Consider the following 56,874-nt stretch of genomic DNA (forward strand, 5'->3'; position numbering starts at 1 on the left):
CACAAGCGTCCGGTTATAAGTCCCACAGCATCAATTGGTTATTTTTGTGAGGCATGTAAGATTTGAAGTCGGTTTCTGTAAGTAGCTCATGGATAGGAACTTTCTCAAAAGGATGAATGCTCAAAAGCTGGAAGGTTCTGTGGAGTCTGCCAGGGAGTTGGAGCTGCTTGTGGAGGATGGCCACCATCAAGTAAACGGCGACCGCAATCCAGATCTGGCTCTTCACCGCATTGGGGCTCGTACCGAAGTAGTGTTTGATGCGCAGGTGGCCTTTGATCCACTTGAAGAAGAGTTCGATCTGCCATCGCGACTTGTAGAGCTTGGCCACGGTGAGAGCGGGGATCTCCAGGTTGTTGGTGAGGAAGACAAGATGCTTGGCGGTCTCCTTGTCGAAGTAGCGCACCCTGCGCAGAGGATATGGGAAGTCGGCCGCTGCTTTGGGAAGCGATGGAGATCCAATTTGATCGCTGAGAACACCCTCCAAGCAATCCCGAGGGAGCGATCGATGACGGGTGAAGCGAAGATTGCTCTTGGCCCTCGTGACGAAGAAGGCGCCTGCCAAAACGATACGAGCAAGTCGAGCAAAGTCCATGTAGGCGCGATCCATCACATAGAAGGCTCCCGCTTCGAAGAGCAGGTCGTCGAGCCAGTGAACATCGGCCTTGCGGGCTCCGGAGATGTGGATGCATGTCGGGATAGGGCCTCTCAGATCGAGCTGGGTATGCATCTTGATCCCAGCTTTGGTGCTTCGAAAATCGGCCCATGGGAAGAGACTCAGCGAGAGATCGATCGTGGTGGAATCCAGAGCGTAAACCGTGTTCTCCAGTTCCAATCCAAGATCCTCTCCGGCGTAGAGGACACGTGCCTTGCGCATGAGCCCTTTGGCGAGATCTTCCCAGAGTCTCCAGTCCCTCTGCTCGTTGGCATCGGCCAAGGTGGACTTGGCAACTCTCTCTCGAAAACCAAGATGGTAGAGGGCTTCGCTTCGGGCGTTGAGACAGGTGGCGATATCGCGCAGTCCTTCCCTCCAGGTCAGTTGCGCAAAAGCCATACAGATCAACTGCTGTCGGTAACCGAAATGCCGAACTTTGCTCTCCGCGTCGTAGCGTTGGACCAAACGGGAGAGAGTCTGCCAGTGGACCAGATCGAGGACTTGGGAAAGGATGTAGCGGCCGGTGTTCATTGCCACAGATCGTCACCAAACGACTCTCCAAGTTCAAATCCCTCACATCCATTTTGGATCGCAACTCACTCATCTTGAAGTATCAACAAAAACCAATCACCCTCTCAACCGGACACTAGTGAGAGGAATTCACAACTCTGGATGGAAAGCATTATGCCGATGCCACATTGAAGCGTGTAGAGCCTGATGGACTTGTTATCTGTTATCCCGATGGTGTTGCTAAATTGAAGTTCAAGAATCTCACTCCCGGGCTACAAGAAAAATACCAATACAGTCCCGACGCCGAAAAAGAATTCTTAGAAAAAAGTCACGCTGAAGATGTAAAGCGTTCACAAGAAAACCACCACCCCACATCCCATACTCGGGATAGCCACCCCCCCGCATCCCATAATCCGGATAGTTCATTTGTTGCGACTATTCTGAAAAACCAACTTCTTGATGAGAAAATAAAGATTGCAACTTACAACTGTGAATTTATTAAAAAAAGAATTGCTACCCTTGAGAAAGAAATATCAGAGGAAGACAATCAAGAATCATATAAAATAGCTCAAATAAAAGATGATCGAGGATACCCTATGGGATCAAAACTGATTAGATCATCTGGACCAAGTCAGGGCGGCCTTGTTTATCTAAAAGAAGCACTTGAAAAGAAGAAATCAGAACTGCCTATAAAAGAGGCTATCTTAGCTACGCTTCTTGCCGAAAGAAATCCTAATCCTAATCCTAATCCTAATCCTAATCCTAATCCTACTCCTACTCTGCCACCTCCAAGCCTTCTCGAAAAATATGGCCAATATCTACTTTGGTCGCTGCTAGGAATTGCCGGAATTATACTTTTCTTGTGGAGGAAAAGTTGAGTTTTTGAACTCAAATTCTTATTAAGGACCAACCCGCAAGGCTCGCAAGCTTGGATGGAGAGCTATGCCGTTAAGCGAAGCTGTATAAATTATACTGCGAGCACGGACCAACGACGCTATCCGCCAAGATCGCTAGCCTTCCTCTACTCTCTTAGGCGAGATTGAAACACTTCGTATATCCACCGGCGCGGGGCGGCAAAGACACAGGTGATCGTCTGTTTACCGCGAATCGTTTCGTATTCGAAGATCACCCGGTGATAGCCGATGCGGAGTCGATGGAATCCCTCCAGTTCCTCGGCGAGCGTCTTGATGTCACCCTGCTCCTTGGCAAGTCCCTTAATAGCGCAACGCAGGGCGTGACGGGGCTGGGGAGGAAGCTTTCTCAGATACTCCATCACCTCGTCGGTGACGCGGACGCCGATCACAGGGCGTCGAGGGCGGAGACCGGATGGTAGGTGGACTTGCCCTCACGGTGCCTACGAAGAGCGGACATGGCTTTGGGGTCGGCGAGGATCTCCATCGTCTCGGCGATCGCCTCCATCCGGTCGATCGACATCATCACGGCCACCGCGCGACCCTGACGGGTAATCGTGATGGGATGATCCTCAGCCTCCTGGACCACAGAGGAGAAGCGCTGCTGCGCGGTCTTGATTGTGTAAGTGTCGGCCATACCCAAAAGTCATCCTTTTTTTGAAAAAAAGCAAGACCGCCAGACCATCATGGTTCACCGCTTTCCATCCCTTTTATCCCCTTCATCCCTGTGCCCTAACAGTTTTACGAATTCAACATCGCGCGCATTTGGGCGAAGCCGTCAGTAACCTCTTCGTCCGACATCGGGGCTGATAAAATCTCCTCCATACTTCCCGACTCCACCCCCTCGCCGGCCAGCTCCAGGAGGAAGGGGCTGGGAGTGCAGGACATGACGCTGCCGAATTTCCTTCGGGTAGCGCAGTGGGTGATAGTCAGGCGGTGACGGGCGCGGGTGATGCCGACATAGAGTAGTCGGCGCTCCTCTTCGACGGTTCCCTCTGTCTTGGAGCGCTCGTGGGGTAGGAGTCCATCCTCGGCACCGACAAGCCAGACCTCGGGATACTCGAGTCCCTTAGCGGCATGGAGGGTGATGAGGGTGACGCCATCCCTCTCCTCGGCCTTCTCCTCCTCGCGTTCCTGCTCCAGAACTAAGCCGTCGAGGAAGCCGCGGGCACCGTCACGGGGATGGCGCTGGCAATAGCCTGTAAGGGCATTGAGCAGTTCCCGAACATTCTCCTGACGGCTGTCGGCCTCCTGCTCGGTCTTGCAGCTCTTCTTGAGATCCTCGAAGTAGCCGCACTCTTCCAAGATCGCACGCAGGATGGCGGCGGGGTCGGCACCGGGAGTCTGAAGCTGGATGCGATAGGCGCCCCAGTCTTCGGTAAAGCGCTGGATGGCTCCACGTGTCTTGGAAGAACTGACGTCGAGATGCTCCGGATCATTCAGGATCGCCAGGAGGCTCTTTCCGTTCTTGGCGCCGGCTTCGTTGGCCAGCTGAAGCGTCGCGCTGCCGATCCCGCGCGGGGGATTGGCCAGGACACGGAGCAGGGCATTGTCGTCATCGGAATTCAGCAGCGCTCCCAGATAGGCGACGACATCCTTCACCTCGCGGCGGTCGAAGAAACTCTTCCCTCCCACGACGCGGTAGGGAATGCGCCGCTCGCGGAGCATCTCCTCGAACTGACGCGACTGGGCATTCATCCGGTAGAGGATGGCAAAGGAGGTCCAGGGAAGCGCTTTAGAGCTCAGGGGTCCGGAAGCCTGGATCTCGTCGGCAATGAACTCGGCCTCGGTCTTGTCATCCATAGCCGAGAGGATGCGGACGGACTCGCCCTCCTTCCGATCGCTCCAGAGGTTTTTGCCGCGGCGGCGGGAGTTGTTTTTGATGAGGCGGTTCGCCACGGAGAGGATGACGTCGGTGCTGCGGTAGTTCTGCTCGAGCTTGATGACTTCGGGATCGGGAAAATGACGCTCAAACTCCAGCAAGTTTGCTGCCTCGGCCCCACGCCATCCGTAGATGCTCTGGTCGTCGTCGCCCACCACACAGATATTGGGACGTTGATCGGCGGTCAGGAGGCTGACCAGCTCGAGCTGGAGCTTGTTCGTGTCCTGGAACTCGTCGACCAGGATGTGCGTGTACCGGGCACGCCATTCCTCGCGGGCCTCGGGATGATCGCGCAGCAGCGTGCGGGCCTGGAGCAGGAGATCGTCGAAGTCCATCGCGTTGAGGGAGCGGAGCTCGTTCTGGTACTTCGAGAAGAGGCTGCCGAGCGCCGTGTCGGTCGTCTCGGGTTCACTGATGCCGAGGTTCTTGGCCTTGCTGATGATGTTGCGTGCGAGATTGGGATCGAGAGGGCTCTCCTTGTCATGGATACGGGCCGCGATCTTCTTCACCAGGCCGATCTGATCGGACTCGTCGAAGATGCTGAAGTTCTCCTTGTAGCCCAGGAAGTGGGCATGCTTACGGAGGAGTCGCACGCAGAGAGCATGGAACGTCGAGAGCGTGATAAGCTTGGCCTGATCCGATTTCACGGCATTACCGACACGCTCGCGCATCTCCTTGGCGGCCTTGTTGGTGAAGGTCACCGCGAGGATCGAAGAGGGGTCGACTCCCTGCGCCACAAGCCAGGCGATGCGGGCCGTCAGGACGCGGGTCTTCCCGGTGCCAGCCCCCGCAAGGATAAGCATTGGCCCCTCGGGATGGGTGGCAGCGCGGTACTGCTCGGGATTGAGATCAAAGAGTCGGAAGCCGGACACGGAAAATTGGGTATGGGATATCGGGAATAGGTGATGGGGAGATGCAAACTCTAATAGGAAATCTCCACTCAAGGAGGGCAAAAACTTTGCTTCTTTTCTCCGCGCCTCTGCACTTGCTTGCCCGGCCGTTGCTACGCATCCGTTACGGCTGCGGGAGACTTTATTCTTCTGCCTGCAAATGGGCTGCGAATTTCCGGACAATCCTCGGATAGAGCTCGTGCTCAGCGACCTGGATCCGGGTATGGAGCGACTCGGCGGTATCGGCAGGAAGAACGGGAACGCGGCTCTGGCCGAGAATCTTACCCGTATCGACTCCGGCATCGACCAGATGGACGGTGCAACCGGCCTCAGGCACGCCTGCCTCGACGGCCTGACGCCAGGCCTCCAGTCCGCGGAAGTCAGGCAGGAGCGATGGATGGATATTCAGGATGCGGCCGGGGAAGGCATGCAGAAGGGGTTCCTTGATGACTCGCATGAATCCCGCCAGCACGACGAAATCGACCTTGGCCTCCCGGAGCAGGCGGATGATTTCTGCTTCGGCTTCGGGTGACATCTTGGTCCGGAAGGGACCCGGTGAGACAAAGCGACAGGGGGTTTCAAACTCCCGGGCCAGATCCAGAATGCCCGCATGCTCGACATCGGAGAGGACGAGCGCTGGTTGAGCGCCCAAGGTTCCAGACTGAAACGCCTCCGCTAGGGCCCTGAAGTTGGATCCTTTTCCCGATCCCAGAACCCCGAAACGGAGCATGGGCGATTCCCGGGAGGCGGATAAAACAGAAACCCCCGGCATGTGAGCGCCGGGGGTGTTCATCCCTTCTTGATGGGAAGAAAAGAGTGCCTTACTTGGCGGAAGCCTCTGCCGAAACAACGGGATCGACGTTCACTCGGCGACCGGCCTGATCGAATCGTACCTTGCCCTCGATAAGAGACCAGATCGTGTAGTCACGTCCAAGACCGACATTACGGCCGGGAAGGAATTTGGTTCCACGCTGGCGGATGATGATATTCCCGGCGATCACGGTCTGATCGCCGAATTTCTTCACACCGAGGCGTTTGCTTTCGCTATCGCGTCCATTCTTGACGCTTCCCTGTCCTTTTTTATGTGCCATGGCAGTAGGTGGGTTGGATTAAAGGTTTGGTAAAAAAGTGACGAAGATTAGGCGGAGATCTTGGTGATCTTCAGCTCGGTGAGCTGACGGCGATGGCCGACGGTGCGGTGATAACCTTTGCGGCGCTTGAACTTGAAGGCTATCACCTTCTCATCCTTGTACTGATCGACGACCTCGGCCTGAACCGTGGCTCCCGATACGTGCGGTGTGCCAAGGGTGACCTTGTCGCCGTTCACGACGAGGAGGACATCGCTGAAAGTGGTCTCTTTGCCGGTTTCGACAGCGAGCTTCTCGACACTCAGGACGTCTCCTTCGGAGACGCGGTACTGCTTGCCGCCGGTTTGGATGATTGCGTAGGACATGGGAAAATCTTTGGAAAAGGAGTGAGATGATGCCACGGAAGAGTTCGGGAGACAACAACATTTTTGTTTATTTTCCCTCTTGCCCGAATGTCATCTCCCCGTATGATGCCCAACCCATCTAATGCTCGGGTGGTGAAATGGCAGACACGTGCGTTTAAGGGGCGCATGCCGAAAGGCATGAGGGTTCGAGTCCCTCCCCGAGCACCATCTCCAGCCGTTGGCTGGAGAGGGGGAAAGTGAAAGGTAAAAGGTATAAAAGTACCTTGTCGGTCTACCGACCTTAGACCTTCCTACTTTTTACCTTCACGCCAATAGAGTCTCCGCTGGATGATCGGCGATTCCGCTCAGTTCGATCAGTTTCCTGAGTAGAAGCAGCGAGGCCAAGGCATCCGAGAGCGCCTCATGCCATCGGAAATCAGGAAGCAGAGAACGTGCATCCACCTCCAGTGAGAGTTCGCCTACCAGATCGGAGAGCGCATAGGAGGAACGCCCTGGCAGAATCTTACGACTCAGCGTCAGCGTATCGATCCAAGGACCGAATCCATGCATGGGAAAGGCCCGCAGGTAACGCTTTTCCGTTCCGACTCCATGGGCGACCATCCAGCGTCCTCCAAGGCGCTGCTTCAGCTCAGGCCAGAGGGAAAGGAGTTCGGGAGCATTCCGCAGATCCTCATCGCTGATTCCGTGGATCAGTTGAGCGCTCCAAGTCACGGGGCGTAAGGCCTTGAGATAACTCCGATAAAAGGATTCTTGCGATACGGCGAGATCGTGCATCCAGGCAATGCCGATCTGAACGGGAACTCCGGCTTCGTTCGCGCGCTCACCAGCAGATTCAAAATCAAGCGCCGCAAAGGAAAGCTCCCTGACGGTCAGTGCCACGGGAAAGAAGAAGTTACGCTTTGCGGAGCAGCTCCGCCGTCGACTCCCAGTCAAGGCAGGCATCCGTGATCGAGACGCCATAGCGAAGCTTGGAGGGATCACCCTCCAGCGACTGGGCTCCATGCTCGATATGGCTCTCCAGCATCGCTCCGACAATGTCGCCACGACCTCCGCCACGCTGATCCAGGATGCTGTTCCAGACCTCGGGCTGACGCGCCGGATCCTTGCCGCTGTTGGCATGACTGCAATCGATCATGATGGCCGTCGGCACTCCGGCGGCCTTGAGCTTGGCGGCAGCATCAGCGGTCTGATGGGGATGGTAGTTCACCCCGTCGCGTCCGCCACGGAGCACAAGGTGACCGTCGGGATTGCCTGCCGTCTTGATGATGCTGGTCATGCCCTCCTGGTCAATACCGAGAAAACTGTGGGCGCTGCGCGAGGAGCGCATGGCATCGATTGCCGTCTGGATACTGCCGTCCGTGCCATTCTTGAAGCCGACCGGCATCGAGAGGCCGCTGGCCATCTCGCGATGTGTCTGGGACTCCGTAGTTCGCGCCCCGATAGCCGACCAGCTGATCAGGTCCGCGATGTACTGGGGCATAATCGGATCGAGCACCTCGGTGGCTGCGGGCAGGCCAAGAGCCGCGACATCAAGCAGGAGTTGGCGGGCCACTTTGATGCCGTGCTGCATATCGCCGGAGTCGTTCAGGTAAGGATCATTGATAAGCCCCTTCCATCCGACAGTCGTGCGGGGCTTCTCGAAGTAGACGCGCATCACGAGGAAGAGCTTGCCTTCAACCTCTTTGGCTAGTTCCGCAAGTCGGCGCGCGTAGTCGAGTGCGGAGACGGGATCATGGATCGAGCAGGGACCGACGATGACCAGAAGGCGGGGATCCTCGCCACGCAGGATACGGCGGCAGGTCTCACGGTATTCAGTCACCTTGGCAAGGACTTCAGCACTGGCAGGAAGCCTCTCCTTGATCTCGCGGGGAGAAACAAGACGCGTCACACCGCACACACGGGTATTTTCGGTGCGGGGCTTATCGGAAGTGTCTGTCGTGGTCATAGTCGCGCTAAAGTCTCTATTCCGCCTCTTTGGTGGCTTAGGCAGGCTGGATAAGATTCCTGCAGAAGAGATGGATTGCAACTCGCAAAAGGAGGCTTCACCTCCTTGGTCAAAAGTTGGAAAGTGAAAAGTAATAAGGCTCCGGCGCGAAGGGACGGCTCCACCTGCTCCAACTTTCCCACTTTTTACCTTTTAACTTTTCAACTTAAACCTTCATCCTTTCTTCATGCCTTCCTTTGACATTGTTTCAGAAATCGAGCGGATGGAGATCGAGAATGCCGTCAATCAGGCGGTGAAGGAGCTGGCCACCCGGTTCGACTTCAAGGGGAGCAACGTAAAGATCGAACTGACCAAGCCGGAACTCATCACGCTCTCCGCCGAGGATGGCAATAAGCTCAAAGGGGTCCGCGAAATCATGGTGGGAAAGCTCGCAAAACGGGGCGTCGATCTCCGTAATGTCGAACAGAAGGACCCCGATGTCTCCTCGATTGGCAACACCCGCCAGGAGTTCGTGATCACCCAGGGGCTTGAGGGCACCAAGGCAAAGGAGATCACTACGGCCATCAAGGCCGAGAAATTCAAGGTGCAGGCCTCCCTACAGGACCGGCAGGTCCGCGTCACGGGAACCAAGCGGGACGAACTTCAGGAGGTCATCACCTTCCTGAAGGGCAAGGACTTCGGGGTGTCGCTAAGCTTCAAGAACTTCAGAGACTAAGCGACTTAAGAGCCAGCCGTTCTCGCGCAAAGACGCAAAGACGCGGAGGGGAGATGCTGCGGCAACTCTTGTCCGCCTAGCCGATTCCACAAAACCTCCGAATCCAAAAGGCCTAACGTTAAAGGTTGGTTAAAGTTGGTTAGACCGATTCATTCTTGATGACCGCCCTCAACGATCGAGCCATCAAGATGAATGGCACGCCAAACGGTGCGATCCCGAACGATGCCAACAGCATGACAGGATGGAACACGGCTTTGACTCCTGGAATAGCCGGCCAGAGTAAAATAAGGAGTGCTGAACCAAGGAAGTAGATCGCGCCAAGCCACGACAGAACCAGCATCCCAGAAGCTGCCCACATGCGGTGAAATATTCCGCCGATCCCAACGACGATGCCCGCAAGGGCCACCGCCGAGAAGACGGCGAGCTGAACGCGATAGGTCGATTGGGAATGTACCGACGATATCCCAGCCATGACAAACACAACGGGCGCAAGAGCGATCCAGATCATACCGAACGTCCGGAGGCGCCGCCTAGAGTCTTCTGATGTGTTCATGACTGGATCGAACGTCGGAGGTCAGGCGGATGCATGCTTGGCACGGGACGTGCACAGCACGACGCGTGATAGGCATGTATCTTGTGTCTAGCGCCTGGTTGGACGTTTTTTTGTCTTATCATCTTGGCTGCTGTTTCTGCGAAGCAGCCACCATCTGCAATCGGATCATCAGTCGCCTTCCAATCACTTCAGCTTGTCCAGGAGGATAAGCGCTACTCGGTGTTATATTCAGCGCAAAGTAAGTCGACCCGTCTGTTGTGCTACCAGTAACGCTTCCGCCGTAAGTATAGCCGGGTATCGTCCACTCGGAATTGATTTTTTCGAGAAAGGATCCACCGGCAGTGCTTTTCACACGTCCATGAATGACAAATGGAAACTCCGTCGTATCGACTTCCAACTTGTCGACTTTGATACCGAGCGTCTCGGCGAGATCGCAAAAGACGGCCGAAATCTCTTCTGGAGAATACATATGATCAAGGCCTACAGGTGCCGACACTGGCGCTCCGAGGTAAGCCGCAATCGTAGAATTGCCTGAGACAACTGTCGAAGCCTCAGGTGCCGCGATCGGAGATGCTGGCTTGGACGGCGAGACATCGCGAAGCACTTTGCGCTCTTGCAACGCAGAACGAAGTGCTTCTCGGTCATGCTGAGCAGCTTTTTGAGCATGCGATAGATCAGCCCGCAGAGTCGCAATCTCGGCTTCGTTTGCCGGCTGATCGCGCGGCCATGAAACTAGCAATGACGATGTAATGATCGCACCGCTGACCAATCCGACTCCAAATGTGATGGAAGATTTCATAGGTGATTAACGCTCTTTTATAGTGACCTTGTGTGCCTAACGTATTTTAGAACACCATGTCATTCTATTGCTCTAAGCCCCTAACAGCCTAACAGTCTTCAGCCTAAACCCCTATGCATCCCCGAGGTGCTTTCCGGGGACTAGGTAGTTGCGGACGTAGTCGCCCACGGATTCCTCAAGCGTGGTAGAGGGAGTCGTCCAGCCAGTGGCGCGGAGGCGACTGACATCGGCGCAGGTGTGGTACTGGTACTGGTTCCGGATGTGATCCGGCATGTCGATGAATTCGATCTCGGGCTTGCGATCGAGCGCTTTGAAGAGAGCCGTCGCGAGATCGATCCAGCTACGGGGGGTGCCGGTGCCGATATTGAAGAGGCCGTTGGCCGAGGGTGTGTCGGCGAGGTGGAGGGTCATGGCGACCGCATCCTTCACATAGACGAAGTCGCGTACCTGCTCTCCATCGCGATAGTCGGGGCGGTGGCTCTTGAAGAGGCGGACCTTGCCGGTCTCGAGGATCTGCTCGTAAGCCTTGGAGACGAGGCTGCGCATCTCTCCCTTGTGCCCTTCGTTCGGCCCAAAGACGTTGAAGTATTTGATGCCGACCATCCGGTCGAGCCATCCGTTGTGCTTCGCATGCAGATCGAAGAGGTGCTTTGAGTAGCCGTAGGCATTGAGCGGGCGGAATGACTCGAGCTGATCCGTCCCGTCGTCCATGCCGCGCGTCCCGTCGCCGTAGGTGGCGGCGGAGCTGGCGTAGACGAAGCGGATGCCGCGCTGCAGCGACCACTGGGCGAGGCGCTTGGTGTAGCCGAAGTTATTCTCCATCAGATAGCCGGCATCGGTCTCGGTGGTGGCCGAGCAGGCGCCGAGATGGAAGATGGTGCGGATGGAGTCGAGGCTCTCCGGCTCGCACTCAAGCCGGTCGAGGAAGGCATCGGCCTGCATGTAGTCGTCGAATCGGAGCGGGGAGAGATTTTTCCACTTCGCATCCTTGCCCAGCACATCGGTCACGAGGATGTCCTCTCGGCCGCGCTGGTTCAGGGCATGGATGAGGGCGCTGCCGATTAGGCCTGCGCCGCCGGTGACAAGGATGGATGGGGACATGGGATAGGCTATTTTTTTGCTGTGGCGAGGCCACTCTCATCGAGCTCCTCCTGAAAGATCTGTGTCTTATCCCCGTAGACGCTCTTGGCTACATCGATGAGTCGGGAGGCCTTGTCAGAATCGCCCGCCTTATAGGAGCGTGCCGCCAAGGCAAAGTACCAAGCGGGGGTGTTGCTTGGGATTGGCGAGTCGAAAAGCCGCCTTTCCAGTGCTGGATCAGAACCCTGAATCAGTAAGAGAAGAAGGAGTTTGTACTCCACCAGCTCGTTGTTGGGTTGTTCGATCAGAAGGTTCCGGAAATAGGCAATCGCAGGATCCCACTCCTGCTGGAGTGACAGTAAGGCGCCGATGTTGTACCGGGCAGGAAAGAAACCGGGTGATGCCTTCAGAGCCCCCTCATAGCAGAGTTGGGCTCCAGCGTAATCCTTGGTCTTGGTGAGAATCGCACCCTTCAGATTCAAGACAGTCGGGTCTTCGGGACGCAATTGAAGCGCTGGCCCGAGATCGGAAAGGGCTTTCTTATAATCCTTCTTCTCCAAGGCGACCGAGGAGGCTCGGATGGAGGCATCGGCATCCAAACCCGAAACCTGAACCGCCAGCGCCCTGGATGCCGAAAGGCATAGGAACAAAAGCACTGCGATTCCAGCGGACAAAAACCGAAAAGTCTTGGGCATCGACCTGCTCATGTTCAACGATTGAGAAGCATGGAGATAGCACGTCCAATATGGCAACAAGATCTTGGAGAAACTAAAGAACCCCAGTTTGCAAAAGGCTGGTTTCGCCGGGTGATTTTCCAAGCCGCGGTTCTGATCCTTTTTTTCTGCCTGATCTCCGGCCTTGGCCTTAACGCAAGGGGCGACCAATCATTCGCCGTGGCACTTCCGGAGCTGGAGGGACCGGTAACGCTCGGGATCTTCTCCGAAGAGGGGGCCCTCCTACGGCTCCTCTATAGCGATGCACCTGTGGAATCGATTCCCGCCGGGCTCAACGGCCTCATCATGACCTGGGATCAAAAAGATGATCAGGGGAGACCGGTGCCAGCAGGAAACTATATCGCGAAGGGCTTAGTTCACGGCCCCCTAACTGTCTCCAGCCTGCCGTTCTCGGAACGCCGCAATGGTCTAATGCCGCCTGAAGAGCCCCTTGCGCTTTCACACATGCCTTTGATCAAAAACGCGATCACTGTTCGCGCGGCCAGAGACGCGTTGCTGGAAAAAAGCCCTCCTCTTTCAGTCAGAGCAAGCCTTAGAAAAAACACCTGCATCCTTGCTGTGGAGGGCCTTCCCATCCTTTCGGTTCCCCTGCTCCCACTTGGAAACGAGGATTTTCATCAAAGCGTCCGCCTTGCCCATAGCATGAAGGAGGGAAGCGCCCGCCTCATGGTCGAGGATCTCAGGGGAATAACTACCTATGAGATCATAGGACTGGACCGACTGGTTCCCCTCTCCGCAGGAAAGCTGGAAGTCTCTCCGGATGCTTTCCATTCGTCGCCGCCTGCTGGAGAATCCGTCCCATGAACGCACTCCGGATCATGCTCACGCTGATAGCCCTGCCGATGGCGGGAGGAGTCGCCGTTGCTCAGCAACAGACGCTCAAGGAAATCAAAATCCCCTACTCGTTAACGTGGGGGGACAGCATCGACAAGGTCCGCGAGATGATCAATGCGGTGAAGGCCCATGAAACCTCCTGCACCGAGAAATCGATCGGCAAAGTCGTTCTGGAAGCCGATGGCCTGAGCATTGGCGACAAGTTGCTGAAAAAGTCGCTCTTCAACTTCAAGGATGGCTCCCTTATCGAGATAGAGCTTCACTATGACGACCCCTCCTGGGATGCCGAGAAGACGGTCGACTTCTTCGATCGCACCAGACGCCGCATTGACGAACGCTACGGCCCCGGCACTCTTCTGGTGAACAAGGTAAAGGAACATCCCCCAGGGGACAATATTCCGAAGGAAACCACCTACACACTGATTATCTATCAATGGAGTCAGCCGACGGTGAACCTTGAGCTGAACTACTATAGCGTCGAGGAGAGGGATAAATCCCTGCGCCTAGTCTCCCTCCACTACAAGACGCCGTGATGGGGAAAGGGCTATTAGGCTGAAGACTATTAGACTGTTATAACCTAGCACCCTCGGGGGCTTCCCCCTACCTCTACCTCTCCCAGCCTTCAATTTTGTAAACTTTTCCGAGGAGCTTTCGCTCCGTGGCACCCGAGTCGGGTTCGAACCAGACCTCAAACCGTGCGGCGTAAGGTTTCCCCCAGTCCCCCTCATAGATCGTGAAGTGGGTGTTGGAGAGGAAGAGTTCGTTGGGATCTGACGACCATCCGACCCATTCGTTGCTTCGCTCCTTGAGTTTGGTCTCTGAGAGAGGCGTCCCTTTGGTCACCTCAAAGGCCTTGAGGTAGATTCTTCCGGGTTCACCGGGGTTCACGCGGATGAGGGATTCGTAGATGCCCGGTTGCATGCCGTTACGAAGATCGAGTGACGGGGAACCCCGCGTGATGGCTCCGGGAGGCAGAATGGATCTCATGGTCTTTTCACTGGGATCGGCCGCCAGCGGGGCGATTTCCTTCTCGAGAAAAGCAAGGGAGGCTTTGGTGAGACGACGCTCTGTCCCGGCCGACTCTTCAAAGACCTCGATGGCCAAGGGCGCTGTCGATATAATGGTGTGGCTATTGTCGGTTCCGTTCCCCGAGGAGACGAGGGCCAAAGCGCTCTCCCCCTCCTTCAGGAGGGTGGTGTTTTTGTCACCTCTCCACCAGGGTTGCTTGTCGAGGCCGAGGGTCAGGCGTGTCTGGAAGTAGGGGATCCCCGATTTCTCAAACATGTCGATGACATTCCGGGTGTAGTAGCCATGGAGTTCCCATCCCCAGTCGGGACCGACGGCCCAACGTCGGGTGGCGAAGCGTTTGCCATGTTCCTGGAAGACTCGCCAGCTGGGACTGGAGGCGAGATAGCGTTTCAGGAGATCCGGGTGATTGGTGGCCAGATCGATAAGCGACGGAAGTCGGGCCGTGATGGTCGGGTCCTCGCTTGGCTGTTGAGAGAGGGATTCGAGGAGACTTTTTTGGAAGAGATCAATCGCGCTTCCCGGCTCATGGGGACGCTCGGAGAGAGGAAGCGCAACCTCGATGTTGGTCGGGATGGTCAGATTGCCCGCGAAGTCGTCCTTATCCGCGAACATAAGGATGAATGAGCCGACGATCGCTAGGGCCAGGCCGACCGGGATCGTCAGGAAATGAAGGATCCCCCGTAGCCACTGTTTTTTGAACAGGTTCCACAGTGTGCTTCCAAGGAGTCCGAGGAGGCCGAGCAGGAAGAGAACGGCAAATGCGTTCGTGATCAAAGAAAGGCGCCTTGGTTCAAAGAATGTGCAGGTGAGGCCCATCGAGAGCGACAGCAGCGGCATCACCGGAGCCAGCCACCAACTGCGGAGATAGAAGGAGTAGTAATGGCGCAGGGCTTTCATCGGGCGATCAACGAACTTGTCAGCACGATGAGGAAGATATGCTACTAGCACAAGGCGTCGATTTTTTACCTAACAGCCTACAGCCTAAAAGGCTAACAGCCTTCGGGGTCTTACGATCCCGATCACGCTATCTCCACCGGGCACTCTGGCAGAGCCTTGAGGAAGGCCTTGCCGTAGGGACGCGAAAGAATGCGGCTGTCTAGGATCACGATGGAGCCTCGATCCTTAGAGCTACGGATGAGCCTTCCGACTCCCTGCCGCAGTTTCAGGATCGCCTCGGGCAATGAATAGGTCTGAAAGGGATCGCCCCCCGCGGACTCGATCTCCTCCAACTTCGCCTCGGTGAGGGGATGGTCGGGGGTCACGAACGGCAATCTGGTGATGATCACGCTGGAGAGAGACTCGCCAGGCAGGTCAACACCCGTCCAGAAGCTATCAGTCCCGAACAGGACGCTCTCCCCGTCCTCGCGAAAGCTTTCCAGCATGCGCGAACGCGAGAGTCCTCCTCCCTGCACGATGAGATTCCATCCTTTCTTCTCAAAGAAATCTCCCATCCGGGCGGCGACGGACTGCATTGTCCGGTGGCTTGTAAAGAGGACAAAGGCCCGTGCGCGACTCTCCTCCGTGAAGTGGCTAATCCATGTGGCTAGCGATTCCTCGTACGAGGGATCCTTCGGCTCAGGCATCTTGCGTACGAGATGCAGCTTCATCTGCTTTGAGTAATCGAACGGGGAACCGAGTTGCAGCGAAGGCACCTCCAGCGCGCCGACACGACCCCGGAAATAATCGAGTTCGGAAGATCCGACCGAAAGAGTCGCGCTGGTCATGACCGCAGTACTGCCTTCGCGAAAAAGGAGCCGTCCCAAGAGCGGTGCCACGGCCACTGGTGCCGCATGCAAACTGCACCAGGAGGCAGCCTTACCGTTCCGCTCCACCCAGTAGACATGGCCCGGCTCGCTCTGTGAGAGGAAATCGACGAGCCCTGCCCTGGATGTCCTGAGTCTCGAAGCGACTTCGGAAAGTTCCCCCTTCAGCCCCTCCTCCTCTGCCTTCCCGGCGGCTGCGCCGGCGGAATCCGCCAAGCGCGCCAAACTTTCGGAGAGAGGACTCCCGGACACGGCCTCGATAAGATCGGCCGACTGATCCCCGCGCACGCGGCATTCCCTTCCCTGCCGGAAGGTGCAGGCTCCAGCGATCGAGTCAAAGAATCGGTCAATTTCAGGAATCAGATCTGCAGCAGTGCTGATCCCCTCGTTGTGCCTGGCCTGCTGGAGAAGCCCCTTCCGGGTCCTCGGGTTGTAGAGACGCTGGATCGACTGCCGCAGACCGTACTGCGAGAGGGAAAAACCGAGATGCCGTGAGGCTACCTGCTCGACAGTGTGGGCCTCGTCAAAGATCACGAAATCATCAGGAAAGAGATAACCGATTCCCTCGTCCTCGGGGTCTCCGAGGAGAGTGAAGAAGAGGGTGTGATTGAGCACGAGGACCTGTGCCGACTGGGCACGGCGGCGTGCCGACTGATAGAAGCATCCGGAGTCACGACCGCAGGTCTTGGGTGTACAGAGATGCTGCTCGCTGCAGACTTGGGCCCAGAGTTGTTGTGCAGGCTCGAAGGGAAGATCACTGAGCGATCCGTCAGAGGTCGTCGCGGCCCACTCCCGGATGCGTTCCAGCTCCGGCTTCTCCTCGGTGGTGAAGAGATCGCTGCCATGGCGAAGAGCGCGGGCAAGCCGGGTGGGGCAGACATAGTTCTGACGACCCTTGAGCAGGACTGCCTCGAACTCCTCCCCTATCAGTCCTCGCACTAGGGGGACATCTTTGTAAAGCAGCTGTTCCTGAAGGTTGATGGTATGGGTGCTGATCAGGGCCTTCCGTCCCGTTCTGATGGCATGAAGGACTGAGGGGATCAAGTAGGCGAGGGATTTTCCGACACCGGTTCCGGCCTCAACCACAAAATGGGAGCGATCTGCCAATGCCCCGGCCACCCCTTCCGCCATGCGCTGCTGCTCGGGACGCCATTCAAACCCCCGGATCGAGGCAAGCGAACCCTTCGGCCCGAAGAGTTCCGCAATCTCACGCGCAAAGCCTCCAGTCACAGGCGGAGCGCCGGGAGTAAGCTCTTCATTGATGGAAATCATGGGTTCGGTCGTGATGGCAGGGTGTTTACGATTGCAGAATCCGACGCAAGGGACTCAGAATCGTGTTCTTTCCGGCCTCCTGCAACGGGTTTCTGCCGGTGACTGTCATGACGATCTTCGACCGCTACCTTCTCAACAAGTTTCTGATCCCGTTTTTTTACTGCGTTTCCGGATTCATCTCGGTCTGGCTGGTCTGGGATCTGAGTGTCAACTTGCCGGATTTTCTTTCCGGACATGCCACCTTTGCCCTCGTAACGCACTACTATCTTCTGCAGATCCCTAGCGTCATCGTCCTAAGCGTGCCCGTGGGACTTCTCCTCGCCCTGCTCTACACACTAACCCAGATGTCCCGGCGTAACGAGATCATCTCCATGCTTTGCGCAGGCGTCAGCCTCTACAGGATTTTCGTCCCACTGGTAATTGTTGGACTCGTCATGACGGCTCTTCTAGGGGCCCTTAACTACCGACTGGCTCCGCAGGCTGGATCCTCAAGCGAAGAGATCAAGAGCGAGATCAAGTCGGGACAGAAGGCGTTTAACGGGATTAACAATCATCTCTTCCGCAACCGCGAGGACCGCCGACTCTGGTATCTCACTGCCATGTTCACCAAGGCCAACCAAGCCTTGAATGTCGAGATCATCCAGCAGAACGAGTCGGGAGTCGTGACGGAGAAATGGTATACTCCCCATGCCACCTATCTACCTGAAACCGGAACATGGTCACTCATGGATGCCAGGCATGTGATCGTCGATGAATCGGGAAACCAAGTCTCCTCAGAGTCCTCCCCACGCCTAGAAATCAAGGGTTGGCATGAAACCCCTTGGAAAATCGCCAGCTCGAAGATGAACTCTGATTTCATGGGGCTCCCAGAACTGACCGATTATCTGCGCTACAATGCTGAGTTTCCAGAGACTCGCCTAGCGCCCTTCGTGACTCATTGGAACTACCGCTGGGCCCTTCCCTGGATCTGTTTTGTGGTGATCTTTATCGCGGGTCCCATGGGTGTGGTCATCGGGCGCCGCGGGATTATGGGAGGGGTTACCGCGGCGATCGGACTCTTCGCCGCGCTGATTTTCTCAAGCAGCCTCTTCATTGCCCTCGGCAAGGGGGATCGCATCCCGGGATGGGTTGCAGGATGGGGGCCGATCCTGATCTTCCTGTCCATAGGAATCCTCTTCTTCTGGATCAAGGCAACGGGCCGGGAGCTTCCAAAGTTGCGGTTGCCCGGCTTCTGATCCTAGCCTAAAATCGCCTGATACATGCAGCAGGACTGGAACATCAAGGCACGCTCCGAGGCATGCGACGCCACCGGACGACCCTTCGCCAAGGGGGAAATCTTCCATGCAGCCCTCTTTATTGAAGGCCAGGGATTCCGCCGCAGCGACCTCTGTGAGGAGGCATGGAAGACTCGTTCGCTCGACCCAAGCTCCGAGCCTCCCTTCTCCGCATGGCGCTCCAAATTCGAGCCTCCCGCTCCTCCCCCGCTGGAACCGCTGCCACGCGATGATGCCGAAGGGATGCTGCGCAGGCTGATCGAAAGCAATGATCCAGCCCACACCAACACCCGCTACCTGCTCGCGGTCATGCTGGAACGCAAGCGGGTCCTGAAGCCGCAGCCCTCTCCCGACACGACAACGCTGATCTACGAACGGGCAGGAACCGGCGAGACCTTCATCATCACCGACCCGAATCTCTCCCTATCTGATCTGGTTGCCGTCCAGGAGGAGGTCTCTGCACTCCTTTCTGGTCTCTCTGCACCAGCACTGACTCCGGTTCAGGAGCCTGTAGCAGCAGAGTCGGAGACTACGTCCTCTCCGGCTGAAGAGGCCTGAATTACCTTCCATACCTCATGGAGAAGGGTTCCCTTCCGCTCTTCCTGGCCCCTATGGCGGGGGTCACTAATTCCATCTTCCGTACCATCTGCAAGGAAAAGGGAGCTGATATCCTGACAACGGAGTTCGTCTCTGCGGACGGCATCATGCACCGGAATGCCCGGACGCGGGGCTATGTGGAGTTCACTCCCCTGGAGCGTCCTATGGGGGTCCAGCTGTTTGGAGGGGACCCAGAAAGGCTCGCTGAAGCTGCACAACAGGTCATCGACTGGGTGAAGCCCGACTTCATCGACATCAATTTCGGCTGTCCCGCAAGCAAGGTGGTCTGCCGCAACGGAGGCTCCGCGCTCTTGCGCGACTGCCCGTTGCTGGAAAAAGTCGCCAATGCTGTCGTGCGGGCCTGCGCTCCACTGCCCGTCACCGCAAAGATCCGTATCGGATGGGACGCCAACACCATCAACGCCGTGCAGACGGCTCAACTCCTGGAGGGGGCAGGCATCCGACGCATCGCCGTCCATGGCCGCACCAAGGCACAAGGATACTCGGGTGAAGCCGATTGGGAGGTGATAGCCTCCGTCGCCGCCTCTGTCTCAGTTCCAGTAATCGGCAACGGAGACATCGCTGACGGCGCAACGGCACTCAATCGCATGAAAACAGGGGTCTCAGGACTGATGATCGGGCGGGCGGCAATGACCAATCCCTGGATTTTCACCGAGGTGAAGGCGTCGCTCCAAGGAATTCCTTACACGCCTCCATCCTTAGAGATGAGGTGGGAGCTCGTGCGCCGGCATTGCTCTGAAGAAGTGGCATCCAAGGGAGATGAACGCTTCGCGATGCAGGGCATGAGGTCACGCCTCATGGCCTACACGCGGGGAATGCCGGCCGCCCGTCCCCTCCGCGCCAGCCTCTCGTCAGTTGGCTCCCTGATGGAACTCGACGACATTATTGAACGCCATCTCCTGGAAATTCCCGAGGAGACGGCCCTCCTGATTTCTTAATCCGAATATCGCATGCCGGAATCCAGGGAAAAATCCCAAAATCCCTAAACCGGCAGGAAAATCGTGAAGGTGGAGCCCTCGCCCGGGCGGCTATCCAGAGCCATACGCCCTCCGTGTGCCTGGACCACGTTTTTCACAATCGACAATCCCAGACCAGTGCCTCCCGTCTGACGGGCGCGGTCGCCCCCGACACGGTAAAAACGCTCGAAAATATGATCCTGATCTTGGAACGGAATCCCGGGTCCTTGATCGCGGAAACTGATGGCGACTTCAAACCCCTGCAGCGATGCGCTGATCACGATGTCGCCACCATTACCTTCCTGGGGAACGCCGTGGCGAAGCGCGTTGACCAGGAGATTCGAGAAGGCCTGTTCAATCCTGTATCCGTCAACCTGGACATCAGGAAGTGCCGAGCTGACCTCCAGCAGGACACGAGCACCACGTTCCTTCACTTCACTCTCCAAGTGCTCAACCACATTCGAGAGGAGCACTCCCAGGTTCGTAGGAAGAGTCTCGAGGCTACCCCCTTTTTCCTCCATGCGGCTGATAGTGAGAAGATCTTCGATCAAATGGTTCAACCTGTCGGCGTGGCGGCGCATCACCGTTAGTGATTTACGCGTCATCTCGCGACTCAGTCCTCCCTCTTGAAGCGTCTCCAGATAGCCGTTGATGATCGACAGGGGGGTGCGAAATTCGTGCGAGACATTGGCTACAAATTCCCTTCTTACGGACTCCAATTCGCGAAGCCTGGTCACGTCATGCAGCACCATGAGACATCCTCCCGGGGACTTCATGTCGGGGGTCTTGAGCGTGGCGGCCGTCACCACCAGATGGCAACGATCACTTCTTCCCGGAATGCCGAGAGTCAACTCGCCTCGTTGCACTTCACCTGTGACTGCGGCACGTTGGGCTACCCCTTGGAGTTCATGGCCCATGAAGACTTCCGGTAGCAAGAGACCCTTCACTTCTCCACGCAGATTGAACATCCCGACGGCTGCTTTGTTCACCAGACGAATACGCAGATCATCTCCCGTGATGACCACGCCCTCCGTCATGCTCTCCAGAATGACCGCGATGCTGAATTCTTCCTCGGCAAGAAGGCTCTTCTGACGGGCAAGCGTTTCCGCGATGACCCTCAGCTCACCGGTAGGCTTCCTAAAGATCCATGGCAATCCACTCAGGATCACCGGCCTGAAATCGCCACCGGCTATCCTCCTAAGGATTTCCAACAGTTCCCTTGCCGGGAGTACGATGCCGCAGAAAAACCACCAGAGACAGCAACCAACCAGAAACAGGCAGGCTCCCCAGAAAACAACGCCATGCATCAGATCAACTGGGCGGGCGCCATGAAGCGGTAACCCTCACCCCGGATAGTCTCCAAATAGGCCGAATGGAGGCCTAGTTTTTCGCGAAGGCGGCGCATGTGGGTATCGACCGTCCGCGTATCGACTGTGCTGCGGTATCCCCAGACCTCGTGGAGCAGTTCGTCACGTGATTGAATCGCGCCTCCCTTCCCGATGAGGAGGGAGAGCAATCTGAATTCGGTCGAAGTCAGGTCGATCCGCTGCCCGTCAAGCATCACTCTTAAGGAAGTGCGGTCCAGAACGAAAGGACCTGCGGCAGCGGATTCTGAAACCACGTCTGGACGCGCCCTTTTCAGGAGGGATTGGATCCTGAGTAGCAGCTCTCTCGGACTGAAGGGCTTGGGCAGATAATCATCGGCTCCCAGTTCAAGCCCCTTGATCCGGCTATCCGCCTCACCCTTGGCACTCAGGATCAAAAGCGGAATGCCAGCCGTGCGATCTTTAGCCTTCAACTTCTTGGCAACCTCAAATCCGTTGAGCCGGGGAAGCATGATGTCCAGAATGATCGCATCCGGACACTCCTCCGCCGCCAAAGCCAGCCCCTCCACACCATCAGCAGCCACAATGACCCGCAGCTTGGCTTTTTTCAGATGATATCGGATCAGATCGGATACATCTTCTTCATCTTCAATCACAAGTATTGTCTCGGACATGGTGTGGGTGGTCGTGAAATCCCGTGCTCTCCGTAGGAGCTACCCGAGTGGAGGCATGGTGGCAAGCGCCTCTTTGGGATGTATGACCGCGTCAAAAGCCCATGAAGACAAAAAAGCGGGCCGCCTTATTCGTCCCGGAAAAACCATGAAACCGGAACGAGGCGGCCCGCCCCCAATGTAAACCTGTATATTCTGACATCCGCCCCAGGCATTCGTTCAAAAATTTTATCGTTCCTTTGATTTTTTTGTTATTCTGCTATCCCTGCACAGTTGCCACCCCTAGGCGGCTTACCTTTTGAGATCATGAAAACTATCGGCGTATTGACATCGGGCGGAGACGCCCCCGGAATGAATCCTGCGATTCGCGCGGTAGCGCGGACCGCTGCCCAACAAAACTGCCGTGTGGTTGGCATCAATAACGGTTATGATGGAATTTTCGACGGGAATATCGAGGAACTCGGCCACCGTAGCCTAGCCTCCATCATCGACCGCGGCGGAACAATCCTCCAGTCAAGCCGCTGCAAACGGATGTACAGCCCCGAGGGCGTTGATGCCGCACGGGCTCGTCTCACCGAGCTCGGCATCCACGGCCTGATCGTTATCGGAGGGGATGGCTCCCTAACCGGAGCCCGCGAACTCGCGCGACGGGGTGTGCCCGTGGTGGGGATTCCCGCCAGCATTGACAACGACCTCTCCGGCACAGAAATGGCCATCGGCGTCGATACGGCGACCAATACGATCATGGACTTGGTCGACCGGATTCGGGACACGGCCAGATCCCACCGTCGCTGCTTTCTCATTGAGGTGATGGGCCGCAATTCCGGATACCTTGCCCTGACCACGGCTATAAGCTCGGGCGCCTCGGTAGCTGTCATTCCCGAGTTCCGCTACAATATGGAGAAAATAGTCTCCCTACTTCACAAGCGCTATCAAGAGGATCGTGGTAATTCCATCGTGATGCTGGCGGAAGGCGTCTGCGGTGCTGAACCCTTCATGGAGCACATGCAGAAAGCCGTTCCCGGAGGGGAATTCGAGCAGGAAATCCGCATTACCGTCCTGGGTCATGTGCAGCGCGGTGGAAGTCCGACACACTTCGACCGCATGCTTGGCGCAAGATTCGGCGAACTGGCGGTCATGGGACTGCTTCAGCAAGAAACAGGGTGCATGACAGCACTCTCCAAGGGGAGCGCCACGCTGATCGACCTTGATAGGGTGATCGGAAAGAAGAAACATCCCGCCCCGGAGCTCCTACGTCTTGCCAGGAATCTGAAGGTCGAGTTCGGCGATACTGTCGAACTCTGATCTCCGATCCTTTCCTGCGCTGTCCGGTTCGCCATTATGGAATCCCTCCTGACTCTCCCCATCGGGGATTATCGCGCTGTTGAGCTGAGCTTGCGCCTGACGATGTTGCTGATCGTCATGACGGCCCTACTCCAAATTCTCTGCCTCAGCGTGGTAGAGCGACGATTTCGACTGCCCCTGACTCTCTCTTCGGTGGCATTGCTGGGAGCGGGATGGTTCGAGTCAGGCGTCTGGCTCGCCTGGAAGGAAGCCTTCGAGCTGGCAGGCACATCCTATTGCGTCACCGGTCATCTGCTAGCCGGAGAAGACCGGATCATCGCATTGTCCCTAGGTCTTCCGGCGATTCTTGTCAGTTTTGGCTTACTTCATCTCAATCCACGAGAAAAAGGGTTCCGCAACCTGTGTTGGACCGCTCTAGGATGGGCCGTTCTTGGGCCTTTTTTTCAGTTCGTGTCACTGTTTGGTTTTGCAAGCTGCTTGGCTCAGATTCGCAGAGTCTTGCGGGGAGCGACTTCAATCGTTGCCATCGCAAGCATGGCGCTGGGTTTCATTGTCACAGAGCTTGGGTACCTACATCTCCTACCGCTAGGAAAGACGGCTGAGAAAACTCTGGTCAGGGGAGAAATCATCCATTCCCTCTGTGAAATTCTTGCACTGGTTGTTCCGGGAGTAGCCCTGCTGATTGGAATACTCAAGATCTCCGAAGAGAAACCGAAATCAGCTTAATTCAACGCCTGCTTAATCGCCTCCACCACCTGCTGCTGCTCATCAGGTCGGAGTCCGGGGAAGATGGGCAGGGCAAGACTCTCCTTGGCCGCTTGCTCGCTTGCAGGGAAGTCGCCCAGCTTGTGACCGAGGTAGGCAAAGCACTCCTGCAAATGGAGCGGCACGGGATAGTAGATGGCGCATCCGATCTTCTGCTCCATAAGATGGGCCATCACAGCATCCCTCTTCTGGCTCCGGATCACGTACTGATGATAGATGTGATGGTCAAGGAGGCCTGAATCAGCAAAAGGTTCGGCAGGAAGTGTCACGCGGTCGAGGAGATCTGCCGCTTCGAAAGCCTCCCCATAGGCGGCAGCGTTCGCGCGGCGCGTGGCATTCCATCCATCCAGGAAGGGAAGTTTGGCCCGGAGAACAGCCGCCTGAATGGCATCGATGCGAAAATTGCCGCCGACTACCTTGTGGTAGTAGCGCTGCTCCATGCCATGGTTACGAATACGCCGGAGCTTATCGGCCATCTCCGCGTCAAGGCAGAGAGTCGCGCCAGCATCTCCGGCAGCACCGAGATTCTTGCTTGGGTAGAAGCTGACATAGGAGGTAGGGGCAATAAGTCCGGAGGACTTGGTTCCTGACTGCGATGGATATTTCGCACCGAGGCTCTGGGCGGCATCCTCGAGAATTTCGATCCCGAACTCTGCCGCGACGGCGCCGATTCCATCCATGTCGCAACAGGCTCCGAAAAGATGAATCGGAACGATAAGTCGTATGCGGTTTCCCTTGGGGGATCGAAGATCACCATCAGCATCCTTCTTGAATGAGGAGAGCAAGGCTCGCAGACTCGCGGGATCCATCATGAAAGTGGCCGAATCAATGTCGCAGAAGAGAATCTCGGCACCGGTGCGATGAATGCAACCAGCGGTGGCAAAGAATGTGTAGGGAGTGGAGATAACCGCATCACCCTCACCTATGCCCATCGCCATCAGCAGTGCCAGCTGAGCATCTGTTCCTGAGGACATTCCGACCGCATGACCACCACCGAGATATGCGGTAAGATCACTCTCAAACGCCTCCACTTCAGCACCAAGGACATAACCTCTATGTCCGAGAACGCGAAGGGCAGCCTCGCGGACAGCCTCATCGACCTGCGTTCCGAGACGGCTCAGGTCAAAAAGTGGGATAGGAAGAGGAAGAGGCACCTGGCGCGAAAGAGCGTGAAACCAGCAGGTTACTTCACCACACCGAACTCAGCGCGCCGATTCTTGGCCCAAGCGGAATCGTTGCTGGCTGGATCAACGGGCATTTCGGAACCAAAACTGACGGTCTGGACATTGTTAGCCTTCATGCCCTTGGCGATCAGGGCCTCGCGCACGGCCAGGGCGCGCTTCTCACCCAAACTGCGGTTGTATTCCTGGGTGCCGCGCTCGTCAGTGAATCCGGCAACGATGACCGTTTTGCCGCTTCCCTTGAGGGCGTCAGCGACAGCGGCCACCTTGGACTCCTGGTCGGGAGCCACAGAGGAACTGTCATACCCGAACTGGACAGGCGCATACTGACCGCGCTGCACGTTTGAGCCCATGAAGTTGGCGCCCTCGGTCCGTTCTCCAAGCGGCGTGCCGCTCACATAGTCGCCGTCGACGCCGGCGTATTGCTTGTTCTTCTTGTTGGCACAGCCGGAAAGAGTAAGCAGGGCCGTGATGGAAAGGAGGGCAAAGGTTTGAAAACGCATGAATCTATACAGGGTCAAAAGCGGAAAAAGATCAAGAGTGAGGGTGCAATTTTCTTACTCGGAGGTTCACCTTTTGGCCTGTTTTACTTCTACCGCGTCCAGGTCGGCTCCGTGACCTTCCCAAGACCGCTGATCACGGGAATGGATTTGCCTGTCGGGACATCAAGTAAGGAAATGGTGCTGCCGGTACTGTAGACGACATGGCGTGAATCGGCTCCCCATACAGGATTCTCTCCCTGCGCGACGATCCGGGCTCCTCCTCCATTCAGATCCATTACAGCGACGGAGAATCCTCCACCTGAACGAACATTGAAGGCAAGTCTCTGTCCGTCAGGAGACCAGCTTGGCTCGGTGCAGTAACCGAATCCCGTGGGCACAAGTCGACCACTTCCCCCAGTCGAAGAAATCTTGTAGAGCTGCGGCACGCCAGTCTCATCGCAGGAGTAGATGATCTCTGCGGCGTTCGGAGACCAAGTGGGGCTCGATTCGGCCGCGCGGGTGTGGGTCAACCGGCGGGCTACGCCACTCAGACTGACCACATAAAGCTCGGGATTCCCATCCTTGCTGATGGTGCAGGCAAGAAGGTTCCCGTCGGGTGAGAAGCGGGCGCCTGAGTTGGTTCCGGGAAATTTGACCAACCGCACCCGGGCTCCCGTTGCCAGATCAATGACGTAGATATCTGCATACCCTGCCTGATAGCCGGTATAGGCGAGCCGATGGCCGTTGGGGCTGAGTGCCGGTGAGACGCTCAAGCCATTGTCATGGGTGAGTTGGCGGCCATTGGATCCGTCATAATCAGCAAGATAGATCTCTTTCCTGCCACTACGATTGCTAACAAAGGCAATCGTGCTGGTGGCGATCCCCTTGTGATCGGTCAAGGTTTGAACGATATCATCTACAAACTGGTGGGCGGCCATGCGGGGACTGCCACTGTAGTTCTTGGAGAGCACCACCTCGCCTCCCTTGACGACCTTACCCTGAAGAACTCCTCCGGCGAATGTACCGCTGACCGTGAAGGAAGCCATCCCTGGCTGGACCAATGCGAACCATCCGGCAAGCGTCAGGTCATTCTGGACCACCTTGGTGGCAAGAGCCCCATCACTGCCTCCAATCCCGGCGAAAGCGACATTCAGGGCATCACTCTTGCGGACGGTGATGGTCGGAGCATCGGCCGCCTGGAGAGAGGCTCCCAACAGGCAAGCCGCAAGAAGAGGAAGAAGACGGTGTAGTCGGATCATGGTATCTGTTTGATGCAACTGGTAGCGAAAGGCAAGTCAGCGCGCGCTCCGATAGCGGGGTCTGGTAGCGTACGATCCCGGCAACTCGAGGCGCACCGAAAGACGGCGTGCTCCCGCAAGGGCTTTTTTCACTTTGGCATCCTCGGCAGATCCCTCGATCTCCAGATAAAAAACATAGGTCTCGGGTTGTCCGGGAACCGGACGGGAGACAATCCTGCAAAGGTTCACTCCGGCTCGGGCAAAGGGCCCCAAAAACCGATGCAGACTTCCCGAAGTCTGGGGAAGGGCAGCGACGATTGCCGTCTTGCTGCGCTTCTCTTTCGGCAATTCGGAGGGCGTAGCCGAGATCACGAAGAAATGGGTGACATTCACAGCCTCCGGGCGGACGGGAAATTTCAGAATAGAAAGTCCGTAAAGTTCCGCGGCCCCGGGAGCTGCAAGGGCGACAGAGGTGACAGAAAGCGCAGCTTTTTTCGCGGCTTCCGCCGTGCTTGAGCTCTCGATCATGGTGACGCTCGGAAGGTTTTCCATGATCCAGTCACGGTGATGCCGGAGGGGCATCACATGCGAATAGACGGCCTTCAACTTTCCAAAGGCTGTGCCGGCGTGCCCCAGTAGGGCGAGGCGGACATCAAGAGCCAGTTCCTCGGCAATGAATATCTTGCCTGCCTGCTCAATGAGCAGATCGACGGTTTCTGTAATAGTGCCTCCGGAGGAGTTCTCGATCGGCACAATACCCAGTTGGGCTTGCCCCGAGCGGACAGCATGAAACACCTCGGTGATCGTAGCCACGGGAAGCCCTGCCCGTTTTGGAAAACGTCTCAGCACGACAAGGTGGGAAAAGGTACCTTCGGGACCAAGATAAGCAACCTTACCAGACTTGGCAGTTGATGAAGAGGACATGTCTGCAAGATTTATGGGGGTTGATCCTTCTGCGCGCAAGTCTGGGCAAAGAGATAAACTCAGCAGGTGGGATCACCTCGATACGAATAGGAGATTGATTTCCGGATTGCCCGTGTACATGAGGAGGTGATGCATTATGCCCCCATGATTCGGATCATTCTGATCCTTGGCCTCTTTGTTCTCATAGGATGTGCTGGATGCGCTCAACTCAAGAATGGGGGTCGGGATAAGAATCATCAAGCAAGCCAGTCAACCACCAAGCCGGCGCCATCAGCCACACAAGGCCTGAGTTATCGCCTGACTCACCCAGTGGACTTCTTTCATCTTTTCGCACGGAAAGAACAACCTCAGAGCCCCAAAAAGGCGGTTGCCCTTCTTACTATTGGCATCATCAGGACCATCTCGAGCGACGGAAGTTATGTGATTGCGGAGCTGGAACCGGGAGTCATGGTCGCCACGGGCAGCTCTCTTCTGGTCACGGGCAATAACGAAGAACCTGCACATCTCAAGGTTGCCGAGATCACCCTCCCTTACTTTGTTGCGGAGATAGAGCATGGCAACCCGGAACCCGGAGACTTGTTGAAGCAATAGCACTCATATCACCTCAAAGATTGGGATTGGGATTTGATCGGACGGGTCGAGATTGACTTCAGGCCCTGACTCCAAGCACTATCTGGAACCTTAATCACATTAAGTAACTCTTGGGAATTCCTTGGAGATAAACACCCCTTCATGACTCCAGCTGCCGACCATCCGAACAACCAGCTTAACCCTCTCAATCTTGAGGAGGTGGATTCTCTGGCCGAAATCATCATGGTGATGCAGCGCCGTTTCTTGGCTAGCCTGATGGGAGAACTGGCACGGGGAAAAGTCTCCTTCCCTCAGTTTTTCCTGCTTGGACATCTCTGTTCCCAAGGGCCTTCCGGAATGAGCTGCATTGCTACGCTCATGGATCATAGCATGCCTGCTGCGACGGGACTTGTGCAGCGACTGGAAAAGCTGGGCTACATCAAACGCTCTTCCGACAAAGAGGACCGAAGAAAAGTGAGGGTTCAAACAACCCAAAAGGGAAGCCGTCTTGTGGAGGGAATCCGCAAGGAAATGGCAGCCAACCTCGAAAAGGTCATGGAACTTCTGGAGCCCCCGGAACAGAGGGCTTGGTTGGACATTTACAAAAAAATACACGATTACTGCACATCCTGCCATCGATGAAAACACTCACCACACTCCTAGCCACGGCCTTCCTGCTTGCTGTAGCCGATCAACCTAAGGCTGCTTCCTCGAATAACAATACCGAGTCAATCGATGCGCTCCAGTCACTGAGCACGAACCCCATTGTCGCGACCAACAAGCCCTCTGTGGCTGATCAGTCGCTCATGGGGCTTTCTGTCGGCTCTCAGGTGAACGCACAAGCGGCAACTAATAATTCCGTCTTCGCAACGAACTCTCCCCCTTCTTTCGATCAATCCCCTGCCGGAGCATCGGTGCTGCCTGAACTTGCAACCAATCCTCCGACTCCCCCCGAGGGACTGAATGCCGGCACGAACAACTTCACCAATCTTCCTTCACTCCCGGCACCCGATCTTCCGACCGCCCCGCTGATCACCAACCCGATCACTCCGGAATCACTCCCGGCACCCCTCCCTGAAACCACGGCCGGGCCCATTCCCCTGCCCACGCCGACGACCAATAATTTCGGGCTGATCGACAAGATCATGAAACTCGTCAAGGACGTGCCCCTGACGGCGGAGGCCCTTGCGAAGGCCGGTAACAAGATCGTTCCAGACATCATCGCTAAGGATGCCAAGAGGATGAACATAGACCAAGCGGTCCAGTATGCCCTGACACACAATCCCGATATACTGACCGCCGTCCAGAACATCCAGCGAGCCTCAGGCAACTACATCAACGTCCGCGCCGGCCTCCTTCCGAAGCTCAATGTCCAACCGGGATACACATGGCTCGATCCCCAGATCCAGAACGGTCAGACGCCCCCCGGATACGGCAGTAGCGGCGGAATCCCCAGCGTTCAGGTCAACCAGACATGGAACATCAACTTCCAGGGCACCCAGCTTCTCTACGACGGATGGAAGACCCCCTCCCTCACGGAAGCGGCCAAGCTCTCCGAACAGATCGCCTATTTCCAACTCCGCCAAACTATCGACCGCGTGGTGGCCGACGTCGTGCGCCAGTTCTACCAGGTCGTCCTGAACCGGGCCCTCGTGATCGCGAACGAGCAGCAGGTGGCCCTCTACAAGACACAGGTCACCGATCAGCAGAGCCGGTATGACGCTGGAACTGTCCCCCGCTTCAACGTCCTGCAGGCGCAGGTTCAGATGGCCAACGCCATGCCTCCGTTCATCGCAGCCGAAAACAACCTGCGCACCTCCCTGTTCCGTCTTGTCCAGTTGATCGGCATGGACTATCCGAACATCCAGAACGTGAAGATCCCCTTCGATGTCAACGGGGAGCTCGGATACTACCCCCGCAAGGTCGACGAGAACGCCTCGATTCACACGGCGCTTCAGCGCAACCCCTCGCTCAAGGCCCAACGCTCCAACATCCTGGTCACGGCGAAACAGGTGACTGCGGCGATTTCGGGCTGGCTGCCGACGATCAATGCCAATGGTGGCTATCAGATCCAAAGCTACAAGTATGACAAGACCCTCACGGAGACCATCGAAGGATGGTTCTTTGGGGCCACCGGCAGCTGGGCAGTCTTTGACGGTCTGGCGACTTACGGCGCGGTCAAACAGGCCAAGGCGACCATGCAGAGCGCCAAGATCTCCTACGACAACGCCGTCCGAGGCGTCGTCACCGAGGTGCAGATAGCCATCTCAAACCTCCAGCAGGCGAAGGAAACCATCGAGAGCCAGAGAGCCACCGTGGAACAGGCGGCCGAGGCACTGCGACTCTCACGCGAACGGCTCGATGCAGGCGCCGGCGTCCAACTCGACGTGATCAATGCACAGGTCCAGCTCCTCCAGGCCCAGACCTCGGTTCTTTCGGCGCTCTTCCAATACATCTCGGCGACCGCTGAATACGACCGGGCCCTCTCGCTTCACACGCAGTATGAGGAACTCTTCGACGATCCCCTCAATAAATGGGAGAAGGCGCGCTACCAGTCACTCAATGCCGAGAACCGCGCCCGTCCCCAGCTTCCGAGATCGATGCGGAAGGATGACCCCCTGCCCCCGGGAGTGCAGTTCGACGATCTGATCAAGAGCTCCACCGTGCGCAAGCAGGAGCAGCCCTTGGACTCCAAGACCAAGACTAAGGGCAAGTCCTCCAAGAAGACCAACGGGAACGACAAGAAATCCGTCGATTGAGCGAAAACCATCCCACCGTGGCGGTCGTCCCGATATCGGTTCACGAATCGGCTTCACGGGTCGACGCGCGATTCATCGGGCGGATCCCCGGCATCGGGGTCACCCTTGAGCGCGATGCCGCGATGGCGGCACTTGCGCCGCATCAACGCAGGTTACTCGCGGAGCAGGGGCTCGGCAGATACCCCTTGGTCACCGCCGAGCAGATCCACGGGGCGGAGATCGCCATCGTCACGGAACCCTCCGAAAAGCCGATCCAGGGAGCCGATGGGCTAGTGACCATGACACGCGGAATCACACTCGGAATCTCGGTCGCCGACTGCGCCCCCGTCTGGATTGTCGCCCGGGACGGCTCCGCGGGAGCCCTCCTGCATTCGGGAAAAAAGGGCACTGAATCGGGGATTGTTCCAAATGGCATCCAATCTCTCAGCTCCCTTTCGGGGATAAATCCCTCCGACCTCATTGTCGTGATCGGACCCTGCATCCGCCCCCCGTGCTACGAGGTCGATTTTGCTGCGGAAATCAGAAGACAGGCAAAGCGATCCGGGGTTGCTGAAGTGTATGATGAAGGCATCTGCACGGCATGTCATCCGGAGCGGTATTATTCCTACCGCAGAGAGCAGGGACTGACCGGACGGATGCTGGCTACCCTTACCCTTCTTGCCTGATGAGCCTGTGATGAAAAGGGAATTTGATCCCAATATTCCAGAACTGATGGATCTGGCCGTTCTGGAAAATGGGAAGCCCTCCGCGGAATTGGAACGAGACCTTGCCAATCTGCGTTGGCTCAATCGCCTGTTCGGCGCCTACTCGATCCTTCATCGTTTTCTGAAACGCTGGTTTTCACGACGCGCATCCGGAGGGCCACCCCTCCGCGTTCTCGATCTGGCCACCGGGGAAGGAGACCTTCCTAGGGAATTGGTTCTCTGGTGCCGCAAGCGGGGCATTCCAGTCACTGTCGATGCAATCGATATGAATGAAGCCACCTTGACCATTGCCAGAGAGCGAAGCAGGAACTTTCCCGAGATTACATTCCATCAAGGAGATATTCGGAGTTGGGGCTCCCTCTCCGAATCGTGGGAGTTCGTTCTCTGCTCCTTGGCGCTTCATCACTTCAGCGGGGAAGATGCCGTTCTGGTAATGCGCAATGCCAAGAGGCTTTCCTCCGATCACCTGCTTGTGGCGGACCTGGAAAGAAGCCGCAGCGGAGCCCTCGGCATCTGGCTACTGACAGCCCTCGTACTGAGAGAGCCGATGACCAAGCACGATGCCCGGCTCTCAATCCAACGCGCTTTCTCCTTTGAGGAATTCCGATCGTTGGCGCTTGAAGCGCGTTGGAACGACTTCGGACAGGCTCGCTTTCCCGTCACCCGCCAAGCGATCTGGATCGACCGGGTCGCATGATCAAGCGCTCGGTTAGTTTGGATGCGGAAGAAACGGGTGTCGGTTTGGGAGCTTCTTTACCCTTAGGCAGGAGCTTGGGCCGCCACTTGGGATGTTTTGCTGATCCCGTGGATTCGTATTCGAAGATCTTGCTGATTAGGAAGGTTGCCAATCCCGGTAGCCCCTGAGCATTAAGCCTGATACTCATGTTCATCCTGTCATCAAGATAATGGATGTCACCGTGCCCGATCATATTGAAGCCCGTTCCCTCGATAAGTAGATCGCGAGTGGTGATGGTGCCGTCGGCGACACTAAACTCGGCGGTCGCTTTTTTGGCCGATTGGTAGCCTAAGCCGGGAATCACATCATTCAGTAAGAGAGAGAGGGGACCGAGGATCGGCATTGCCAGCACGTTGCCATCGCGAATCAGGAGATTCCCCTTACCGGTCATTGCCCGGTCATTACCGCCAACAGCATGGAAGGCGTAATCGCCGGTCAGTTTCCCGCTCGACTCATTGTAATCAAAATAGAGCCTGGCAAGCGTCTTGAAATCGACATCCTCCAGATGCACCGAGGCTCCGTACCGGGCATCTCCTGGCATCACCGATACATCGGCCTTCAGCGCGACATCACCGCCGAACAGGTGAGACTGAGGCAGGTCGACCAGCACCTTCTGCCCTTTCAGAAGAACCGTGCCCGATGTCGGCCCGAAGGGAAGATCCTTTCCGATAAGTGTGTATACCAATCCCGCGGTCGCATTGAGTTGAATGCGCAGGTCGTTTTTTTCGGGATCACGAAGCCCCACTTTTCCCGTGAGTTGGACATTGGGGGATTTGACAAAGCGGTAATTCTTAAGCGACTGGGCAATACGTGGATCGATCCAGGTCATCATTTTGACGGGATCAAGCGTGGACTGCACCTTCGGAAAGAGCCCTTCCCAGTTCTTGTAATCATAGACGAACTCACCGCGTCCGGATCCCTCACCCATCCTCACCAGGATATCCCGAAAGGTGACGGCACCGTTGGTCACACGGAATTTCGAACTCAGCCCGTCGACCCAGGCTCCCCTCATAGCTGCCTTTCCCAGATCAAGGCTTCCATTTCCCTGAAGCTGCAGAGGATCAAGGATAGGGGCTCCTCCCTCGAAGCTGATCTGCAGGGGCTCCTTGAAATCCATCGACTCGAAGGCCTCGCGGGTTTTCCCTGCTGTCATCGGAGCAAGCTTTGAAGGGAAGAGAGATGCCTTGAGACGTAGCCTGTTGTCACCGGGAGCAATCATGAGATCGGCGTCGATTGCTCCGGGTTCCCCGGACGCGTGGAGGTCCCGGACAAGAAACTTACCCTCCCGGAGCGCTACTCCCGCAGAGAGCGTGTCGAACATCACTCCGCGATAACCGAAATGCCCTGTATTGAATCGAGCTATACCGCCGAAGGAGGGTTTTCCCGAGAGCCAATCCGCAGAGAAATTCCCTTCGAGGTGGACCGGGTCCCGACAGGTCAAGTCCGCCGCCTTTTTCGAAGACAGGAGCAGTGCCGGGACCACGCTTCCCCTAAATGTTCCAGAAAATTCCAAAGACGAGTTCTTGTCATGGAAATCTGCCTTTCCTGCAGCATGAAAGATCCCAGCCCCGTCATCTGTCACAAGCCGATCCAAGGTCAACTTGCTATCCTGATAATGAAGCGCCATTCCGATCCGCCGGAAAGTTATCCCGTGCCATTCTCCGGGCCCTGTCTGCAGCTCAGCCAGGTCTACCCTAAGGCTCTCGGAATCACCGAGATCACCCCCTGCCTGAATAGTGAGCACGGGCTTCCCTTCACTCCAATGAACGGACCGCAACTCGCGTTGAATCGCATCGATGGTCTGGGCCGTTTTCCCCGGTCCTTCTGAGGAGACCGGTTTGGGTGAGAACTTTTGCGGATTCAGGAAGGATCCGGAAACGTTGACCTTGATCCCGGCAATCTCAAAGGTAGCCGAACTCAATCGAAACTGAGACGGAGGGCAGATAATCAGGCCGCGGACATGATCGAGCCTTAGACGCGGCTGCTCGGAAGGCCCCAAGGGGATATCAAGGGTGGCATCGCGGAGAAAAATCCGCTCAAGGCGCGGGCTACGCCGCAAGAGCGAATCCATGTTCATAGAGACGGCAATCCTGTTGGCGGAAACGATCAAACGATGGGCTGGTGTCAGGTCGTGCATCTGTAACCGATCCAGAACAAAGCCGCGTGTCGGACTAAAAAGAACACGTCCGATACTGACCCTGTAGAATTTTCCGCCAAGCAGTCCTTCCGCCTTCTCCCGCACGGCATCTCCAAGGCCATACGTGGAGGTTATTACCAGGAGGATGGGAATTCCAAGAAGGAGGCCGAAAAAGAGGAGGCCAAAAAACGAGGCGGCTATGTACCGTAACAGATGGTCCAGCTTACCTCGGAAGGTGCGGCGATCCATGACTTCCCCCCTCCTTAGACGGGGAATGATCGTTGGCTCCGGATTGCTCATCACTCAACCTTCTGGATTGCAGAGCCTCTTGTAAAGCAGGGGAAGAGAGTGCCTACATCAACGAGTAGGGATCGACATCAATAGTCATGATGACCCCCTCGGGAAGTTTCAAATTCAAGGAAACTTCACGGACAAGTCTGGCCAGTATGATGCCTGATTTCGACTTGAGCGTTACATGGAACCGATATTGCCCATGAGACCTTTCCAGGGGGGCAGGGAACGCCTCGGACACCTCGACTGAAGCAGGGGCTTTCTTGCGAAAAATTGCGGCGATATGGCCAGCAGACCGGGTTGTTTTTTCGAGTGAAACACCGCGAATCTGAACCAGAACCATGCGTGTGAAAGGCGGGTGTCGGAACGCCTCCCGGAAGGAGATCTCCTGCTCGAAAAAACCGGCGTAATCGTGATGCCGGGCATGCTGGATGGAGGGACTGGCCGGCGAGAAGGTCTGGACGATCACCTCCCCCTCGGTCTCGCCGCGACCGGCACGACCCGCGACTTGAGTCAGGAGTTGAAAGGTCCGTTCCCCGGCGCGGAAATCGGGCGAGTGAAGGCCTATGTCGGCATTGATGATGCCAACAAGGGTGACGTTCGGGAAATCGAGCCCCTTGGCGATCATCTGTGTGCCCAGCAGGATATCGATCTGACGGGATCGGAATTTTCCCAGCACTTCGGCATAGGAACCTCGACGGGACATGGTGTCGGCATCCATCCGCGCGAGACGTGCCTTCGGAAAAAGTCGCCTGATTGTCTCCTCGACCCGTTGGGTGCCGAGGCCGGAATGCTGAATGCCTGGATCCTTGCATTCGGGACAGCGCTCAGGAGGCTTTGCTCCATGGCCGCAGAGATGACAGGCAAGGCGGTTATCCGCGCGATGCAGGGTTAGGGAGAGGCTGCAATTTGGACAGCGGCAGACATGCCCGCACTGCTGGCAGAGCAGGGAGGTCGAGTAACCGCGCCTGTTAAGGAAAAGGATGGTTTGCTGGCCGGCCTCCAGACGCTTGGTCATTGCCATTTGTAAGGGCGCAGAGAGCCCTCCCTCCGATTTAGCGCGTTTTCCCTGGAGTCGCAAATCCACCACCCTGATCAGAGGCATGAGTTGATCATCGGCACGGCGTGGAAGTTCCAGAAGGTTATACTTACCGCATTGGACATTCTGGAAGCTCTCCACGGATGGTGTGGCGCTTCCCAGAATCACGAGAGCCCCCTCAAGCCGCCCCCTCATGACAGCTACATCCCGGGCATGATATCGCGGTGTTTCCTCCTGCTTGTAGGTATTTTCGTGTTCTTCATCCACGATGATGATCCCCAGATTCCGCAGTGGAGCGAAGACAGCGCTGCGAGCACCGATGGCGATCCGGGCGTCGCCTCGCTGAAGACGCATCCACTCCTCGCGTCGCTCGGCATCAGTCAAATGACTGTGCAGAACAGCTACTCCGGCCCCCTCTTTGCCTGCGTGATCAAAGCGAGATCGAAAACGCTCCACGGTCTGGGGCGTCAGGGCGATCTCGGGTACAAGTACGAGGCCGCTCTTGCCTGACTCAAGGGTGCGAGCCAGAGCCCGGAGATAAACTTCCGTTTTTCCGCTACCTGTGACTCCATGCAGCAGATAGGGAGAGGGAGCCGTTGCGCTTGTTTCAAGATCATTAAGTGCATGCTCCAGGGTCCCGACGACCACCTGTTGATCCGCATTGAGTTTTGGAATTTTCCCCGGAAGGATTTCCTCCGCTTCGAATTGCCCACCCATCCTGCGCTCAAGGACAATACGAATCAATCCAGCCTCAACAAGCGCTTTAAGCGAGGACTCAGAAGCTGCACATCGACTCAACAATTCCTGCGAGGCAATCGGATCAGGAAACTTCTCGAAATGCTTGAGGATTGCACCTTGTTTGGGAGCGCTCTTTTCAATCCGTTGCAACTCTTCGACCTCGATCCGTCGGACTAGTGAAACCATCCGGACTTTCCTACCAGCGATGGTCTCGCCCCTCATCATGGGGGGAAGCATGGAGCGCATGACCGCGGCTATTGGCGCACAGTAATAATCGGCCATCCAGTTGGCCAGACGCATCATGACAGGCGGAAGACTTGTCTCTTCGCCAACCAGTGCCTCAAGCGGTCTGATGCCCGGAACAACGGAATGATCCAGCAATTCAAGTACAGTCCCCACTGCGCGTCGGTTGCGCACCATCACGATCACGCGTGAACCGATCGTGACCTGATCTAGCAACGCCGTAGGAACCGAGTAATCCAGTTTCCTGCCCTCGGACCGGTCGATCAGGATGCGGGCGAAGGAGGGCATGGAGGAGAAGGATGAAACCTGAAACTTGAAACCTGAAGGACTTTTATCAGCCTCGCCTCCTTACGTGCAGGTTGCAGTTATTCAATTCCATCTCTCCCAACAGTCCAGCACTTCAAGATTCAAGTCCTTTTCGACTGATCCTATTTCAGGTCTCAGGTCTCAAGTTTCATCCTTCATAGGCACTGCGTTTGCAGTGCCTACTCCGTAATGATATCCTTGTAGGTCTTACCCGAGGGGATCATCGGGAGCACGTGCTCCGTGTAGGGAGTCATGACATCCAGGACATAAGTCTCCTTGGAGTCCAGCATCCGCTGAAGGGCTGCCCGCAGGTCTTTCTTGTGCAGTACGCGCTCGGCCGGCACGCCAAAGCCTTTGCAGATTCCGAGGTAGTCGGGATAGATCCGCTTCAGATCCTTCGGATCACCCAGGAAAGTGTGTCCGCGGTTGCTATCGTAGAAACGATCTTCCCACTGCACTACCATGCCAAGATGCTGGTTATTGAGAATGATCACCTTGGAGGCGATTCCATCGATATGCGCCGTGGCCAGTTCCTGAACATTCATCAGGAAAGATCCATCGCCATCGATATCAATGACCTGCTTGTCAGGACGTCCCAGCTTCGCACCCAGAGCGGCGGGATAGCCGAAACCCATCGATCCAAGTCCGGCAGAGGTCACAAGCGTCCGGGGTTCGGTGAAGTTATAGTACTGGGCGGCCCACATCTGGTGCTGGCCGACTCCAGTGGTGATAATGGCATCCCCCTTGGTGAGTTCCATTAGGAGTTCGATCACATGCTGTGGCTGTATGGCATCAGGCGTATCCTTGTAGCGGAGAGGATGATCCTTCTTCCACTTGGCGATCTGCTTGTACCAAGCTGGGAAGCGGGTGTGATCTTTCTTCACCGGCTTGCTGCCTGCACGGTCGAGTTCCTTGTTAAGGCGCGCAAGGGCATCCTTCACGTCACCAAGGATCGGGAGCTTCACAGCTCGGTTCTTGTTAATCTCAGAGTTATCAATGTCGATGTGGACGATCGTGCCGTGCTCGCAGAATTTCTCTACCTTGCCGGTCACGCGGTCGTCGAAGCGGACGCCGATGGCCAGCAGGAGATCGGCTTCGTTGACTGCATTGTTGGCATAGACCGTGCCGTGCATCCCAAGCCACTTGAGCGAAAGCGGATGGGTCTCGGGGAAGCAACCTATTCCCATCAGGGTCGTGGCTACGGGAATCTGGGAGCGTTCGGCAAACTCGGCCAGCTCCTTAGAAGCCTCCGCAGTGATCACGCCGCCACCGCAATAGATCATCGGCCTCTTGGCCGAGGCAATCAGGCCCAGCATCTCTTGAAGGGCCAGATCATCCGCGCGTCGCACGGGATTGTAGCCGCGCAGGCTGATAGTCTTCGGGAAGATCGGATGGGCAGTCTGATTCTGGATGTTCTTCGGAATATCAACCAGCACGGGCCCTGGACGTCCACTCTGGGCGATATGGAATGCCTCCTTGATGATCCGGGGAATGTCGTTGATATCCCAGACAAGATAGCTGTGCTTCACCACGGGGAGTGTCATCCCAAAGAAATCGGTCTCCTGAAAGGCACCGCGACCGATCATCTCCTGCGGTACCTGTCCGGTGATCGCCACGAGCGGCACGGAATCCATGTAGGCATCAGCGATGCAGGTCACGAGATTGGTGGCACCAGGACCAGAAGTCGCCATACAGACCCCGGCCTTGCCGGTCACGCGGGCATATCCCTCCGCAGCGAATCCACCTCCCTGCTCATGGCGGGGCAGGATGGTACGGATCTTCTTTGACTTGGTCAGAGCCTGATGGATCGGCATCGAACAGCCGCCCGGATAAGCAAAGACAAAATCCACTCCCTCGCGCTCAAGAGAGGCGACCAGAATCTCAGCCCCATTCATGACAACTCCACGCTCATTGGAGGTAGCAGCTTTGGAGGGTTTGGTTTTCTTGGATGGGGATTTCGAGGCCATGGCAGTTAGGGAATGTCACCGAAGGGTGACGGCGGTGTCGAGAGACAAAAAAAGGGGCTTCCGTTTTCGGAAGCCCCTCATTGAGAAAAGTTCCGGTTTTAGTTCGTTCCGAAGACGTAGTTGTTCGTATTGACGTTTGTCCCGATAATTGAGTTGGCAGACCCGCCAACGGTTACCAAAGCTGCACCCTTTAGATTGTATGGAAGTACATTTTGTACGGTTCCATTGGAGACATTCGCGGTTGCAATAAACACATTCAAACTATTTCCTGAGCTGCCAACGTTGAATACTGCGGAATTTGCTGTAGTACCCTTAACGCTCAGCAGGTTGCTAAGTGCATTGTTAGAAATGTAGCCACCGTTAACCAATCCGTTTGACCAATTTGCCACACCGCCGATGTCACCTGGGAACCCAAAATTGGTCAGCCCGCTTTGCTGGGCATCAAGCGAAGCGCTCTGGGTCAGAATATAGATCTGTCGGTAGTTACTCGTGGTCTGGGTGATCTGACCTTTCACAAGCGCACCGGTGATGGCAGGAAGCGCAAGGGAGGCGAGCACCGCGATGATCGAGATGACAACAAGAAGCTCAATGAGGGTGAATGCGGCAAATTTGCGGCGTAGGGTTTTGAGGGTTTTCATGGGTTTGTGATTGAATTTTATTTTGGTGGGAATTCCAACTGTGGAAACATCTATCTCCCAGTCCGATTCGTCAAGTGCAGGTTTGTCTTTAACTCTTCCACTCTTGGGAATTGGGGGCCAGCAGTCGGAGCTATTAGGGCCCAGTCAGGCATTAGGGAACTTTCAGAATCAAGACGGCTAGCGGGGGAAGATCGAGCTCGATGGAATGAGTCCGGCCGTGTGCCTCCAGCCCGCAGGATTCAATGTGAGCAGTAGACGCACATCCGCTACCTCCGAATTCCTTGGCGTCGGAATTGAGGATCAGTTCGTAGGTTCCCGTCACAGGGACCCCGAGCCGATATCCATGACGGACGACCGGAGTGGCGTTGACCACGACCAGCAGATCCTTCCCGGCACCCACGGGGGCCTTGCGGAGGAAGGACCAGACTGTGTTCTCCGCATCATGGAAGTCGACCCACTCGAATCCCTCTGGGCGGTCATCGAGCAGCGCTAGAGCCGGTTCGCTTCGATACATCTCATTCAGGCGCTTCACCAGGCGCTGCATTCCGGAATGGGGCTGATGCTCCAGCAGGTGCCAGTCGATGCTTTGGTCGTGATCCCACTCGCGCCACTGGGCGATCTCGCAGCCTTGGAAGAGAAGTTTTTTTCCGGGATGAGTCCACATCCAGCTCAGGAACATCCGCAGGTTCGCCGCCTTCTGCCAGTCATCCCCGGGCATTTTATTGAGCAGGGACCCCTTTCCATGCACCACTTCGTCATGGCTCAGCACCAGCATGAAGTGTTCATGGTAGGCATAGAGCATCGAGAAGGTGATCTCACCCTGATGATGCTTCCGGTGGATTGGCGGACGGGCGATGTAGCGGAGCGAATCATTCATCCAACCCATGTTCCACTTAAATCCGAAACCGAGGCCTCCCTCGTAGACGGGCTTGGAAACTCCGGGCCATGCCGTCGACTCCTCGGCAATCGTCATGACGCCGGGATGGCGTGCATAGCAGGCGGTGTTGAAGGCCTTCAGAAACTCGATCGCCTCGAGATTCTCCCGACCTCCGAAGCGGTTCGGGACCCACTCCCCAGACTTGCGCGAGTAGTCGAGGTAAAGCATGGAGGCCACGGCATCCACGCGAAGACCGTCTATATGGTACTGGTCGAGCCAGAAGAGGGCATTGGAGATCAGGAAATTCCGGACTTCGTTGCGACCGTAGTTGAAGATCAGAGTCCCCCAGTCGCGGTGCTCACCGAGACGAGGATCCTCGTGCTCATAGAGTGCCGTGCCGTCGAATCGGGCGAGACCATGCGCATCCTTAGGAAAGTGCCCGGGCACCCAGTCGAGGATAACCCCGATACCCGCCTGATGGAGCGCATCGATAAGATGACGAAACTCATCCGGCGATCCGAACCGGCTGCTCGGGGCAAAGAAGTTGACCACCTGGTAGCCCCACGATCCGTCGAACGGATGCTCCATGACTGGCAGCAGTTCCACATGGGTGAAGCCCATCTCCTTCACATAGGCAACAAGCTCCACGGAAAGCTCCAGATAGCTCAGAGGGCGATCCTGCTCCTCGGGACGCCTCCGCCATGATCCGAGATGGACTTCATAGACCGACATCGGCTCCGCATAGGCATTCCTCCGGGCCCTCTGCTCCATCCAGCTTTGATCCCTCCATGAATAGCGCTCAAGATCAGTCACCATGCATGCCGTGCGAAGATCATGCTGGGCGAAGAATCCATAGGGATCCGTCTTCAGAAAGATATCCCCATGCGGGCCGCGAATCTCAAATTTGTAATGCTCTCCCTCGGCAACTCCGGGAATGAAAATCTCCCAGACACCGGATCCCCCAAGACGCCTCATCATGTGGCGGCGACCATCCCAGGCATTGAAATCCCCGACGACGCTGATCCGCTGCGCATTGGGGGCCCAGACGGCGAAGGAAGTTCCATCGATGCCATCTATTATTCGAGGATGAGCTCCAAGGACTTTGTAGGCCTCCAGATGTTCCCCCTGCCCAAGCAGATAGAGATCCAGCTCTCCAAGCGTCGGGGCAAACGCATACGCATCGCTGGAACTGAGTGCCGAGCCGTCTGCCAAGGTCACCTCAAGGGTGTAATCAGCCCCTCCGTGCAAAAGGGTTTGAGTTGTCTGTCCCTCGAACAGCCCCTCCGCATGAACCTTTGTGAGAGCGAGCTTCTCCCCATTGGAAAAACTCAGCGTAATACTGGAAGCTCCCGGATAAAACACACGGGCAATGCTTCCCCCCTCACCCTCACCCGCCTTGATCTTGCGAACGCCGAGAATACGATGGGGATCGCAATGGCGGCATTCCAGTAGCGGATAGAGGTCCGCTGGAGAGAGAAGCATGGAGGCCGAGGCTGGGACAGAAGCGGAAGCGCAGGGGGAAATGCTCTTGTTCATCATTCCCAGCATGAGTCCCAATCAGCGAGACGACAAGGTCATCCGCACCAACACGCGTCGACAGGGATGGATCAGATGGCTTCGAACCGACTCAGCGTACGGAAGATTTCGTAGCGCTCGGCGATCTCGGCCTTCGTTACCGTCCTCAGTCGATCCATGCTGAAGGACTGGACATTAAAACTCGCAAGCACGCTTCCTTCCACGACAGCCTGGCGAAGATACTCGAACGGGATGTCTTTTTTCTCGCTCAGATCGTCATCACTGAGATGGCGGCTGGCCAGATAACCAGCCAGACCACCGGCAAAACAATCCCCGGCACCCGTCGGATCATGAATATCCTCAAGGGGATAGGCGGGGCAGCTGAAGAACTGACCATTGCCGAAGAGCAGGCAACCATGCTCTCCCTTCTTGATGGCCACAATGGAAGGGCCCATTTCGCGGATACGGCGACCCGCCTTGATCAGGCTGGTCTCACCGGTCAGTTCACGCGCTTCGCCATCATTAAGGATCAGCATGTCGACTCTAGCGATCAGGCGCACCAACTCCTCCTTTGCAATGTTGATCCAGAGATCCATCGTGTCAGCGATGACGAAATGGGGACGGATTAACTGATCGAGCACATGGTGTTGGAGTGCCGGGGCGATATTGCCCAGCAGGACCATCCGGGCCGAACGGTATGACTCGGGCAGGTCGGGGGTGAAGTTCTCGAAGACATTCAGCTCGACCGAGCGAGTCTCGCGCTGATTCATGTCCCACATGTATTCCCCCGACCAGCGAAAGGTCTTTCCGGGAACAACCTGAAGCCCCGTGAGATCAATGTTCCGACTCTTGAAAAACCCGATGTCTTCCTTCGGAAAATCATCGCCGACAATTCCCACAAGATTCACCGGGGAAAAGAAACTGGCTGCCACGGCTGCATAGGAGGCGGAACCGCCGAGTATATCAGCGCGTTCCTCGAGCGGTGTTTTGACGGTATCGAGGGCGATGGAACCAAGGACGAGCAGGGACATAGGGAAAGGGTGAAAGCTAAAGGATAAAGGTTAAAACGGCTGCAGGAGGAACATCACTTGCCGGCGGCGGCTTTCTTGGCCCCAAGCTTGGAGCACCAGAGGACGATCGGCGAGGCCACGAAGACCGAGGAGTACGTTCCGACCAGGATCCCGATCAAGATCGCGAAGGCGAAATCCTTGAGCACAGCTCCACCGAAGAAGAAAAGGGTCGCAACAGAGAGCAGCGTCATGCCGCCTGTCAAGATCGTGCGGCCGAGGGTCTCGTTGATGCTGCGGTTCATCAGGGCCTCGACGCTACCGCCCGTGCGGTTGCGGAGCCCCTCACGGATACGGTCATAGACGACGATCGTGTCGTTGATCGAATAACCGGCGATCGTCAGGATCGCACCCACCATCACAAGCGAGAGTTCGCCACCGGTGAGGGAGAAGACGCCAACCGTGATAATCACATCGTGGAGTAGAGCCACCAGTGCGCCGACGGCGAAGGAAAACTCGAAGCGAAGCGTCACGTAAATCAGAATGCCGACCATACCGAGGCCGAGTGCGAGGAGTGCCTTTTTGGCAAATTCGAGACCGATCTGGGCGCCAACTTTTTCCTGCTGGGCGGCAACGAGTTTATGGTCAGTGAAGGTCACCTTCAGCTTCTCGAAAATCTTGCCGGAGGTGTCCTCAGCGCTCCGAATGGCAATCATCTGCTGGGTCCCAGCCTGTTCCATCTGGATCGTCTCCTCGGTGAGGTGAAGCGACTCAAGCGCAGCGCGAACCTCGTTTACTTTCAGGGCCGGTTTGGAGTCGATGACAAGGAGATCGCCTCCTCGGAAATCGATGCCGAAGTTATTGGCCCCGCGCACCGCAAAGAAGGCAATTGATCCACCGATCAGGATGACGGAGATGAAAACAGCGATTACCCGCTTGCCCAGGAAGTTGAACTGATGGCTCGGCGCCAGGTTGGCCATCGTGAGGCGCTTCAACCCAGCATACTTCATCATCCAACGGAACGCGGTGCGTGTGAAGAGGATCGCCGAGAAGAGCGAGGCAACGATGCCGAGCATCAGTGTGACGGAGAAGCCGCGTACAGGTCCGGAGGCCTGCCAGAAGAGGATGCCTGCCGTGATGAGCGTTGTAGCATTTGCGTCGAAGATGGCGCTGAAGGCCTTGTTGTAGGCTCCGTCGAGGGCCGCTCCGAGCGATTTGCCGGCGCCGAGTTCCTCGCGCAAGCGCTCATACAGCAGCACGTTGGCATCCACGGCGAGGCCGATCGTCAGGATAATGCCGGCGATGCCAGGCAGGGTCAGGACGAAATGGAACATCGCCATCATTCCGAAGAGCAGGATGATGTTGATCCAGAGCCCGATCAGAGCCACGGATCCGGCAAGTCGATAGTAGAAGAGAACGAAGAGCATCACAAGGGCGAGGCCCCCAATACCCGAGACAATGCCGCTGCGGATCGAGTCCTGTCCAAGCGTAGGGGAGACACTGCGCGTCTCCTCGATCGTCACTGGGGTGCGGAGAGGGTTCTCCAGGACACTGGCTAGCTCGCGGGCCTCCTTCTCCTTGAAATTTCCAGTGATCTGAGCCTGACCTCCGGCAATCGGACTCTTCACTGAAGGGGCACTCTGGATCTTACCATCCAGCAGGATGGCAAGCCGTCCTTGATGAGGAGCCAGTTGCTGAGTCAGTTCGAAGAAGGTCTTGGCGCCCTCGCCGTCGAGATTGAGCGTGACCCCGTAACCCTGTTGATCAAAGAAAGCAAAAGCTTTGGTCACATGCTCGCCCGTCAGGTCAGCCTCTTTCTTCACGAGCAAGCGCTCGGTGATCTCCTTGCCCTGGTAGTTCTGGGCGTGCTCCTTGATAAGGAATCCTGGCGGCAGGATCGCCTCACCCTTATCGATTTGAGCGATGAGGGCGGCGGAATTGGGATGGACTTCTGCAAACTCGAGCTTCGCCACCTGCTGGAGCTGCTCCTTGGTGGACTGAATCTGCTCGGGGTCGAGGCCTGGAATCTGCACAAGGATCCTGCTGGAACCCTGCGGAGCAATCACAGGCTCGCTGACACCGAACTTGTCGACACGCTTGCGGATCACTTCGACTGCCTGTTGAAGCATATCGGCCGTGATCGGCTGGTCATTCTGCGGAACTAACTGCAGGAGAAAGGAGGTGCCGCCGCGCAGGTCGAGCCCGAGATGAATCTTCTTGGCAGGTGGAGTCGCCGAATCGAGGCAGAAGAGCAGAAGTAGGATCGTCAGGATGGCACCTAGCCAGCGCTTCTTGCCGTCACTCTCTGCGGAAAAGTACCAGGCAAAGAGACCTAGAATCAGAAGTCCAAAGAAAAAGGTGAGCAGTGGCGTCATCTAGCGTGGGGAGGTTGGGGCGTCAGGACGTCAGGTTGTCTTGGGTGCTGTCAGCGAAGATCGCGGAGAATTGGGGAAATTATTAGGATGCCGGAGTCTCCGTGGTTTCCTCGGAGGAGCGGTCCAGAACAGTGGCAACGGCAGCCTTGTCGATCTCGATCTTCACGTTGTCGGCGACCTTCAGCAGGACAGTGCGCTCTTTCACGTTAGAGATCATACCGTGGATTCCCGAGCTGGTTACCACCTTGTCTCCCGTCTTGATCGATGCGATAAGCTTCTGCTGCTCCTTACGCTGCTTCTGCTGGGGACGAATCAGAAGGAAGTAGAAGATGACGCCGATAAAGATCAGCGGCGCGAACTGGGTGATGGGATTAGGGGCCGGAGCTCCAGCGGTGGAGGCGGCATCAAGGATTAAAAGGGCTGTTGCTGAAAAAACCATAGCTACTCTTGGTAACCTAGGAGTGCCCTCAAGAGCAAGGACTCAAAAGAGAGATTCACGGTGAAGAAGAGGGTGAAGGGGATACAAAAACAGCCTCTTGATCCCCTTTGATGCCTGCGAGCTGTCAGTGCCCCAAATAGGCAGCCTGAATCTCGGGGCGGCTCTTGATCTCGGCGGAGGGACCCTCCAGATGGATGTGACCGGTCTCTAGGACATAGGCATAATTGCTGATTTTCAAGGCGAGCGAGGCATTCTGCTCAACAAGCAGTATCGTCATACCCCTCTCCTTGTTCAGGGAGACCAAGCGCTCGAAGATGGTTTCCACGAGCAGGGGCGCTATCCCCAGCGAGGGCTCGTCGAGCATGAGACAGCGAGGCCTTCCCATGAGGGCGCGTCCGATCGCGAGCATCTGCTGCTCCCCACCGCTGAGTGTGCCTGCCCGCTGGGTGATGCGTTCCTTGAGCCGTGGAAAAAATTCACCGACCCATTCCAGGTCGGCACCGATCTCCTTGCGATCCCGCCGGAGATAAGCCCCCATCATCAGGTTTTCCTTCACCGACAGATCGGGAAAAACCAACCGCCCCTCAGGGACATGAGCGAGTCCGTCGGCGACAATCCTGTGAGCAGGCCATCCGGCGATCTCCCGTCCATCGAATTTGATCGATCCCGCAGAGGAGGGAACAAGTCCCGAAATCGTACGAAGCGTTGTTGATTTACCGGCGCCATTGGCTCCGATCAGGGTGACGATGCTGCCCTTGGGAACTTTCAGTGAGAGGCCATTTAGCGCACGAATCCCGCCGTAGCATACCTCCAGTCCGGAGAGTTCCAGCATCGGATGAAGAGAATTAAGGATCATCCAACAACCTCCCCGTGATCTTCCCCGAGATAGGCCGTAATTACCTTGGGATTGGCGCGAATCTCCTCGGGTGTTCCCGAAGCGAGCACTTTCCCCTGATCCAGCACATAGAGGCGCTCACAGATGCCCATGACGACCTTCATATCATGCTCGACAAGCAGCACCGCCGTACCGAATTCATCACGCACGCGGGCGATCAGACGTTTTAGTTCCTCCTTCTCGGTTGGATTCATTCCCGCAGCGGGTTCATCCAGCAGCAGTAGACGAGGCTTGGTTGCAAGAGCCCGCACAATCTCCAGACGACGCTGGTCCCCGTAGGAAAGGCTACGGCTCGGATGGAGCGCCGCGTGCTCGAGTCCGAAATAGGAAAGCAGTCGGTGTCCCTCCTCTTGGATCTCTTCCTCCTCACTGCGGAATGATCTCCCTCGGCGCACGGTATTGATAAGGCCATGGCGCAACCGGGCGATAAACGAGGTCCGGACATTCATTCCCACATCAAGTGAGCCGAAGAGACGGATGTTCTGGAACGTTCGCGCCATGCCGAGCGTGTTGATTTCATGCGACGGCAATCCCGCGACATGCTCCCCCTCGAAGAGAATCTCACCCTTGGTCGGCCTGTAAACACCGGTCAGGATATTGAATAGCGAGGTTTTGCCGGCTCCGTTCGGGCCGATCAATCCCAGCAACTCGCCAGCCTCAATCTTGATCGAGACATCAGTAAGAGCAGCGATACCTCCGAAGCGGAGGGAGCAGTTCCGAACCTCAAGCAGAGAATCTCCAGCACTCATGAGGCGTTATCGGGCTTGGTTCCAGTTCTTCCCATAGGAAGCTTAGGCAGCTTAGGCAGAAATCTGCGGAAAAAAGGACCTAGGGATTCTGTCGGGCGAAAGATCATGAAAAGGATGATAATAAGCGCGTAGACGACCATCCGGTACTGGGAAAGATCGCGCAACCACTCGTTGAGCAGTGTGATCAGGATGGCCGCAACAGCAACCCCCACCGGCCTGCCAAGACCGCCCAGAATGACCATGACGATGATCTCGAAGGAGCGGAGAAAGTTGAACCCCTCAGGACTGATAAACTCGACAGCATGGGCATAGAGAGCGCCGGCTACCCCGGCAAAGAAGGCTCCTATCACGAAGGCTGTGACCTTGAAGCGCGTCGTATTGATCCCCATCGCCGCAGCGGCGATTTCGTCGTCACGTACTGCCTGAAATCCACGGCCGTAGGTCGATCGAACCAAGGCGATCATCGAGTAGAGGGTCACCGCGGCAAACCCAATCGCCCAGAAGAGATTCGTCGCTGGCAGAATCCCCTCCATGCCGCGCGCCCCTCCAACGGCATTAGTGTTCTGGAGTAGGACCCGGATAATCTCGCCGAAGCCCAGCGTGACCATCGCCAGATAGTCTCCCCTCAGACGAAGCGATGGCCCACCCACGATCAGACCCGCAAAGGCCGCAATCAGACCTGCGATAATCAGCACGGGAAGGAAGGTCAACTGCGAGGCCCAAGAAGTGCCCGTCCACGAGAGATGGGGAAGCAATGCCGGCAGCGCCTTGCCGGTCAGCAGCGCCGAGGTGTAGGCACCGACCGCCATGAAGGCGGCATGACAGAGGGAGAACTGGCCCGTCTCACCCATCACCAGATTCAGGCTGACTGCCAGGATCACATTGATCGCGGCAAAGAGGATCACCTGCGTCGTGTAGGGATCGATCCATCCCCCGCAGAGTTGGAGGAGCACCGCCAAGGCGATCCCGGCGGCCAGAGCGAGACGCGGATTCTTGATGCGGGCGTGATAGGAACGGAACACGTTAAGAAAATTAGCCTCAAGTTGTGCTCAATCGGAGCCTTTTCTGACAACGGGATTCGGCAGCACTGGAGAGAAGTCGGGAGTCCATGGGTTTTCGGTGAACTCGGATTGCTCCAAACACCTGATCATCTGCCCGCAGAGAGAAAGCACCTGCACAAGATCTAGCCCCTGATGCCAGGGGCCATAAGAAATAAGGTTCGCTTCAGCAAGGAGGAAAAGTCTGCGTGCGGGATGCAACCGTTGGCCATGCTTCGGATGGTCTGGGTGCAGGCGCTGGAGGCGGAGATGAACAAATCCTCCGGCAAGTTGAATGAGTCCCTTGTAGAAGGCGTAATCGGGTGCATCCCGGCCATCCTTCAACCAGAGATGCTCCAGCACATCATGAGCCTCATAGTAGCGCTGAGTGTTGAAACACTCAAAATAGCCAAGATAGCAGGCATCGAAGAATTCGGATTCCCGGCTCGCCTCCAATCCCTGAACAAAGGACTCCATGCGCTCGGATTTTTTCATGCGCTCGATGGGAAGAATAATAGGGCCTCAGTTAAAAGAGGAACGTGTTTTCCCGGAATAGTTGCGTCCCTTCCAACTCACGCCAGTACCGTGGCAGAGCCTCCAGCTATTCAGTGCGATTAGCAGAGCGAGGATCACCGCGAAGGGATGGGCAATGATGCCGAGCCATGAAGTCTGAAATCGCATGGTGATCATAAATCGCATTCCCATGATCAGGATCACGGCTATCCAAGCCGCGGAGAGCAAAGACCCACGCAAGGGAAGCAGCAGGAATGGGAGCAGAAAAAGACTGAAAATCACCACTCCGAAAAGAGCAAAACCGACATGAGATTCCTCAAAGACAGGCCTGAGATTCTTGGAAAAACCTTCCCATAGTTCCGAGAAGCCAGAATACATCCTACATCTGAGAAGATCGATACCATCGGCATTCACTAGGCGCATTCCCTCGCCCGTGCGGGCCGCGACCCTGCGGCCGAAGGCGATATCCTCTACCAGATGATCCCTCAGCGCCTCATGGCCGCCGAGTTGCCGGTAAGAATCCCGCCGGAACAGCAGGAACTGCCCGTTCGCCGCCCCCATGGAGGCGAGGCATTTCCTAGAGAGGCCCCATCGCGCGACACGACCAGGATTGGCCTGCAGCCAGGTCAGGATGGGAAAAGGGTGAAAGGCCATGAAGAGCAGGTACCCGAGGGGAATCACCAGTTTCTCCGACCAAGTGCCCGTGATCTGATCCGGCCAGAGAGAAAGAAGATCGGCCCTTGTGGAAACGGCGTGGGCAAGCGCCGTCCGAACGCATACAGGGGAATGTGTCGTGTCTGCATCGGTGAAGAGAAGATGCCCGCTCTCTAAGGACGCGGCCTGCGAAAGCTGATGACAGGCCCAGTTTTTCCCAACCCACTCCTCGGGCAATTCCTCACCACAAAGCAATCTGAGTCGGCTTCCCCGTTCTTCCCTAAATCCAAGTTCCCGGGCAATCGCGGCAGTCTGATCCGTGGAGCGGTCGTCGAGCAGGATGATCTCCCGGACCGGGGGCTCTTGTGCAATCAGTGAAGCAAGACAGTCGCGGATCCTACGCTCCTCGTTGCGAGCCGGCACCAGTACGGAGATATCCTGAATCCTGATTTTCCCCATCTCCCCAGAGGGCGTCGGCTTCAACCTCCTCAGAAGCCTCATGTTGATGAGGCAATGTGCGAAGCAGAGCGTCAGCAAGGGGAGCAGAAGACCCCAGATGAACAACTGTGGCAGGAGATGGATCAACCCCTGCATGGTTTTGCGTGAGGCCGCTAAAAAAACAAGCTTAGTCGTCAGTTGTTATTAGAGTCCGCTTTTTTCTTCTTTCTGTGCTGAACCGACGCGTCTGAGGGTGACGGCGAAGGAGAGGCCCCGGAGGCTGCATTGACCGCTGGCGGAAGACCCGTAGGAATACTGGGCTCAACGCGGATCTGCTGAAGGCGACGAAGATAGGCTGCGTGCATTGTATCTATCCAATCGGAGATCGAGGGGTCGATCTTCTTCATCCGCTTAGCGAGCAGGTCGTAGTATTCACGGAGGGTTTCGCGCTTCGTCTCGTCGCTCTTTGCCTTATCGCTTTTGGTGAGAAGGGAAGCAAGAGTCTCCTCCTTGTCGGCCTTCACCTTGGCCGCATAATACTTGGCCTTCTGATCCTGACGCTGTTTCTCCTCATTGCCGGCTGCATTAATCGGGGAGGGTTGTGACGGCTCGATCGGAGGCGGGATCAGAGAGTTGGGATCGCTCTGAGGAGGGTTTTGCCCTGGGGAGCCGGCCCCGGAGTTGGCCGCAGGGGCCAGCGGATCGACGGTAGTCGGCACAGGAGCATTTGTTTCAGAGGTGGCGGCATTGACTGGTGCGGGAGCATTGGACGCCGGGGCGGCAACGGGGGCTGGAGAAAAAAGGGAGGGAGCACTCGTTGTTGCCTGATCTTGCGCTGAGGCGGCAGTGCCTCCCAGGGTGATCAATACGCAGATAAGGAATCGGTGTTTCATAAGAAGATAGGATTAAGGGAAAAGCTCTTTGAGAGCCAAGTTCTTGTCAAAGAACCAAAAATGCGAGGTGATGGCAAGATGTGCCGAGCATGAACGTGACGCAGCCTCTTTCCTCCACCGCAACTTCGCATGAAAAACCATGCCTTCCGGAGATTGCAACGAAACTCCGGACTAGGAACGGCTTTGTCTGGCTGGACTCCGCTCTGGATAGCTCGCTGGAGGGCTCGAAGGAGATGTCCCTGCTGGCATCGAATCCAGACTTGGTCCTCGTAGGAGAGGCCTCGGACTGGAACCTTATCGAAAGGGAGCTCGCGGCAAGAAAGCGGCCGCCCGGAAAAATCGGGGCACCTGATGGAGCTGCCATCGGTTACTTCCGATTCGACGGATCCTTTCGCTTCGGTTTTTACGATGCCCCGCAGATCCTATCCGAGGGAACAGTGAGGAAAGAAAACTCTGGAGAGCCAACCTCTATACAGATCCCTCCCGCTCAACTTCCGATCGTGGACTTCCAGTCGGATACGGGGAGGGAGTCTTATCTTCGGATGGTATCCCGGGCCCGCGAATTCATTGCCGCTGGAGACATCTACCAAGTCTGCCTCTCTCATCGTTTCTCCGCTCCGTTTGGAGCTGATCCCTGGCCTCTCTATCTGGCGCTGCGCGAGGCATCCCCGGCTCCTCATTCAGCCTACCTCCGACTCGGAGACGAGGCGGTCCTCTCCAGTTCCCCCGAATGCTTCCTCAAGATCAGCGGACGTACAATCTCAACCCGCCCGATCAAGGGAACAAGACCCCGACGTGATGCGATCCCAGCCGATGAACGCGAGGCCTTGGAGCTTCAATCATCCCCCAAGGAACTTGCGGAACTGATCATGATTACCGATCTGGAGCGTAATGATCTGGGAAGTATCTGCGAATACGGCAGTGTGACAACATCCCGGATTGCCGAACTGGAACGCTACGCGCAGGTCTTCCACCTCGTCTCGACTGTCGAGGGCAAGCTTCGGGAGGGCGTCTCGCAGGTTGCTGCGGTGGCAGCCTGCTTCCCGGGAGGATCGATTTCAGGAGCTCCAAAAAAAAGAGCCCTGGAGATTATCAGTGAACTGGAGCCGACACCGCGCGGTCTTTTCACGGGAGCCATCGGCTACTTCGGCTACAATGGGGAGAGCCAGTTCAGCATAGCGATCCGTACGGTTGTGATCCGCGATGGAGAGGCCTCCTTTCATGTTGGCGCGGGCATCACAGCCGACTCCGATCCGGAAAAAGAATGGGAGGAGACCCTCCATAAGGCTGCTGGGATCCTTATGGCGGCAAAGGCTGTCAATAAGTAGGGATAAAAGGCGCGGCCAGCCTTAGTCGTCAAGAGCCGGGCAGCCATCGGCAGATAAAAAAGGCCCGGAAGTTTCCTCCCGGGCCTTTGATTGAAAAAGTCCCCATTCAGGGACTGGGTGACACTTTAGAAGACTTAGCGGTAGTCCTGACGTCCGCCACGGTCATCGCCACCACCACGGTAGCCACCACCGCCGCCGCCACCACCACGGTAGCCGCCTCCGCCGCTACCACCACGGTCGCCGCCGCCGCCTCCACGGTAGCCGCCACCACCTCCGCCGCCGCCACCACCACGGTAGCCTCCGCCGCCGCCGCCACCGTATCCACCGCCGCCTCCGCCACCACCGCGAGGACGATCCTCCATCGGACGGGCTTCATTGACGGTGAGATTGCGGCCACCCATGTCGGCGCCGCTGAGTCCCGTGATCGCCGCGCGACCTTCGTCGTCGGTGCTCATGGTGATGAATCCGAATCCGCGTGAGCGGCCGGTCGTGCGGTCTATCATGACGATTGCGTCTGTGACAGTGCCGTGAGCGCCGAAAACCTCGCGGAGGTCAGCGTCGGTTGCTGAGAAGGGAAGATTCCCGATATATAACTTCATACTGCTTGTTTTTGTTGGTTCCTGTTACGCTGACGGCTACTTCTTGGAATGCACCAGCTCCTCACCTGAGGATACGTGGAGCAGTCCTCCCGACCAGCGGGGAACCTGCATTGCCTGAATCGCTATCATCGAACTTCGACTTCAAGCTATGGTGATGCGGGGTCACTTTGGCAACAGAATTTATCAATGTGACGCTTTCTTCACACTTTGGTCATAAGCGGTTCACTCCGTCAAAATCCTGATTCCGGTTGAAAAACATTGAAGTCACGGGACAAATGAGTGATCACCTATGGACTTCACCATGATGAAACGATCACTTCGCTTACTCCCCCTTATCCTAGTCCTAATCTTGGTGGGATGCGCTGACAACGAGACGCCGGCTCCAAGGAAGAAGCATGGTGCCGCCACCGTTACCGATTCCCAAGAGATAAACACCTCAACCTCGACCAATGGAGTTGCTCTCGTTGACGGGAGTGTAACCGACACCAACAGCGCGGTGACCAATGCGATCTCCAGCCCTGCCAATCCCTTTGCCACTCCGACTCCAGTTCCCGTGGCCGCCCCCCGCGATCTCCCTTACGGAACCCCCGTCCCAGGAAAGCCCGGCTTTGTGACCAGCCCCCACTCACCAACCGCCGGTTATGTGGATGTCCGCGGTTTCCCTCCTGGCTCCGAGGTGAAGGATCCCTACTCCGGAAAGGTTTTTCTGGTTCCCTGATCCGCTCCGCGTGAGCACTCCGGCAGTCAAGAACGATACGGCTCCCGCCGGACGCGTCACCATTTTAGGTCCTGGGCTCATCGGCGGCTCGATTGCCATGGCTCTTCGAAGCCGCTCTCCAGGCACTAAAATTTCGGCCTGGGCACGCAACGAAGAAGCCTTGAATGAACTCACCAGCAGAGGTCTAGCCGATTCTGTCTCCACTGACCCGGCGGCTGCCGTTGAAGCAGCGGATCTCGTCGTGCTTTGCACCCCGGTCGGCAGCATGGAAGGGCTGGCGAGGAGTATGGCTTCAGGACTTTCGGCTACGGCGGTCATCACGGATGCAGGAAGCGTGAAAGCCTGTATCGTCGATCAACTCACCCCGATTCTGGGGGAAAATTACATAGGCGCCCACCCGATGGCCGGCAGCGAACGGGCAGGGCTCGGAGCCGCACGCGAAGACCTGTTTGAGGGGGCTTCCTGCCTTGTCACTCCTTCCCGTGAAAGCGGTCAAAGTGCCCTCGGCAAGGTAAGAGGATTCTGGCAGGACCTTGGTTGTGCCGTCACGATAATGAGCCCTGTCGAACACGACCGTCTGGTTGCGCGACTCAGCCACCTGCCGCACGCCCTAGCCTACGCCCTGATAAATCTTGTCATCGATACGCTTCCGGAAGGATCCCAGCAACTGGCTGGGGGCAGCTTCCGTGACGCCACACGCGTTGCCGCAAGCAACCCAGAGCTCTGGACAGGAATCCTTACCTCTAACGGCCCGGAAGTTGCCGCAGCCCTACGGGAAATGTCCAAACTCTTGAAATCGATGGCCACCGCGATCGGGGATGAAAACCCCGACTCGCTTCTCGATTTTTTGAAGAGGGCAAAGCACCATCGCGATGCGCTTCCACTCCCTCCCCCCGAACGCGCAGCCTAGAAATTTTCATGCATACTTTCACTGTCCATCACTGCGGCCCGATCCGTGCCACCATCACTATTCCGGGAGACAAGAGCATGTCGCATCGAAGCGCCATGTTCGCCTCTCTTGCAGAGGGGCGGAGCACGATCACCGGTTTCCTCGAGAGCGAGGACTGCCTCTCCACTGTCAATGCGATGAGATCGCTCGGAGCCCACATCGAGCGCGCCGGCACCGGCACCTTTGTCGTGGAAGGCAAGGGAGGCCACTTCACCGCACCGGCCACTGATGTCGATTGCGGCAACTCCGGCACCACCATGCGCCTTCTCTCCGGCATTCTGGCCGCCCAGCCTTTCAGCTCCCGACTTACCGGCGATGCCTCACTCTCCAAGCGCCCAATGGGACGGGTCATCAAGCCGCTCACCGAGATGGGGGCTCGCTTCAACTCCGAAGGGGGTGAGGGGAAACCTCCCCTAGTGGTCGAGGGTGGGAAGCTCACACCCCTCCACTATGAGATGCCTGTTGCCAGCGCCCAGGTGAAGAGCGCCATCCTGCTCGCGGGTCTCTCAGCCGAGGGGGAGACCAGCGTCGTGGAACCTGCTGCCTGCCGAGATCACACGGAACGGATGCTTCAAGAGTTTGGTATTTCACTGGATCTCGGGAAAGCTGACGTTAACGGTCGCCGCCGCATCGCCCTCAAGGGCCCCCAACAACTCAAGGCCCGAGACTTTGCCGTGCCGGGCGACATCTCAAGCGCCGCCTTCTGGCTTGTGGCCGCTTCAGCCAAAGCGGGATCCGATGTCACGATGCCTGGCGTCGGACTGAACCCCACTCGCACCGGCGTCATTGCAGTACTCCGTCGCATGGGGGCAACGATCGAGACCACACCAGTAGACCCCAATGCAGCCGAACCACTTGGCACTGTCCGAGTGCTTGGCCGCGAACTCCACGGCACCGTGATCGAGGGGGCCGAGATTCCGAATGTCATCGATGAACTTCCCATCCTTGCGGTGGCCGGAGCACTAGCCCAAGGCACAACCATCATCCGTGACGCCAAGGAGCTTCGAGTTAAGGAGACCGACCGCATTGCCGCAGTCGCCGGAAATCTTCGGGCCATGGGCGTACCCGTTACCGAGACAGAGGATGGCATGGTGATCGAAGGTGGGCACCCGCTCAAAGGCGCGCAACTTGAGTGCTTTCACGATCACCGCATCGCAATGGCTTTTGCGATCGCAGGACTCTTCGCCGAGGGGAAGACAGTCATCAATCATGTGGAATGCGTGGCCACCTCCTATCCGACCTTCGGCTCAACGCTTGAGTCGGTACTGGCCGCCTGAATAATCCCATGGCCGGACGCGTCATCGCCATCGACGGTCCCGCCGCCTCCGGGAAGAGCAGCGTCTCCCGGGGAGTTGCCGCTGCCCTGGGCTGGTTCTTTGTCAGCTCAGGACACTTTTACCGGGCCATCGCGTGGGGCACCGTGCGCGATCAGGTCTCCTCCGACTCATCCGATTCTTTGGTCGGCTGGGTAGCCAGGCGCAAACTCACACTCCTTGAAGACGAAGACCCAACAAAAGGCGTCTCCCTGCTACTGGATGGGGAGAATGCCACGCCTCACCTTTCGGATCCACAGGTGGCGGCCACGGTCTCCGTAATCGCCGCAGTGCCTGCCGTGCGTGATTTCATCAATGCCAGACTCCGCGCCTTGTCGGAAAACCATGATCTGATCATGGAAGGTCGCGATATCGGCTCCATTGTCTTTCCGGAGACCCCATGGAAATTCTACCTCGACGCCTCTCCCGAGGTACGTGCCCGCCGTCGTGCCAGTGAGGGAGCGATCGATACAGTGAATGAACGTGACCGACTCGACTCAACCCGCGCGACCGCCCCACTGACGATTCCGCCGGGCGCCATTGTCATCGACACGACACACCTGACCTTGGATCAAGTAATCCAGACGGTACTGGACCATCTTCATCTTCCAGAGCTGACCACCGGCTGATGATGAGCTTCACCTACTACTTCTGGTACACGCTCTCGAAGATCGCGGCGCGTTTCT

55 protein-coding genes, 1 tRNA gene and 1 pseudogene (1 of these 57 only partly in view) are annotated in these 56,874 nt (G+C 56.8%); 21 read left to right on the forward strand and 36 right to left on the reverse strand.

Going from position 1 to position 56,874, the window contains the following annotated elements; translation table 11 throughout:
• Window positions 1-13 precede the first annotated feature (13 nt).
• Window positions 14-1,183 carry an IS4 family transposase gene (locus tag K8R57_00005; GenBank protein MCE9586684.1) on the reverse strand — a complete coding sequence of 390 codons (1,170 nt, stop codon included), beginning with the start codon at window positions 1,181-1,183 and terminating at the stop codon, window positions 14-16.
• 167 nt (window positions 1,184-1,350) lie between these two features.
• Here K8R57_00005 and K8R57_00010 point away from each other — a divergent pair, with 167 nt between their 5' ends.
• The gene (locus K8R57_00010) at window positions 1,351-2,040 is read left to right on the forward strand and encodes a hypothetical protein (GenBank protein ID MCE9586685.1); all 690 of its coding nucleotides are present in this window, start codon (window positions 1,351-1,353) and stop codon (window positions 2,038-2,040) included.
• A gap of 143 nt (window positions 2,041-2,183) precedes the next feature.
• Here K8R57_00010 and K8R57_00015 read toward each other — a convergent pair whose 3' ends face one another.
• The 6 genes from K8R57_00015 to rplU form a co-directional block, all read right to left on the reverse strand.
• Window positions 2,184-2,465, reverse strand: coding sequence for a hypothetical protein (locus K8R57_00015; protein MCE9586686.1), 282 nt, complete (start codon window positions 2,463-2,465; stop codon window positions 2,184-2,186).
• A complete protein-coding gene (locus tag K8R57_00020; protein MCE9586687.1) occupies window positions 2,462-2,710 on the reverse strand; it encodes a type II toxin-antitoxin system prevent-host-death family antitoxin in 249 nt (82 codons plus the stop codon). The genes K8R57_00015 and K8R57_00020 overlap by 4 nt, the downstream gene beginning before the upstream one ends.
• 104 nt (window positions 2,711-2,814) lie before the next feature.
• Window positions 2,815-4,827, reverse strand: coding sequence for a UvrD-helicase domain-containing protein (locus tag K8R57_00025; GenBank protein ID MCE9586688.1), 2,013 nt, complete (start codon window positions 4,825-4,827; stop codon window positions 2,815-2,817).
• Window positions 4,828-4,987: 160 nt separating this feature from the next.
• A complete protein-coding gene (purN, locus tag K8R57_00030) occupies window positions 4,988-5,617 on the reverse strand; it encodes a phosphoribosylglycinamide formyltransferase (GenBank protein ID MCE9586689.1) in 630 nt (209 codons plus the stop codon).
• Window positions 5,618-5,666: 49 nt separating this feature from the next.
• Window positions 5,667-5,936, reverse strand: coding sequence for a 50S ribosomal protein L27 (rpmA, locus tag K8R57_00035; protein ID MCE9586690.1), 270 nt, complete (start codon window positions 5,934-5,936; stop codon window positions 5,667-5,669).
• Window positions 5,937-5,983: 47 nt separating this feature from the next.
• On the reverse strand, window positions 5,984-6,298 hold the full coding sequence (rplU, locus tag K8R57_00040) for a 50S ribosomal protein L21 (GenBank protein MCE9586691.1): 315 nt from the start codon (window positions 6,296-6,298) through the stop codon (window positions 5,984-5,986).
• A gap of 123 nt (window positions 6,299-6,421) precedes the next feature.
• Here rplU and K8R57_00045 point away from each other — a divergent pair.
• A tRNA-Leu gene (locus K8R57_00045) sits at window positions 6,422-6,505 on the forward strand.
• A gap of 96 nt (window positions 6,506-6,601) precedes the next feature.
• Here the strand turns inward: K8R57_00045 and K8R57_00050 are convergent.
• Together K8R57_00050 and K8R57_00055 are read right to left on the reverse strand one after the other, a co-directional pair.
• A complete protein-coding gene (locus tag K8R57_00050; protein MCE9586692.1) occupies window positions 6,602-7,240 on the reverse strand; it encodes a 3'-5' exonuclease in 639 nt (212 codons plus the stop codon).
• Complete coding sequence (locus K8R57_00055) at window positions 7,191-8,243, reverse strand: 3-deoxy-7-phosphoheptulonate synthase (protein MCE9586693.1); 1,053 nt, start codon at window positions 8,241-8,243, stop codon at window positions 7,191-7,193. The genes K8R57_00050 and K8R57_00055 overlap by 50 nt, the downstream gene beginning before the upstream one ends.
• A 226-nt stretch (window positions 8,244-8,469) precedes the next feature.
• Here K8R57_00055 and K8R57_00060 point away from each other — a divergent pair, with 226 nt between their 5' ends.
• Window positions 8,470-8,958, forward strand: a complete 489-nt coding sequence (locus K8R57_00060) for a YajQ family cyclic di-GMP-binding protein (GenBank protein MCE9586694.1) — start codon at window positions 8,470-8,472, stop codon at window positions 8,956-8,958.
• 139 nt (window positions 8,959-9,097) lie between these two features.
• Here K8R57_00060 and K8R57_00065 read toward each other — a convergent pair whose 3' ends face one another.
• From K8R57_00065 to K8R57_00080, 4 genes are all read right to left on the reverse strand, one after another.
• The gene (locus K8R57_00065; protein ID MCE9586695.1) at window positions 9,098-9,511 is read right to left on the reverse strand and encodes a hypothetical protein; all 414 of its coding nucleotides are present in this window, start codon (window positions 9,509-9,511) and stop codon (window positions 9,098-9,100) included.
• Between the two features lie 118 nt (window positions 9,512-9,629).
• Window positions 9,630-10,310, reverse strand: coding sequence for a hypothetical protein (locus tag K8R57_00070; protein ID MCE9586696.1), 681 nt, complete (start codon window positions 10,308-10,310; stop codon window positions 9,630-9,632).
• A 111-nt stretch (window positions 10,311-10,421) separates the two neighbouring features.
• Complete coding sequence (gene rfaD / locus K8R57_00075; GenBank protein ID MCE9586697.1) at window positions 10,422-11,411, reverse strand: ADP-glyceromanno-heptose 6-epimerase; 990 nt, start codon at window positions 11,409-11,411, stop codon at window positions 10,422-10,424.
• An 8-nt stretch (window positions 11,412-11,419) separates the two neighbouring features.
• Complete coding sequence (locus K8R57_00080) at window positions 11,420-12,085, reverse strand: tetratricopeptide repeat protein (protein ID MCE9586698.1); 666 nt, start codon at window positions 12,083-12,085, stop codon at window positions 11,420-11,422.
• A gap of 111 nt (window positions 12,086-12,196) precedes the next feature.
• On the opposite strand from K8R57_00080, the gene K8R57_00085 reads away from it, so the two are divergent.
• Both K8R57_00085 and K8R57_00090 read left to right on the forward strand, forming a co-directional pair.
• The gene (locus tag K8R57_00085; protein ID MCE9586699.1) at window positions 12,197-12,928 is read left to right on the forward strand and encodes a hypothetical protein; all 732 of its coding nucleotides are present in this window, start codon (window positions 12,197-12,199) and stop codon (window positions 12,926-12,928) included.
• A complete protein-coding gene (locus tag K8R57_00090) occupies window positions 12,925-13,491 on the forward strand; it encodes a hypothetical protein (GenBank protein MCE9586700.1) in 567 nt (188 codons plus the stop codon). Before K8R57_00085 ends, K8R57_00090 begins: the two co-directional genes overlap by 4 nt.
• A 73-nt stretch (window positions 13,492-13,564) precedes the next feature.
• On the opposite strand, the gene K8R57_00095 is transcribed toward K8R57_00090, so the two are convergent.
• Window positions 13,565-14,884, reverse strand: a complete 1,320-nt coding sequence (locus tag K8R57_00095) for a hypothetical protein (protein MCE9586701.1) — start codon at window positions 14,882-14,884, stop codon at window positions 13,565-13,567.
• A 122-nt stretch (window positions 14,885-15,006) separates the two neighbouring features.
• Window positions 15,007-17,022, reverse strand: a complete 2,016-nt coding sequence (locus K8R57_00100; GenBank protein ID MCE9586702.1) for an ATP-dependent DNA helicase — start codon at window positions 17,020-17,022, stop codon at window positions 15,007-15,009.
• A 62-nt stretch (window positions 17,023-17,084) separates the two neighbouring features.
• On the opposite strand from K8R57_00100, the gene K8R57_00105 reads away from it, so the two are divergent.
• From K8R57_00105 to dusB, 3 genes are read left to right on the forward strand one after another with little or no spacing between them, the layout of a single operon-like run.
• Complete coding sequence (locus K8R57_00105) at window positions 17,085-18,257, forward strand: LptF/LptG family permease (protein ID MCE9586703.1); 1,173 nt, start codon at window positions 17,085-17,087, stop codon at window positions 18,255-18,257.
• 24 nt (window positions 18,258-18,281) lie between these two features.
• Complete coding sequence (locus K8R57_00110) at window positions 18,282-18,854, forward strand: hypothetical protein (protein MCE9586704.1); 573 nt, start codon at window positions 18,282-18,284, stop codon at window positions 18,852-18,854.
• A 17-nt stretch (window positions 18,855-18,871) separates the two neighbouring features.
• Window positions 18,872-19,852 (forward strand): tRNA dihydrouridine synthase DusB, encoded by a 981-nt coding sequence (gene dusB, locus K8R57_00115; GenBank protein ID MCE9586705.1) that lies wholly within the window; start codon window positions 18,872-18,874, stop codon window positions 19,850-19,852.
• 44 nt (window positions 19,853-19,896) lie between these two features.
• On the opposite strand, the gene K8R57_00120 is transcribed toward dusB, so the two are convergent.
• Together K8R57_00120 and K8R57_00125 are read right to left on the reverse strand one after the other, a co-directional pair.
• On the reverse strand, window positions 19,897-21,177 hold the full coding sequence (locus K8R57_00120; protein MCE9586706.1) for a PAS domain-containing protein: 1,281 nt from the start codon (window positions 21,175-21,177) through the stop codon (window positions 19,897-19,899).
• Window positions 21,177-21,869 carry a response regulator gene (locus tag K8R57_00125; protein ID MCE9586707.1) on the reverse strand — a complete coding sequence of 231 codons (693 nt, stop codon included), beginning with the start codon at window positions 21,867-21,869 and terminating at the stop codon, window positions 21,177-21,179. The genes K8R57_00120 and K8R57_00125 overlap by 1 nt, the downstream gene beginning before the upstream one ends.
• A gap of 303 nt (window positions 21,870-22,172) precedes the next feature.
• On the opposite strand from K8R57_00125, the gene K8R57_00130 reads away from it, so the two are divergent.
• Together K8R57_00130 and K8R57_00135 are read left to right on the forward strand one after the other, a co-directional pair.
• A complete protein-coding gene (locus K8R57_00130) occupies window positions 22,173-23,171 on the forward strand; it encodes a 6-phosphofructokinase (GenBank protein MCE9586708.1) in 999 nt (332 codons plus the stop codon).
• A 36-nt stretch (window positions 23,172-23,207) separates the two neighbouring features.
• Window positions 23,208-23,897 carry a hypothetical protein gene (locus K8R57_00135; GenBank protein MCE9586709.1) on the forward strand — a complete coding sequence of 230 codons (690 nt, stop codon included), beginning with the start codon at window positions 23,208-23,210 and terminating at the stop codon, window positions 23,895-23,897.
• On the opposite strand, the gene K8R57_00140 is transcribed toward K8R57_00135, so the two are convergent.
• The 4 genes from K8R57_00140 to K8R57_00155 form a co-directional block, all read right to left on the reverse strand.
• Window positions 23,894-25,090, reverse strand: coding sequence for a DegT/DnrJ/EryC1/StrS family aminotransferase (locus tag K8R57_00140; GenBank protein MCE9586710.1), 1,197 nt, complete (start codon window positions 25,088-25,090; stop codon window positions 23,894-23,896). The two genes, K8R57_00135 and K8R57_00140, sit on opposite strands and share 4 nt — an antisense overlap.
• 29 nt (window positions 25,091-25,119) lie before the next feature.
• Window positions 25,120-25,620, reverse strand: a complete 501-nt coding sequence (locus K8R57_00145) for an OmpA family protein (protein ID MCE9586711.1) — start codon at window positions 25,618-25,620, stop codon at window positions 25,120-25,122.
• A gap of 89 nt (window positions 25,621-25,709) precedes the next feature.
• Complete coding sequence (locus K8R57_00150; protein ID MCE9586712.1) at window positions 25,710-26,858, reverse strand: biopolymer transporter Tol; 1,149 nt, start codon at window positions 26,856-26,858, stop codon at window positions 25,710-25,712.
• A 36-nt stretch (window positions 26,859-26,894) separates the two neighbouring features.
• Window positions 26,895-27,761 carry a prephenate dehydratase gene (locus K8R57_00155; protein MCE9586713.1) on the reverse strand — a complete coding sequence of 289 codons (867 nt, stop codon included), beginning with the start codon at window positions 27,759-27,761 and terminating at the stop codon, window positions 26,895-26,897.
• Window positions 27,762-27,905: 144 nt separating this feature from the next.
• On the opposite strand from K8R57_00155, the gene K8R57_00160 reads away from it, so the two are divergent.
• The 5 genes from K8R57_00160 to K8R57_00180 all read left to right on the forward strand — a co-directional run bounded on the left by K8R57_00160 (window position 27,906) and on the right by K8R57_00180 (window position 32,491).
• The gene (locus K8R57_00160) at window positions 27,906-28,352 is read left to right on the forward strand and encodes a hypothetical protein (protein MCE9586714.1); all 447 of its coding nucleotides are present in this window, start codon (window positions 27,906-27,908) and stop codon (window positions 28,350-28,352) included.
• Window positions 28,353-28,493: 141 nt separating this feature from the next.
• A complete protein-coding gene (locus tag K8R57_00165; protein MCE9586715.1) occupies window positions 28,494-28,973 on the forward strand; it encodes a MarR family transcriptional regulator in 480 nt (159 codons plus the stop codon).
• A complete protein-coding gene (locus K8R57_00170) occupies window positions 28,970-31,090 on the forward strand; it encodes a TolC family protein (GenBank protein MCE9586716.1) in 2,121 nt (706 codons plus the stop codon). The genes K8R57_00165 and K8R57_00170 overlap by 4 nt, the downstream gene beginning before the upstream one ends.
• Entirely contained in the window at window positions 31,087-31,755 is a 669-nt protein-coding gene (locus tag K8R57_00175; GenBank protein MCE9586717.1) for a polyphenol oxidase family protein, read from the forward strand. Before K8R57_00170 ends, K8R57_00175 begins: the two co-directional genes overlap by 4 nt.
• A gap of 10 nt (window positions 31,756-31,765) precedes the next feature.
• Complete coding sequence (locus tag K8R57_00180) at window positions 31,766-32,491, forward strand: methyltransferase domain-containing protein (protein MCE9586718.1); 726 nt, start codon at window positions 31,766-31,768, stop codon at window positions 32,489-32,491.
• On the opposite strand, the gene K8R57_00185 is transcribed toward K8R57_00180, so the two are convergent.
• From K8R57_00185 to K8R57_00250, 14 genes and pseudogenes are all read right to left on the reverse strand, one after another.
• Window positions 32,454-34,967: an AsmA-like C-terminal region-containing protein gene (locus K8R57_00185; GenBank protein MCE9586719.1), complete on the reverse strand. Its 2,514-nt coding sequence runs from the start codon at window positions 34,965-34,967 to the stop codon at window positions 32,454-32,456. The genes K8R57_00180 and K8R57_00185 overlap by 38 nt on opposite strands.
• Before the next feature lie 52 nt (window positions 34,968-35,019).
• Window positions 35,020-37,266, reverse strand: a complete 2,247-nt coding sequence (priA, locus tag K8R57_00190; protein ID MCE9586720.1) for a primosomal protein N' — start codon at window positions 37,264-37,266, stop codon at window positions 35,020-35,022.
• A 197-nt stretch (window positions 37,267-37,463) separates the two neighbouring features.
• Complete coding sequence (gene ilvB / locus K8R57_00195; protein MCE9586721.1) at window positions 37,464-39,179, reverse strand: biosynthetic-type acetolactate synthase large subunit; 1,716 nt, start codon at window positions 39,177-39,179, stop codon at window positions 37,464-37,466.
• Window positions 39,180-39,778: 599 nt separating this feature from the next.
• Window positions 39,779-39,889, reverse strand: a pseudogene (locus tag K8R57_00200) (prepilin-type N-terminal cleavage/methylation domain-containing protein).
• Between the two features lie 151 nt (window positions 39,890-40,040).
• The gene (gene glgB, locus K8R57_00205) at window positions 40,041-42,248 is read right to left on the reverse strand and encodes a 1,4-alpha-glucan branching protein GlgB (GenBank protein MCE9586722.1); all 2,208 of its coding nucleotides are present in this window, start codon (window positions 42,246-42,248) and stop codon (window positions 40,041-40,043) included.
• A 125-nt stretch (window positions 42,249-42,373) separates the two neighbouring features.
• Window positions 42,374-43,312: a sugar kinase gene (locus K8R57_00210; GenBank protein ID MCE9586723.1), complete on the reverse strand. Its 939-nt coding sequence runs from the start codon at window positions 43,310-43,312 to the stop codon at window positions 42,374-42,376.
• A gap of 53 nt (window positions 43,313-43,365) precedes the next feature.
• Complete coding sequence (gene secD, locus K8R57_00215; GenBank protein MCE9586724.1) at window positions 43,366-45,663, reverse strand: protein translocase subunit SecD; 2,298 nt, start codon at window positions 45,661-45,663, stop codon at window positions 43,366-43,368.
• An 82-nt stretch (window positions 45,664-45,745) separates the two neighbouring features.
• Window positions 45,746-46,102: a preprotein translocase subunit YajC gene (yajC, locus tag K8R57_00220; GenBank protein MCE9586725.1), complete on the reverse strand. Its 357-nt coding sequence runs from the start codon at window positions 46,100-46,102 to the stop codon at window positions 45,746-45,748.
• 124 nt (window positions 46,103-46,226) lie between these two features.
• Window positions 46,227-46,934 carry an ABC transporter ATP-binding protein gene (locus tag K8R57_00225; protein ID MCE9586726.1) on the reverse strand — a complete coding sequence of 236 codons (708 nt, stop codon included), beginning with the start codon at window positions 46,932-46,934 and terminating at the stop codon, window positions 46,227-46,229.
• Between the two features lie 20 nt (window positions 46,935-46,954).
• Window positions 46,955-47,746 carry an ABC transporter ATP-binding protein gene (locus K8R57_00230; GenBank protein ID MCE9586727.1) on the reverse strand — a complete coding sequence of 264 codons (792 nt, stop codon included), beginning with the start codon at window positions 47,744-47,746 and terminating at the stop codon, window positions 46,955-46,957.
• Entirely contained in the window at window positions 47,743-48,744 is a 1,002-nt protein-coding gene (locus K8R57_00235; GenBank protein ID MCE9586728.1) for a branched-chain amino acid ABC transporter permease, read from the reverse strand. Before K8R57_00235 ends, K8R57_00230 begins: the two co-directional genes overlap by 4 nt.
• 51 nt (window positions 48,745-48,795) lie before the next feature.
• Window positions 48,796-49,278 (reverse strand): DUF309 domain-containing protein, encoded by a 483-nt coding sequence (locus K8R57_00240; protein ID MCE9586729.1) that lies wholly within the window; start codon window positions 49,276-49,278, stop codon window positions 48,796-48,798.
• A 27-nt stretch (window positions 49,279-49,305) separates the two neighbouring features.
• The gene (locus K8R57_00245) at window positions 49,306-50,544 is read right to left on the reverse strand and encodes a glycosyltransferase family 2 protein (GenBank protein ID MCE9586730.1); all 1,239 of its coding nucleotides are present in this window, start codon (window positions 50,542-50,544) and stop codon (window positions 49,306-49,308) included.
• A gap of 38 nt (window positions 50,545-50,582) precedes the next feature.
• Window positions 50,583-51,281, reverse strand: a complete 699-nt coding sequence (locus tag K8R57_00250) for an alanine and proline-rich secreted protein Apa (protein MCE9586731.1) — start codon at window positions 51,279-51,281, stop codon at window positions 50,583-50,585.
• 89 nt (window positions 51,282-51,370) lie between these two features.
• On the opposite strand from K8R57_00250, the gene pabB reads away from it, so the two are divergent.
• Window positions 51,371-52,609, forward strand: a complete 1,239-nt coding sequence (gene pabB, locus K8R57_00255; GenBank protein MCE9586732.1) for an aminodeoxychorismate synthase component I — start codon at window positions 51,371-51,373, stop codon at window positions 52,607-52,609.
• Between the two features lie 134 nt (window positions 52,610-52,743).
• On the opposite strand, the gene K8R57_00260 is transcribed toward pabB, so the two are convergent.
• Window positions 52,744-53,208, reverse strand: a complete 465-nt coding sequence (locus K8R57_00260; protein MCE9586733.1) for an RNA-binding protein — start codon at window positions 53,206-53,208, stop codon at window positions 52,744-52,746.
• A 301-nt stretch (window positions 53,209-53,509) separates the two neighbouring features.
• Between K8R57_00260 and K8R57_00265 the strand changes: the two genes are divergently transcribed.
• The 5 genes in view from K8R57_00265 to K8R57_00285 are tightly spaced (at most 10 nt apart) and all read left to right on the forward strand, a layout consistent with a single transcriptional unit that may run on beyond the window.
• The gene (locus K8R57_00265) at window positions 53,510-53,926 is read left to right on the forward strand and encodes a hypothetical protein (GenBank protein ID MCE9586734.1); all 417 of its coding nucleotides are present in this window, start codon (window positions 53,510-53,512) and stop codon (window positions 53,924-53,926) included.
• Between the two features lie 10 nt (window positions 53,927-53,936).
• On the forward strand, window positions 53,937-54,836 hold the full coding sequence (locus tag K8R57_00270; GenBank protein ID MCE9586735.1) for a prephenate dehydrogenase/arogenate dehydrogenase family protein: 900 nt from the start codon (window positions 53,937-53,939) through the stop codon (window positions 54,834-54,836).
• Between the two features lie 8 nt (window positions 54,837-54,844).
• Window positions 54,845-56,152, forward strand: a complete 1,308-nt coding sequence (gene aroA / locus K8R57_00275; protein ID MCE9586736.1) for a 3-phosphoshikimate 1-carboxyvinyltransferase — start codon at window positions 54,845-54,847, stop codon at window positions 56,150-56,152.
• An 8-nt stretch (window positions 56,153-56,160) separates the two neighbouring features.
• Window positions 56,161-56,817 carry a (d)CMP kinase gene (gene cmk, locus K8R57_00280; GenBank protein MCE9586737.1) on the forward strand — a complete coding sequence of 219 codons (657 nt, stop codon included), beginning with the start codon at window positions 56,161-56,163 and terminating at the stop codon, window positions 56,815-56,817.
• On the forward strand, window positions 56,817-56,874 hold the 5' end (the start) of the coding sequence (locus K8R57_00285; protein ID MCE9586738.1) for a 1-acyl-sn-glycerol-3-phosphate acyltransferase. It continues 617 nt past the right edge of the window; the window shows 58 of its 675 coding nt (coding positions 1-58); the start codon lies at window positions 56,817-56,819; its stop codon lies beyond the right edge, outside the window. The genes cmk and K8R57_00285 overlap by 1 nt, the downstream gene beginning before the upstream one ends.

This window comes from Verrucomicrobiota bacterium, from assembly GCA_021413925.1.
Taxonomy (GTDB): domain Bacteria; phylum Verrucomicrobiota; class Verrucomicrobiia; order Chthoniobacterales; family UBA6821; genus UBA6821.

Coding starts and splice junctions, on each gene's coding strand:
- K8R57_00005 (MCE9586684.1), bottom strand. CDS start 1,183: ATGAACACCGGCCGCTACATCCTTTCCCAAGTCCTCGATCTGGTCCAC.
- K8R57_00020 (MCE9586687.1), bottom strand. CDS start 2,710: ATGGCCGACACTTACACAATCAAGACCGCGCAGCAGCGCTTCTCCTCT.
- purN (MCE9586689.1), bottom strand. CDS start 5,617: ATGCCGGGGGTTTCTGTTTTATCCGCCTCCCGGGAATCGCCCATGCTC.
- rpmA (MCE9586690.1), bottom strand. CDS start 5,936: ATGGCACATAAAAAAGGACAGGGAAGCGTCAAGAATGGACGCGATAGC.
- rplU (MCE9586691.1), bottom strand. CDS start 6,298: ATGTCCTACGCAATCATCCAAACCGGCGGCAAGCAGTACCGCGTCTCC.
- K8R57_00050 (MCE9586692.1), bottom strand. CDS start 7,240: ATGCCTGCCTTGACTGGGAGTCGACGGCGGAGCTGCTCCGCAAAGCGT.
- K8R57_00055 (MCE9586693.1), bottom strand. CDS start 8,243: ATGACCACGACAGACACTTCCGATAAGCCCCGCACCGAAAATACCCGT.
- K8R57_00060 (MCE9586694.1), top strand. CDS start 8,470: ATGCCTTCCTTTGACATTGTTTCAGAAATCGAGCGGATGGAGATCGAG.
- K8R57_00065 (MCE9586695.1), bottom strand. CDS start 9,511: ATGAACACATCAGAAGACTCTAGGCGGCGCCTCCGGACGTTCGGTATG.
- K8R57_00070 (MCE9586696.1), bottom strand. CDS start 10,310: ATGAAATCTTCCATCACATTTGGAGTCGGATTGGTCAGCGGTGCGATC.
- rfaD (MCE9586697.1), bottom strand. CDS start 11,411: ATGTCCCCATCCATCCTTGTCACCGGCGGCGCAGGCCTAATCGGCAGC.
- K8R57_00080 (MCE9586698.1), bottom strand. CDS start 12,085: ATGCCCAAGACTTTTCGGTTTTTGTCCGCTGGAATCGCAGTGCTTTTG.
- K8R57_00090 (MCE9586700.1), top strand. CDS start 12,925: ATGAACGCACTCCGGATCATGCTCACGCTGATAGCCCTGCCGATGGCG.
- K8R57_00095 (MCE9586701.1), bottom strand. CDS start 14,884: ATGAAAGCCCTGCGCCATTACTACTCCTTCTATCTCCGCAGTTGGTGG.
- K8R57_00100 (MCE9586702.1), bottom strand. CDS start 17,022: ATGATTTCCATCAATGAAGAGCTTACTCCCGGCGCTCCGCCTGTGACT.
- K8R57_00110 (MCE9586704.1), top strand. CDS start 18,282: ATGCAGCAGGACTGGAACATCAAGGCACGCTCCGAGGCATGCGACGCC.
- dusB (MCE9586705.1), top strand. CDS start 18,872: ATGGAGAAGGGTTCCCTTCCGCTCTTCCTGGCCCCTATGGCGGGGGTC.
- K8R57_00120 (MCE9586706.1), bottom strand. CDS start 21,177: ATGCATGGCGTTGTTTTCTGGGGAGCCTGCCTGTTTCTGGTTGGTTGC.
- K8R57_00125 (MCE9586707.1), bottom strand. CDS start 21,869: ATGTCCGAGACAATACTTGTGATTGAAGATGAAGAAGATGTATCCGAT.
- K8R57_00130 (MCE9586708.1), top strand. CDS start 22,173: ATGAAAACTATCGGCGTATTGACATCGGGCGGAGACGCCCCCGGAATG.
- K8R57_00135 (MCE9586709.1), top strand. CDS start 23,208: ATGGAATCCCTCCTGACTCTCCCCATCGGGGATTATCGCGCTGTTGAG.
- K8R57_00145 (MCE9586711.1), bottom strand. CDS start 25,620: ATGCGTTTTCAAACCTTTGCCCTCCTTTCCATCACGGCCCTGCTTACT.
- K8R57_00150 (MCE9586712.1), bottom strand. CDS start 26,858: ATGATCCGACTACACCGTCTTCTTCCTCTTCTTGCGGCTTGCCTGTTG.
- K8R57_00155 (MCE9586713.1), bottom strand. CDS start 27,761: ATGTCCTCTTCATCAACTGCCAAGTCTGGTAAGGTTGCTTATCTTGGT.
- K8R57_00160 (MCE9586714.1), top strand. CDS start 27,906: ATGATTCGGATCATTCTGATCCTTGGCCTCTTTGTTCTCATAGGATGT.
- K8R57_00165 (MCE9586715.1), top strand. CDS start 28,494: ATGACTCCAGCTGCCGACCATCCGAACAACCAGCTTAACCCTCTCAAT.
- K8R57_00170 (MCE9586716.1), top strand. CDS start 28,970: ATGAAAACACTCACCACACTCCTAGCCACGGCCTTCCTGCTTGCTGTA.
- K8R57_00180 (MCE9586718.1), top strand. CDS start 31,766: ATGAAAAGGGAATTTGATCCCAATATTCCAGAACTGATGGATCTGGCC.
- K8R57_00185 (MCE9586719.1), bottom strand. CDS start 34,967: ATGAGCAATCCGGAGCCAACGATCATTCCCCGTCTAAGGAGGGGGGAA.
- priA (MCE9586720.1), bottom strand. CDS start 37,266: ATGCCCTCCTTCGCCCGCATCCTGATCGACCGGTCCGAGGGCAGGAAA.
- ilvB (MCE9586721.1), bottom strand. CDS start 39,179: ATGAATGGGGCTGAGATTCTGGTCGCCTCTCTTGAGCGCGAGGGAGTG.
- glgB (MCE9586722.1), bottom strand. CDS start 42,248: ATGCTTCTCTCTCCAGCGGACCTCTATCCGCTACTGGAATGCCGCCAT.
- K8R57_00210 (MCE9586723.1), bottom strand. CDS start 43,312: ATGTCCCTGCTCGTCCTTGGTTCCATCGCCCTCGATACCGTCAAAACA.
- secD (MCE9586724.1), bottom strand. CDS start 45,663: ATGACGCCACTGCTCACCTTTTTCTTTGGACTTCTGATTCTAGGTCTC.
- yajC (MCE9586725.1), bottom strand. CDS start 46,102: ATGGTTTTTTCAGCAACAGCCCTTTTAATCCTTGATGCCGCCTCCACC.
- K8R57_00225 (MCE9586726.1), bottom strand. CDS start 46,934: ATGCTGGAACTCTCCGGACTGGAGGTATGCTACGGCGGGATTCGTGCG.
- K8R57_00230 (MCE9586727.1), bottom strand. CDS start 47,746: ATGAGTGCTGGAGATTCTCTGCTTGAGGTTCGGAACTGCTCCCTCCGC.
- K8R57_00240 (MCE9586729.1), bottom strand. CDS start 49,278: ATGAAAAAATCCGAGCGCATGGAGTCCTTTGTTCAGGGATTGGAGGCG.
- K8R57_00245 (MCE9586730.1), bottom strand. CDS start 50,544: ATGCAGGGGTTGATCCATCTCCTGCCACAGTTGTTCATCTGGGGTCTT.
- K8R57_00250 (MCE9586731.1), bottom strand. CDS start 51,281: ATGAAACACCGATTCCTTATCTGCGTATTGATCACCCTGGGAGGCACT.
- pabB (MCE9586732.1), top strand. CDS start 51,371: ATGAACGTGACGCAGCCTCTTTCCTCCACCGCAACTTCGCATGAAAAA.
- K8R57_00260 (MCE9586733.1), bottom strand. CDS start 53,208: ATGAAGTTATATATCGGGAATCTTCCCTTCTCAGCAACCGACGCTGAC.
- K8R57_00265 (MCE9586734.1), top strand. CDS start 53,510: ATGATGAAACGATCACTTCGCTTACTCCCCCTTATCCTAGTCCTAATC.
- aroA (MCE9586736.1), top strand. CDS start 54,845: ATGCATACTTTCACTGTCCATCACTGCGGCCCGATCCGTGCCACCATC.
- cmk (MCE9586737.1), top strand. CDS start 56,161: ATGGCCGGACGCGTCATCGCCATCGACGGTCCCGCCGCCTCCGGGAAG.